This is a genomic window from Lutibaculum baratangense AMV1 (assembly GCF_000496075.1).
Classification (GTDB): Bacteria; Pseudomonadota; Alphaproteobacteria; order Rhizobiales; family Tepidamorphaceae; genus Lutibaculum; species Lutibaculum baratangense.
The window spans coordinates 113,693-169,752 of sequence record NZ_AWXZ01000007.1 but is presented as its reverse complement, the minus strand read 5'-3'; the positions used below and the strand labels follow the sequence as shown (position 1 = coordinate 169,752).

The window sequence follows — 56,060 nt, the reverse complement described above, 5'->3', positions numbered from 1 at the left end:
GTCGAAGCGGGAGTAGCCGTAGCCGCCGTAGGAGCCGGCGACGGATCCCGTCTCCGTCACCTCCACGTTCGCCTCGGGCAGCTCGTCGATGAAGCGCGACGGCACGGTCGACTGCCACAGCCCGTGCACCCGCCGGTTCGTCGCGAAGTGGATGTGCGCGCGTCTCCGCGCCCGCGTCACGCCGACATAGGCGAGGCGGCGCTCCTCCTCGAGGCCCGCGCGGCCGCTTTCGTCTAGCGCGCGCTGGTGGGGGAAGAGACCTTCCTCCCAGCCCGGCAGGAACACCGTGTCGAACTCGAGCCCCTTCGCCGAGTGCAGCGTCATCAGCGACACTTTCGGCTCGTCGTTGCCGCTTTCGGTGTCCATCACGAGCGAGACGTGCTCGAGAAAGCCCTGCATCGTTTCGAACTCCTCCATCGAGCGCAGGAGCTCCTTCAGGTTCTCGAGCCGGCCCGGCGCCTCGGCCGACTTGTCGTTCTGCCACATCTCCGTGTAGCCCGACTCCTCGAGGATCTGGGCGGCGAGATCCGTGTGCTTCATCTCGTCGAGCTGCGCGCGCCACCGGCCGAATGTCTGCAGCAGGTCGCGCAGGCCGCCGCGCGGCCGAGGCTTCAGCTCCTCCGTCTCGATCAGCGCGAAGGCCGCCTGCATCAGCGGCACTCTCTGCGCGCGGGCGTGGTCGTGCAGCACGCGGATCGTCGCGTCGCCCAGGCCCCGCCGCGGCACGTTCACGATGCGCTCGAAGGCGAGGTCGTCGGCCGGCTGCACGACGGCGCGAAAATAGGCGATCGCGTCGCGGATCTCCTGGCGCTCGTAGAAGCGTGGGCCGCCGATCACCCGGTAGGGCAGGCCGAGCGTCACGAACCGGTCCTCGAACTCGCGCATCTGGAAGGAGGCTCGCACCAGGATCGCCATCTCGTCGAGGCTCTCGCCCCGCCGCTGCAGCCGCTCGATCTCCTCGCCGATGACGCGCGCCTCGGTCTCCGAATCCCACGAGCAGGTGACGCCGACCTTCTCGCCGTCCTCGCCGTCGGTGTGCAGCGTCTTGCCGAGCCGGCCCTCGTTGTGGGCGATCAGGTGGGAGGCCGCCTGAAGGATATGCGAGGTCGAGCGGTAGTTCCGCTCGAGCCGGATCACGGCCGCGCCCGGAAAGTCTGTCTCGAAGCGCAGGATGTTGTCGACCTCCGCCCCGCGCCAGCCATAGATCGACTGGTCGTCGTCGCCGACGCAGCAGATGTTGCGCGGGCCCTGGGCCAGGAGCCGCAGCCAGAGATACTGGGCGACGTTCGTGTCCTGGTACTCGTCGACGAGGATGTAGCGGAACCGCCCGTGATACTCCTCGAGAACGCCGGGGTTCTCGCGGAAGAGCCGGATCGTCTCTAGCATCAGGTCGCCGAAATCGGCGGCGTTCAGGATCTTCAGGCGCTCCTGGTAGGCGCGGTAGAGCTGGTCGCCCTGGCCGGCGAAGGCGTAGGCCTCGCCCGAGGGCACCTTGTCGGGCGTCAGCGCCTTGTTCTTCCAGCCGTCGATGAAGGCAGCGAGCTGGCGTGCCGGCCACCTCTTGTCATCGATGTCGGCGGCCTGGATCACCTGCTTCATCAGGCGGATCTGGTCGTCCGTGTCGAGGATGGTGAAATCGCGCTTCAGCCCGACGAGCTCGGCGTGCCGGCGCAGGATCTTCACGCAGATCGAGTGGAACGTGCCGAGCCACGGCATGCCCTCGACCGAATCGCCGACGAGGTCGCCGATGCGGTGGCGCATCTCGCGGGCGGCCTTGTTCGTGAAGGTGACGGCGAGGACCTGGCTCGGCCAGGCGCGCCCCGTGGCGAGGATGTGGGCGATGCGTGTCGTCAGCACGCGCGTCTTGCCGGTGCCGGCGCCCGCCAGCACGAGAACCGGCCCCTCCGTGGTCTCGACCGCGCGGCGCTGCTCGGGATTGAGGCCGTCGAGATAGGACGGCGGAGGCGGCGCCGACGCGGCGCGGGCGCGCGCGGCGATGCCGCCCGGGGCCGGCGAGGCGGCGGAGGCTGAGAGGGCGGGGCGATTGTGGTCGGCCATGGTCGGGCGGAGCGCGTCCCTTCTGGCGGTCGTGATTCGATCCTGCGAGAGTGTAGCTTCTATATGGGGCAGGATCAGGCCCGGCCACAGGCGGCGATCAGAGTATGCCCCTGGCGAGGCGCGCCCGCTCGCCGTCCGGCACGTTGACGGCGTAGAGGCCGCTGCCCCGCAGCCGGGGCGACTGTTCGGCGGGAAAGCGCTTCTCCTGCTGCCAGACGCCGGTCAGGCCGGCATCGTCCAGGCGCTCGATCATCGCCTTGTGGAGCCCCGCCTCCAGCACCGGGTACCAGACGAGAACGGTCGCCTCGGGCCACCGGGCGTTGAGCTTCGGCACGAAGGCCGCGACGTCGTCGTACTCGCGCTTCACCTCGTAGCTCGGGTCGATCATCACGAGGCCGGGGCCGTCGAGGCGGCGGGCGAGGGCGAGGACGCCGTCATAGCCGTCTTCGCGGTGGCACCTGATATTGCCGCCGGCGAACTCAGACGACAGCGCCTCGTATTCCTGCGGATGCAGCTCGTAGAGGTCGGCCTCGTCCTCGGGGCGCATGAAGTGCCGGATGATGGCGGGGGAGCCCGGGTAGGTGCGGATGCCGTGGCTCTTGTGAACCGCCGCCACCGCCTGCATGAAGGGATGCTCCGTCGGCAGTTTCTTCTGCGAGAACAGGCGCACGAAGCCGGGCCACGCTTCCCTGGTCTTCAGAGCCTCGGGCGCCCGCAGGTCGTAGAGGCCGCGCCCGGCATGCGTCTCGGCGATCGCAAGCGGCCGCTCCAGTCGCGTCAGGTGGTCGAGCAGGGCGGCGAGGGCCGCGTGCTTGTGCAGGTCCGACAGACCGCCGGCGTGATAGGCGTGCTGGTACGAGAGCATGCAGGCTGAATAGCGGGGTTGTGCCGCGCGGGAAAGGTCGGGGCGGCGTTCAGTCGTAGCTCCACAGGTCCTTCTGCCGGTCCGGCTGCGCCGAGCCGCGGGTGGCGAGCTGGGCCTCGAAGAAGGACCGGCCGAGCACCGCGAGGGAGAGGCCGTTCGAGATCGCGACCGTCAGCAGGAGGGCGATCGTGAGCGCGTAGCCGCCCGTCAGCTCGAACACCATGACGGCGGTCGAGATGGGGGCGCCGAGGACCGCGCCGGCGACCGCGCCCATGCCGAGAATGGCGTAGAGTCCGTTGCTGGAGGAGAGTTCCGGGAACGCCATCGCCGCGATCATCCCGAAGGCCCCGCCCGTCATCGCGCCGACATAGAGCGACGGCGAGAACACGCCGCCGCCGAAGCGCGAGGCGAGCGTGATCCCCGTCGCGAGGGTCTTCGCCGGGATCAGCAGGAGAAGCAGCACGAGCGGCAGGTTCTCCTTCAGGGCGGCGTCCGTGGTGTCGTAGCCCACGCCGAGGACCTGCGGCAGGAAGACGCCCATGGCGCCGATCGCGAGTCCGCCCGTCACGGGGCGCAGCCAGAGCGGCATCGGGAGGTCGCGGGCGACGCGGTCGGCAATCAGAAGGGTCGACTGGAACATGACCGAGACGAGCGCGCAGACGAGGCCCAGCAAGACGAAGGCCGGGAACTCCAGGTACGACGTGATCTGGTGTTCGGGTACGACGAAGGCCGCGTAGTCGCCGAACCACAGCCTCGACAGGACGGCCCCGGAGGTCGAGGCGATCACGAGAGGCACGAAGGTCGTGCCTCGGAACCTGTTCAGGATCACCTCCTGCGCGAAGAGAACGCCGGCGATCGGGGCGTTGAAAGAGGCCGAGACGGCGCTGGCCACGCCGCATGCGAAGAGAATGCGCGCGGCGCCGCGCGAGAGATCGAACCGCCTGCAGAGCGCGGCGGCGATCGAGGCGCCGAGATGAACGACCGGCCCCTCGCGGCCGGCGCTCGCGCCCGAACCGAGGGAGATCGCGCTCGTCACCGCGCTTCCGACGCCGGAGCGCAGATCGAGCCGCTCGCTGCCCTCGAGCCTCGCGCGGATGACCTCGGGCACCGAGTAGGGGCGATTGCCGGGGAGCAGATGCTGGAGGATCAGCCCGACGACGAGACCGCCCGCGACCGGCGCCAGGAATATCACCCACCACGGCTGAAGGCTCGCCGCGGCCGCGACGTTCTCGCTCAGCGTTCCAAGCCAGGGCCACTGAACGAGGCCGATGGCGATGCGAAACAGCACGGCGCCGATCGCGGCCGCTATGCCGCTCGCGAGCGCCAGCGCCCAGACGAGAGGCTGGCGGGTCGAAAGGAACTCTTCGAGGTTCGGCCTGAACCATCTGTCGATCAACTCGAGCACGCGCAGATCCGCTTCGTTCCAGTGGTCGCGCCGGTCACCTGCCGTCGCAGAAGTGGGGCCCGGCAGCGTGCGGTAGGAAACGCAGGACGCCCTATTGCCGATTCTGACCCGGCGATGAACGGGGAATTCCGGCACCGTTCAGCCCGACTTGCGTTTATTCCGCAGCATCGGAAGCTCGCTGACAAGGAGCATCAACATGAAGCGCTTTCTCGGGGCCCTGGCCCTGGTGTCGGCCCTGGCCGTCCCGGGCCTCGCCCATGCCGCGTCCGCGATCGCGACGGCCGACGTGAACCTGCGGGCGGGTCCGTCCACCGGCTATCCCGTCGTGACCGTCATCGGGGGTGGCCAGAACGTCGAGGTGAACGGCTGCCTCCAGAGCTACACGTGGTGCGACGTGACCTATCGCGGCGCCCGCGGATGGATGTCGGCCAACTACCTCGCCTATCTCGAGGGCGGACGTCGCTACACCGACCGGGTGCCCGCCCGGATCGGCGCGCCGATCATCACGTTCTCGTTCGGCAATTACTGGGATCGCCACTACCGCCACTATGGCTTCTATCGCGACCGGGAGCGCTACCATCGTCACTGGGACCGCTACGACCGCCGCGATGACCGTCGGGACTGGCGGGATCACCGTCGCTCCGACCGCCGTGACTGGCGTGACGATCGCCGCAGCGACCGCCGCGACTGGCGGGACGACCGCCGCAGCGATCGCCGTGACTGGCGCGACGACCGTCGCGGCGACCGTCGCGACCTGCGTGGTGAGCGCTCTACGGAGTTCCCGCGCTGGCGCCCGGACGGTCGCTGAGCGGCCGAGGCGGCTGACACACCCGATACTGAAGGCAGGGGCGCGTCCGGTGGGCGCGCCCCTTGTCCCTTTTCACGCCTGCTGCATGCCCGGGCGTGCTGGTTTGGTGATTCCGCCGTTTCTGATAATGTTCGGCGAACACTACCAATTCCGGCTTTTGGGGACAGCATGAACGAGGCGGCGAGGGTGACCGGCCGACTGGCGCCCGATCAGGGCGCGCGCGACGCTGCGCTGTCGGCGCTCGCCAGCCGATTCGGCGACCGTATGTCGACGTCGGCGGCCGTGCGCGAGCAGCACGGCCATACGACGACGTGGCACGCGAACATGCCGCCCGACGCCGTCGTCTATGCCCGCTCGGAGGACGAGGTCGCGGAGATCGTCCGGATCTGTGCCGGGCACGGCATGCCGGTGATCCCGTTCGGGACGGGCACCTCGCTGGAGGGGCAGGTGAACGCGCCCTTCGGCGGCGTCTCGATCGACATGTCGCAGATGAACCGAATCCTGGCGGTGCATCCCGAGGATCTGGACTGCGTCGTCGAGCCCGGCGTGACGCGGAAGGCGCTGAACGAGTATCTGCGCGACCAGGGGTTGTTCTTCCCCATCGATCCCGGCGCCAACGCGAGTATCGGCGGCATGGCCTCGACCCGGGCGTCGGGCACGAACGCCGTACGCTACGGCACGATGAAGGACGCCGTCCTCTCGTTGCGGGCGGTGATGCCGGACGGTCGCGTGATCCGGACCGGCACCCGCGCGCGGAAGAGCTCCGCCGGCTACGACCTGACGCGGCTCATGGTCGGGGCCGAGGGCACGCTCGGCGTCATCACCGAGCTGACGCTCCGCCTTCACGGCATCCCCGAGGCGATTTCGGCCGGCGTCTGCCAGTTCGAGACGCTGGAAGGCGCCTGCAGCGCCGTGGTGGCGACGATCCAGTCCGGCATTCCGGTCGCGCGGATCGAGCTCCTCGACGAGCTGCAGGTGAGGGCGTCGAACGCCTATTCGAAGCTGACGCTTCAGGAGAAGCCGAGCCTGTTCGTCGAGTTTCACGGCTCGGAGGCGGGCGTGCGGGAGCAGGCGGAGCTGTTCGGTGCGATCGCGGCCGAGTTCGGAGGCGGCGAGTTCGCGTGGGCGCGCGAGCAGGAGGCTCGCAACCGGCTCTGGCAGGCCCGTCACGACGCCTACTGGGCCTGCGTCGCGCTGCGCCCCGGCGCCAAGGCGATCGCGACGGATGTCTGCGTGCCGATCTCGCGGCTCGCCGAGTGCATCATGAAGTCGCGCGAGGATCTCGACCGCGCAAATCTCCTGGGGCCGATCGTCGGACACGTCGGAGACGGCAACTTCCATGTCTCGCTGCTCGTCGACATGACCGATTCCGCGGAGGTCGAAGCTGCGGGTGGATTCATGAGCCGGCTGGTCGACCGCGCGATCGAAATGGGCGGGACATGCACCGGAGAGCATGGTGTCGGCCACGGCAAGACGAAGTATCTCGCGAAAGAGCTCGGTGAAGCCGTCGACGTGATGCGTGCGGTCAAGCAGGCGATCGATCCGGGCTGCATCATGAACCCCGGAAAGATCATCTCCCCCGACGAGCAGAGTTCCCTGGTCCGGGAGCCGACCTAGTTGAACGCGTTCCTGCTTTCGATCGGCATCGTGGTGGCGGCGCTTCTGAGCGCGGCCTTCGCAGTGCCGATGTTCATCGACTGGAACAGCTATCGCTCCGTCATAGAGGAGCAGGCGGGCGACATTATCGGCCGACCGGTGGTGATCGAGGGCGACATCGACGTCCGTCTCGTGCCGACACCGATCCTGCGCGCGAGCGATGTCCATATCGGCGGGAAGGACAGCGGCGAGGGCGTCGGACGTTTGTCCTTGCGCGGCGGGCTGATGCCGCTCCTCAGCGGGGAGCTCCAGCTGAGGGAGGCCGCTCTGGAGCGCCCGAACCTCCGCTTCAGCGTCAGCCCGGAGGGATTCGTCTCCTGGGGAATCGAGACGGAGCCGGCCACGATCCCCATCGCACCGCAGCAGGTGACCCTTGATCGCTTCGAGATCATAGGCGGCCGGGTGACGGTGGAGGACGCGCGTCGCGATGCGGCGTACACGATCGACGACATCGAGCTCACCGGCTCCGCCGCAAGCCTGGCGGGTCCCTACAAGTTTCGCGGCGCGGCTTCCCTGGAAGGCGAGCGGTACGAACTCGAGGTTGCGCTGGGAAGCCTTCAGCCGGACGGCTCCATGCGGATCGGCGCCACTGCGCGGCCCGACGACAGTCCGGTCGTTCTGACCCTGGACGGCAGCATCGGCTATCTGGACGAACGTCCGCGCTATCGTGGGCTAGTGCGAGCCGAGAGCCGGCCTCAACCCGCAGGGGGCGGAGAAGAGGCGCAGGCTCAGGCTCGCGGGCCGACCGACGAGGACGAGCCGGCCAGCCGCTGGCGCTTCGAGGCCCGGACCGAAGCGAGCCCCGGCTCCATTGTTCTTCAGCAGCTGGGTCTGGAGGTCGGCGACGCTGATCATCCGATCACGCTCAGCGGCGCCGCCGAGGTGCAGCTGGGGCGGGAAGCCCGCTTCGAAGCGGTGCTTTCGTCGCGCCAGATCGATGTCGACCGGGCGCTCGGCGGGGGGCCGGAAGCCCCGGTTCCCCCTCTCGAGGCCCTGGGGGCGCTGGGCCGTGTCGTCTCGCCCCACTTCATGATGTTGGACGGGCGGCTTTCCCTCGACGTCGGGTCGCTGGTCGTCGGCGGCAACGTCATTCGGCAGCTCGAGGCCCAACTCGCCTTCGAGGACGAGGAATGGCGGATCGGGCGCGCCCAGGCCGTGCTCCCGGGGGACACGAGTGCCGCGCTCTCCGGGCGATTCCACCCGGATCCCGACAATCCGAGCTTCGTCGGCGCGGTCCGGCTGGCGGCGACGCATGCGAGCCCCTTCACCTCGTGGCTCTTCAGGGAGGATGCGCTCCTGCCGGGTCTCGGCGCGGTCACGGGCGACCTGCAGGCGTCGGCCTCGGTCAGGATCGCGGACGGCTCCTTCGCCCTCGACAGGCTGGAGGTGACGACCGACCGAAACCACCTGACCGGCTCCATCGCCTATGCGTCACCGGCGGAGAGAGCCGACAGGATAGACATCGTGCTGAACACCGACGCGTTCGACACACGGGGATTGCCGCTCCAGCGGCTGGCCGACACGCTGCGTGCCCGGATCGCCCGGGCCGGCGGGGAGGAGCCGGACATACATCTGGACCTCGACATCGGCGAGCTGAGCGGTGCCACCGTGGCGGCGCGCGACGTGGTGGTGCGGGGTGTTCTGACGGGCGACCGCCTGGATCTCGAGGCGCTGGACATCGGGAACATCGCCGGGCTCGAGATCTCGGCGGGGGGAGAGCTCGCCGATCTCGGCGGAACACCGACCGGCCAGCTTCAGGTTCGCCTGACGGCCCAGGACCTGACCCTTGCGGCCGAGGCTGCCCGTATCGCCGAGCTCACAGACCTGGCCACCGTGCTGGAAGCGCGAGGAACAGCGCTTTCACCGCTGACGGCCACGCTCGACCTGTCCTCCAGAACCCGGGAGGGTGAGCCCGGCCTCGATCTGCGCTTCGAAGGGACTGCCGCGGGAACCGACATCTCGTCGAGCGCGCGGCTGCAGGGGCGCCTCGCGGAGCTCGCATCGAACACCATCCGCCTCGAAGCTGCGGCCCGGAGCGAAGAGGCGGGCCCGCTCCTCGCGCAGCTCGGGCTCGGATCGGCAGATGTCGCGGGCGAGGGGGCGGTCGAGCTGTCTGCTCACGGGAGCATCAGGAGCGGACTGAGCTTCGTCCTGAGCGGGGAGACGAGCGCCTTCGCGGGCTCGCTCGACGGAACGGTCGCCTGGCCCTTCGGCGAAAGCAGGAACCTCGCAGGTGCCCTGACGCTCGAGGTCCGGGACCCTTCGCCGCTCGAAGGAGCCACCGGGCTGCCATGGCTCTCGGTCCTGATCGATCAGGGAACGCTCAGGGCGCAGGTCGCCGGATCAGGCACCCGCTACGAGATGAGCGATCTCTCCTATGAGGGGCAGCGATCCGCGCAGGGTTCCCTTGTGTTCGAGACAGGCGCGCAGCCGGGCGTTCATGGCGCGATCGTCGTGGACGAGATCGCGCTCGATCGCCTGCTTACCGAGGCTGCCGGCATGGAAGGCATCCTCGAGCATGACGTCGACGGACCTTCCTGGCGGGGAGAGCCTTTTTCGCCACTGACCGTTCCCGCGCAGCGCGTGTCGCTCGAAGTCAGCGCCAGCCGTGCCACATGGGAGGAGATCGAGCTATCCGACGCCTCCCTCCGGCTGCTCGGGGAGGAAGGCAGGATCGCGTTGCGCGACCTGGATGGACGGGTCTTCGACGGACGGCTCGAGGGCAGCCTGGAGCTGCAGACGCTACGGGGCGTCACGAACCTCTCGACCCATCTGCATCTCAAGGATGTCGCCCTCGGCGAGGTCGTCTGGCGGCGGAACGGGCGGCCTTGGGCGACGGGGCGTGCCGACCTTGCCCTGCAACTGAGCGGCGGCGGCCGGACGCCCGCGTCCCTCGTCTCGTCCCTGGCGGGAGAGGGCTCGTTCCTGCTGCGCGATGTCACCATCAGGGGGCTCGATCCCTCGGCTTTCCAGCAGGTCGTGAGGGCGACCGAGGCCGAACTCGAAGTCGAGGAGGAGCCGGTGGCGGCTGCGCTCGAGGAGGCCCTGTCGGGTGGCGCGATCCTGGTCGGTGCCGCGGAGGGTGCCGTTTCGGGAAGCGGCGGAACATTGCGGGCCGGCCCGGTGAAGCTCGACAGCCGGGATCTCGAGGTCTTCGCTTCCGCGGCGGTCGACCTCGAGGATTTCACGCTGGACTCGAACTGGACGATCGGAGACCGCGACCAGGCTGAGGGCCGGGCGCGCGAGGCCATCCTGAACTTCTCCGGCCCCATCGAGCAGCCGATGCGGACGATCAACGTGAGGCCGCTCATCAGCTATCTCACGGTCCTCCAGTTCGAGCGCGAGATGAGGCGCCTTGAAGAGGTTCAAGCCGAGATCCTGGAGCGCGAAAGGCTCGGTCGGGAGCTTCTGCAGTTGGGGCGGGAGCGGCGGCAGCGCGAGCGAGAAGCCTCCACGCCGCAGCAGGATTCCGCTGCGGGGGAGGAGGAGCCGGAGACGAACGCCGGCGATGCGCCGGATCTGGAGTCCTCCCGCCCGGCAGAGCAAGGAACTCCCGGGCCCACGCCCGCACCGGCCCGGGAGCCGGAATCGCTTTCCCTCGACCGCGACGAGTTCCGGCGGACCATCCAGGACCTGCTGCGCGGGATCGATCAGTCCGGCTCGCGAAGCGGCGTCGATCCGCAGGTCTACGAGACGGCGGTCGAGCTCAGGGGGAGCCTGCCTCTCGAGGAGGCGGCGACGGCTCGGTGACGGGGCTCTGCACCGTCCCGCTCTTTGCCCGCTTCAGGAGAAAAACGCGGATGGCGGAGGAGAGGCTTCGTCGGCCGCGCCCGGCATCTATGCCGGTGATCATGACGGCGAGCGAGACGGACTCCTGACGTGCCGCCTCCTGCAATTCCTCCCAGAACTCGTCCTCGAGGGAGACGCTGGTGCGGTGGCCGGCGATCGTCACCGAACGCTTCTTGAGACCGGGCTCACTCGTCATCGTCGGTTCGGCCGAGCCGGTGCCCCTCGACGTGCCGGTCGAGCGACGAACGCTGGCGTTCGGCGGCTTGCCGCTCCGCCTTCGTCATGCCGAAGCGCAGGCGGTTGTCGGCCGCCTGCTTCTCCTTCTCGGCTCGCGCACGCGCCTTTCGGGCCTGCCGAAGATTGACGATGTCGCTCATCTCGCGGCTCCCGTGGCAGAGGTTCAGCCGGGCCGGACCATGCGTTCGGGCCGCACGATCTCATCGAACTCGGCCTCGCTCACATAGCCGAGCTTCACCGCCTCCTCGCGGAGCGTGGTGCCGTTCTTGTGGGCCGTCTTCGCGATCGTGGCGGCATTGTCGTAGCCGATCTTCGGGGCGAGCGCCGTGACGAGCATGAGCGATCGCTCGACGCCCTGCCTGATGTTGTCGAGGCGCGGCTCGATGCCCACGACGAGGTTGTCGGTGAAGGACACCGCCGCATCCGCCATCAGTCGCACCGACTGCAGGAAGTTGTAGGCCATCACCGGGTTGTAGACGTTCAGCTCGAAGTGGCCCTGGCTCCCCGCGAAGGTCAGCGCCGCATGATTGCCGAAGATCTGCACGCAGACCTGTGTCAGCGCCTCGCACTGGGTCGGGTTCACCTTGCCGGGCATGATCGAGGAGCCCGGCTCGTTCTCCGGCAGGGCGAGCTCCCCGAGGCCTGCACGGGGGCCCGAGCCGAGGAAGCGGATGTCGTTCGCGATCTTGAAGAGGGATGCTGCGACCGTGTTGATGGCGCCGTGCGAGAACACCATGGCATCGTGCGCTGCCAGTGCCTCGAACTTGTTCGGCGCCGAGGTGAAGGCGAGCTGCGTGATCGCGGCGATACGCTCGGCGACCTTCTCGGCGAATCCTTCGGGCGCGTTGAGGCCCGTGCCGACGGCGGTGCCGCCCTGCGCGAGCTGCATCAGGTCGGGAAGCGTCTGCTCGATACGGGCGATGCCGTTTTCGACCTGGGTCGTGTAGCCCGAGAACTCCTGGCCGAGCGTCAGGGGCGTCGCGTCCTGGGTGTGCGTGCGGCCGATCTTGATGATCTCGTCCCACACCTTGGCCTTGTCGTCGAGGGCGTTGCGTAGCTTCTGAAGGGCCGGGATCAGTCGGTGGACGATCTCTTCCGCGCAGGCCACGTGCATGGCGGTCGGGAAGGTGTCGTTCGACGACTGGCTCATGTTCACGTGGTCGTTCGGGTGCACGGGCTTCTTCGAGCCCTTCTCGCCGCCGAGGATCTCGATCGCGCGGTTCGAGATCACCTCGTTGGCGTTCATGTTCGACTGCGTGCCGGAGCCCGTCTGCCAGACGACGAGGGGGAAGTGATCGTCGAGCTTGCCTTCGATGACCTCCTGGGCCGCCTGAACGATCGCCCGGCCGACCGTCTCGTCGAGCTTGCCGAGATCCATGTTCGCCTCGGCGGCGGCCCGCTTCACGATCCCCAGCGCGCGGACGACCGGAAGCGGCTGCTTCTCCCAGCCGATCTTGAAGTTGCCGAGGGATCGCTGCGCCTGGGCGCCCCAATAGCGATCGGCAGCCACTTCGATGGGACCGAAGGAATCGGTCTCGGTGCGCGTGTCGGTCATGTCTGCTTGTCCCGTCTCGGTCTGCGTTGGCCGCGCTTCTAGCACGCGGAGCGCGGTCCCGGAACGCCCTAGAGCCGGAGGCGCCGCGCTCACATTCCTCTTGCCAGTGCGCTTTCGCTGAAGCAACTATAGGTTGTATTCTGCGACGCAGAGGGGGAGGCTTGGGATGTCATGGCGTCCAAGCGGGAGGACGGCGGTCTCGCCGGAGCAGAGATCCACAGCAGAGCAGCGGCACCTGATCGGCGAGCGCATGATCAAGGGCGCCTTCTGGGTCATCGGCTTGTCCGGCGGGGCACTCGTGCTGGCCGTCGTGGTCTTGGCCCTTGGAGGGAAGCTGCAGGACACCAACGGCCAACTCGCGCTCGGCTATATCGACCGCTTCATCGGGGCGATCATTCCGCTGTTCGGGGCCTGGGTGGGGGCCGTCATCGCCTTCTACTTCGCGCGCGACAATTTCGATGCCGCGACGGAGAACACGCGGGCCTTGCTCAACCAGATCACTCCGATCGATCTCGAGGTCGTGACGGCGGAGGAGACGATGACGAAGCGCGCGCAGCTGACGGTGGTCACGGCCGGAGATGATGAAGCTCGTCTCCTCAAGACCGAGATATTGCCGAGATTCATCGAACGCGGGTTGAGCCGCGTGATCATCGTGGACACTGCCGGACGGGGGATCGGGGTGCTGCAGGATGCGGCGGTGATGGAGTTCCTCGTCAATCCGCCGCCGACCCTGGGCAAGACCCAGGATCAGCTCACGTTCAAGGACCTGCACGACAACGACGGAATCAGGAAGTTGCTCGACGTCTCCGCGATCTACGTACGGCCGGAGGAGACGCTCGCATCGGCGCGCCGGAAGATGGAGGAGCAGAGCAGGGCGGCTCCGCGCACGGTGCGCGACGCCTTCGTCACGCGCACGGGCGACAGGTCGGATCCGATCCTCGGATATCTCTCGGACATCGACATCGCAAGGAAGGGCAGGTTCGCCGGCTGAGGGAAGGCAGCCGGGCCAGTTCGCAAGAGCGAAGGGGGGGCGCCGCCGTCAGCTCTTCTTGCGGAACGCGTCGAGAGACACGACCTCGGCAGACTTGTCCGCCTCGCTCTCCTCACCTTCGGGAGAGGGGGCGTCCGCGTCCACGGTCTCTCCGGCCTCCGCCGCCTCGAACTCCGCGACGCCGGAGGTCGGCTGCTGTTCCGCCTCGCCCTCCTCCTGCTCCTGCGTCACAGGCTCGAACTGAAGCCCGAACTGGACGCTCGGGTCGAAGAAGCCCTTGATCGCGGCGAACGGCACGACGAGCTTCTCGGGCACGCCGTTGAAAGACAGGCTGACGGTGAACCCTGTCTCGGTGACCTCGAGGTCCCAGTACTGGTGCTGCAGGACGACCGTCATCTCCTCAGGGTACTGCTCGCGCAGCCGGTTGGAAACGCGCACGCCGGGGGCGTTCGTCTCGAAGGCGATGAAGAAGTGATGCTCACCCGGAAGGCCGCTGCGCGCAGCATCCGCCAGGACCGTCCGAACGACGCCGCGGAGGGCATCCTGAGCCAGAAGGTCGTAACGAATAAGGTCCTGGGCCATGTGAAGCTGGATCTGTCTCTCGGTGCGGCATCTGAAGGGGGCTTCTCCGGCGGGAGGCACCCTCTGAAAAGCGAAAGTGGAGGCTTCTGTTGCCAGGTGCCTCCGAACCCCGCCCGACGGTGCAACCCGTCAGGACTTGGATCGGTATTTCAAGCTGCGTTACGCAGCCTGAGCCACCGGAGCATAGTTGTCATTCGCAACTACATTTTTGGTCCGATGACGGTGGTACCATGCCGGGCGAAGATCCGTCCTTTACACCCTCGTCGATCCTGTTTCGCCCCCGCCGGAGCCGACCATCGAGGGATCGGTTCGGGTGGAGGCGCCGGGTACTGCCCCCGGGTCCGATGGGCTTATTACGACGGTCCTGTATCGCCATAGTCGGCCGTCGCCGACGCACCCAATATAGGGGGCCGGCGAGCGGATTTGAAGCGGTGCGTCATGCACTTCGGGCAAGAATGTGCGTCTGCGCGCGCTCGCGGGCCCCGAGGCGCGAAATCCCCAGCAGATCCGGACTCGGCCGATTGGGGTGACGGCCACAACCCGGTATGGTTCGCCCACGGGGCGAACACGGGATACCGAGATGAAGACCTACCAGGATCTCCTGCGCCGCATCCTCGACGAGGGGATTGCGAAGGGCGACCGGACGGGAACCGGGACGCTCAGCGTGTTCGGCCACCAGATGCGGTTCGACCTCGGGGACGGGTTTCCGCTCCTGACGACCAAGAAGCTTCACCTGAAGTCGATCGTCCACGAACTCCTCTGGTTCCTGAGGGGCGACACCAACATCCGCTACCTCAAGGAGCACGGCGTCTCGATCTGGGATGAGTGGGCCGATGAAAAGGGAGAGCTCGGGCCCGTCTATGGACGGCAGTGGCGGTCGTGGCCGGCGCCGGACGGCCGCTCCATCGATCAGATCTCGCAGGTGGTGGACGCCATTCGCACGAACCCCGATTCGCGCCGCCTCGTCGTCTCGGCCTGGAACCCCGCCGAGGTCGGAAGCGCGGCCCTGCCGCCGTGCCACTGCCTCTTCCAGTTCTGGGTCGGAGACGGCAGGCTCTCGTGCCAGCTCTACCAGCGCTCGGCGGACGTGTTCCTGGGCGTGCCGTTCAACATCGCGTCCTACGCGCTCCTGACGATGATGATGGCGCAGGCGACGGGCCTGAAGCCCGGTGACTTCGTCCACACGCTTGGCGACGCCCATCTCTACATGAACCACCTGGAGCAGGCCCGCGAGCAGCTGTCTCGCGCGCCGCGCCCGCTGCCGAACATGCGAATCAATCCCGAGGTGACGGATATCTTCGGCTTCGCCTACGAGGACTTCAGGCTCGAGGGCTACGAGCCGCACCCGCACATCAAGGCGCCGGTGGCGGTGTGATGACGGAAGGACTCGCGGGGGGACTGGGGCTGCCGATCGTGCTCGTGGCCGCGGTCGGCGAGAACGGCGTGATCGGGGCCCAGGGCGACATGCCCTGGCGGCTGCCGTCCGACCTTCGGCACTTCAAGGACCTGACGATGGGGCAGCCCGTCGTCATGGGTCGCAAGACGTTCCTGTCCATCGGCAAGCCGCTGTCCGGGCGCGTCAACGTCGTCGTGAGCGGGCCGACCCTCGGGCCCGTGGAGGGTATCGAGCGGGCGTCGACCCTGGAGGAGGGGCTGCGGCTCGCCGGGCAGGCCGGACGCGGCCGAGGCGCGCGGATGATTGCCGTGATCGGTGGCGGCCAGATCTACGCCCAGACGATCGACCTCGCCGATCGGCTCGAGATCACCCGCGTCGCGGTCGCGCCCGAAGGCGATACCTTCTTCCCGATGATCGACGAGGCCTCCTGGAGGGAGGTCGCGCGGCGCGGTCCGGTCAAGGGCGAGACGGACACGGCCGCGGTGACCTTCCTCACCTACGAACGGCGGTGACGGCGCCAAGCCATCAGCCGCCGACGATCTCGCCGCCGTTCGGGTGAAGGACCTGGCCCGTCATGTAGGAGCCGTCCTTGCAGGCGAGGAAGAGGTAGCTGGGGGCCACCTCGTTCGGCTGCCCCGCGCGACCGAGCGGCTGGTTGGCGCCGAACTTCGCGACGCGCTCCGGCTCGAAGCTCGCCGGGATGAGCGGGGTCCAGATCGGCCCGGGTGCGACGCCGTTGACGCGGATGCCGTTCTTCGCCTGCTGCGAGGCGACGGAGCGTGTGAGCGCGACGATGGCACCCTTCGTCGCGGCGTAGTCGACGAGGTGTCCCGACCCGCGATAGGCGGTGATCGACGTCGAGTTGACGATCGCCGCGCCCGCCTGCATGTGCCTCAGCGCGGCTTGCGTCATGAAGATGTAGCCGTAGATGTTCGTGCGGAACGTCCGCTCCACCTGGTCCTCTGTTATCTCGGTGACGTCATCTGCTTCGTGCTGCTCCGCAGCGTTGTTCACCAGCACGTCGATCTGCCCGTAGCGGTCGATGGTCTGCTGTACGACGTTCTCGCAGAAGCTCTTGGTGCCGACGTCGCCTTCGACGAGGTGCACCTGACCCCCCTCGGCTCGAACGTGGCGCGCCGTCTCCTCCGCGTCCTCGTCCTCCTCGCGATAGACGATGGTGAGTTTCGCACCCTCTCGGGCGAACAGGACCGCGACCGCGCGGCCGATACCGGAGTCGCCGCCGGTGACGATGGCGACCTTGTCCTTCAGGCGGCCGCCGCCCGGATAGCGCGGCATATAGTCCGGGCGGGGTACCATCTCGTGCTCCCGGCCCGGCTGCCGGTCCTGGGCCTGGGGCGGACGCACGTTCTCGTCGCTGCTCATGGCATGAAACTCCTGCGAAAGCGGACTCGGCGGGTGAATGTCCAGCGGAATTCGCCAGTTCCGCCCGCGCCCCGAGTTTGTCGGCCCCCGCCGCGAGCGTCAGGTGCCCGACCTCCGCGGGCACCCCCTCCGGGGGAGCCGCCGCCCGCGACTTTGTGTTCACCAACCACTCTCGGAGCCCGGCGCAACGCGTTGAAACCGAAGGTGCGCTCGCGTATATGCCACCTACGATCATCGGCGGAGGGGCAAGCCGCCGACCAACAGACAAGGAATTGTCATGCCCTGGAACAACCAGAGCGGCGGTGGCTGGCGCGGCGGTGGCGGCGGCCCATGGGGAGCACCTCCATCCGGACCGGGCGGCGGTGGCGGCGGCAGTCAGCAGCCGCCTGATCTCGAGGAGATCCTGCGGCGTAGCCAGGACCGGCTGCGCAACGCGCTGCCAGGCGGCTCGCTCGGCGGCCGCGGCCTGATCCTCATCGTGTTGGTGCTGCTGGCGGTCTGGGCCGCGAGCGGCTTCTACAGGGTCGAGGCGGACGAGCAGGGTGTCGTGCTGCGGTTCGGCAAATATGTCGACCAGACCAATCCCGGGCTGAACTACCACCTGCCGTGGCCGATCGAGACGGCGCTCACGCCCAAGGTCACCCGCGAGAACCAGATCGACATCGGCATGCGCATGGGCCCGGGAGGCGAGGCTCGGGACGTCCCCGAAGAGAGCCTGATCCTCACGGGCGATGAGAACATCGTCGACGTGGACTTCTCGATCTTCTGGGTCATCTCGAACGCCGGCAACTACCTCTTCAACATCCAGAACCCGGAAGGCACCGTGAAGGCCGTGGCGGAGAGCGCCATGCGTGAGGTGATCGGCCGCAGCCAGCTTCAGCCGGTTCTCACTCAGGCGCGTGCGGTGACGGAGCAGGCGGTCTTCGACCTGATGCAGCAGACCCTCGACAGCTACGAGTCGGGCATTCGCGTGACGCGCGTCCAGCTCCAGAAGGTCGATCCTCCGGCGGCCGTCATCGATGCGTTCCGTGACGTGCAGGCGGCGCGGGCCGACCAGGAGCGCCTGCGCAACGAGGCGCAGTCCTATGCGAACCGCGTGGTGCCGGAGGCGCGTGGCCGGTCTGCCCAGATCACCGAGCAGGCGGAAGCCTATCGCGAGCAGACGGTGGCGGAAGCCCAGGGTCAGGCCGACCGGTTCGAGGCGATCCTCAACGAGTACGAGCAGGCTCCGTCCGTGACGCGGCGCCGCATGTTCCTCGAGACCATGGAGCGCGTGCTCGGCAGCTCCGACAAGGTCATCATGGACCAGGGCGCCGAGAGCGGGAACGGCGTCGTCCCCTACCTGCCGCTCGAACCGCTGCAGGGCGGCACGCGGCCGAGCTCGAACACGAACACGAGCGCCAGCACTCGCGCCGTTGTGGGAGGCAACCAGTGATCAGAACCCTTGGCGCCGGCTTCCTGCTCGTACTTGCGGTCGGCCTCTACGCGCTCTATAGCGCCGCCTTCACCGTGAACGAGGCGCAGCAGGCCCTCATCCTCCGCTTCGGCGACCCGCGGCGCGTCATCCAGGAGCCGGGGCTCCACTGGAAGGTGCCGATCGCCGACAACATCTTCTATCTCGACGACCGCATTCTCGACCTGGATTCCCCGGTCCAGGAGCTGATCGCGTCGGACCAGAAGCGCCTGGTGGTGGACGCGTTCGCCCGCTTCCGCATCGCCGACCCGCTTCGCTTCTACCAGGCCGTCGGCACCGTCGATGCGGCCGAGGCTCGCCTCGCGACCATCCTCAACTCCGCACTGCGCCGGGTCCTCGGCGAGCAGACGTTCTTCGCCGTGGTGCGAGACCAGCGCGACGCACTGATGCGCGACATCACGGCTCAGGTGAATCGTGAGGCGCAGAACTTCGGCATCGATGTCGTTGACGTACGCATCCGCCGAGCGGATCTGCCGCAGGCGAACTCCGAGGCGATCTACCGCCGGATGCAGACGGAGCGCGAGCAGGAAGCGTCGCAGATCCGCGCCGAGGGCGAGGAGCAGGCGCGCCGCATCCGGTCGCGGGCCGATCGCGAGTCGACCATTCTGGTTGCCGAGGCCCAGAGGTCGTCGGAACAGATCCGAGGTGAGGGCGACGCCCTGAGAAACCAGATCTTCGCGAATGCCTACACGCGCGATCCCGGCTTCTTCGACTTCTACCGCTCGATGCAGGCATACGACAACGGGCTGAGGGGCGAGACGACGCGCTTCATCATGCGGCCGGACTCGGACTTCTTCCGCTACTTCGTCAACGCACAGGGCGTTCCGGAGCCGGGCGACGCAACCGCGACTGGCGAGGCAGCGACGGGCGCGGAGACGGAAGAAGGCGCAACCGGCGACACTCCTGCCACCGAGGAGCCGTCGGCTGCGCCCGCCGACGATGCCGGCGAGCCCGAAGCGCAGGTGCCTGCCGAGACAGGCGCGACGGGCGGCGCAGGCGCCCCTGCACCGACCGATACGGAGCCGGGGGATCCTCCGTCCCCCGGCGAAGGTGAAAGCCAGACCTTCACCGTTCCGGCTCAATGAGCGACCTACTTGCTGCCCTCGGTCTCGCGCTCGTGATCGAGGGCATCGTTTATGCGGGCTTTCCCGGCCCCATGAAGAGAATGATAGTCTCGATCCTCGAGCTTCCGGAAGCGGTGCTACGCGCCGGCGGTCTCGCACTGGCCGCCGTCGGGCTCGTCATAGTGTGGCTCGTTCGGGGTTGAGGCGGGAGCCGTTGCGGTAGAGTGTGCCGCAACTGCCGTGCAGCGGCGGCTCATATCACGAATGGGAGAGCAGTCATGTCTTCGCGCTCTGACGTACTGAGAGGCTGGGGGGGGCGCGTTGGGCTCGCTTTCGCCTTGGGCTGCGGTCTCGTTCTGGCAGGCCCCGCCGCGGCGCAGACCCCGACGGCGCCTGCCGAGGAGGCGCCGGGAGCCGAACAGATCGGGGAAGCCACGCCCGAGACGAACGTGGTGCCCCTTCCGGGCGCACCGACGAGCTTCGCCGATCTGGCGGAACAACTGGTCGACGCGGTCGTGAACGTGTCGACCTCCCAGGACGTGGGGGCGTCCGAGCGGCTCGAGATGCCGGATCTCCCAGAAGGTTCGCCGTTCCGGGAGTTCTTCGAGGAGTTCTTCAACAATCAGAGGCCCGGGCTCAACCGCCCCCGGCGCGTCAATTCGCTCGGATCGGGCTTCGTCATCGACGAGAGCGGCATCATCGTCACGAACAGCCACGTGATCGCCGACGCCGACGAGATCATCGTCAACTTCAACGATGGCACCGAGCTTCCGGCCGAACTCGTCGGCATCGACGAAAAGACCGACATGGCGGTGCTGCGGGTCGAGCCGGCCACTCCGCTCAAGGCGGTCCACTTCGGCGATTCCGACACGCTTCGGGTGGGAGACTGGGTCGTCGCCATCGGCAACCCCTTCGGCCTCGGCGGGACCGTCACGGCCGGCATCGTCTCGGCGCAGAAGCGCGATATCCAGGCCGGACCCTACGATTCGTTTATCCAGACCGACGCCGCCATCAACCGCGGCAATTCGGGCGGACCTCTCTTCAACATGAAGGGTGAGGTCGTCGGCATCAACACGGCGATCATCTCGCCCTCGGGCGGTTCGATCGGCATCGGCTTCGCCGTTCCCTCGAACCTTGCGAGTAGCGTGATCAATCAGCTCGTCGAGTTCGGCGAGACGCGTCGGGGCTGGCTCGGTGTCCGGATCCAGACGGTGACGCCGGAGATCGCCGAAAGCCTCGGTATGGACCGTGCGCGCGGGGCTCTGATCGCCGGCGTCACGGAGGGTGGTCCTGCCGAGGAGGCGGGCATGCAGACCGGCGACGTCGTCTTGTCCTTCGATGGCCGAGACGTTTCGGAGATGCGTCAGCTTCCGCGCATCGTCGCGGACACGGCGATTGGAGAGACCGTCGACGTCGTCGTGTTGCGCGATGGCGAGGAGCAGGTTCTGTCGGTCGTGGTGGGCCGCCTCGAAGAAGCGACCGAGGCCCGGGTGCCCTCTGAGTCTGAGCCGGAGGCCGAGGAGCCGGCTGCGGTGGATCAGGGCATCACGTCCCTCGGCCTGAGGCTCGGAGAGCTGACGCCGGAACGCCGAAGCGAGTTCGGGATCGACGATGGCCTCGAGGGCGTGGTCGTCCTGGAGGTCGTCGAGGGCGGCCCTGCCGAAGACAAGGGCATCGAGACCGGCTTCGTCATCTCGGAGGTTTCTCAGGAGCGCGTGCGCACGCCGCAGCAATTCGAGGACGCTGTGGCGAGGCTGAGAGAGATGGGCCGGAAGTCGGCTCTCCTCCTGACCGCCGCGCCCGGCGGCGACCTTCAGTTCATCGTGGTGCCGCTTCCGGAGTGAGCCGGGCCACGGCTTCCGGTCTGGAGGGCGGCCCGCAAGGCCGCCCTCTTCGTTCGAGGAGGAACGCTCAGCCCTCCGCGAACTCGTCCTGCGAATAGCCCTGAAGGAAGAGCAGTGCCGTGAGGTCACCATGGTCGATCCGGGCATGCGCCGCCGCGGCGACCGCGGGCTTCGCGTGGTAGGCGACCCCGAGGCCCGCCGCGCGGATCATGTCGAGATCGTTCGCGCCGTCACCGACGACGATGGCCGCGTCCGACCTGAGGGAGCGCTCTCGCAGCAGGGCCTCCAGACGCTCGCGCTTTGCGGCGCGGCCGAGAATCGGCTCTTCCACGACACCCGTCAGGAATTCTCCCTCGATCAGCAGGCGGTTCGCGGAGTTCTCGTCGAAGCCCGCCCGGTCCGCGATCACGCTCGTGAAGTGCGTGAACCCGCCGGAGACGAGGGCCGTGTAGGCGCCGGCCTTGCGCATCGTGGTCACGAGGGTCCGCGCGCCGGGATTGAGGCTTATGCGTTCGCCCAGAAGCTCGCCGATCCGCCGCAGGTCGAGGCCTTTGAGGAGAGCGACCCGCTCCCGGAGGGCGGGCTCGAACTCGATCTCGCCGCGCATGGCGCGCTCCGTTATGCCGGCTATCTCGGTCTTGATGCCAACCAGGTCTGCCAGCTCGTCGATGCACTCCTGGCCGATGATCGTGGAGTCCATGTCGGCGAGCAGAAGGCGCTTGCGTCGCCCCTCCGCCGGTATCAGGTTTGCGTCGATGGGCAGGTCGGCAACGGCGGCCCGCGCCTCTTCGAGGCTGCCGGTGCCATCGTCGACGGCGAACTCCGCGGCGACGCGCGGCATGAGCCAGCGCCGAGCCCCGATGCCGATGTCACGGGCGAGGCGATCGACTATAGAGCTGTCGAGCGCGGCTTCGGCGGGATTCCCTGTCAGAACGATGACGGAAGGCATGACGGACGAAGCGACCTCGTGAAATTCGAGTGGAACGACAGGACGAGGCCCATCCTCATCGCCGGCCCCACGGCCAGCGGGAAATCGGCGCTCGCGGTGGAACTCGCCGAGAGGCTGGACGGCACCGTGATAAACGCGGACTCCATGCAGGTCTATGCGGAGCTGCGCGTCCTCACGGCGAGACCGTCGCCCGAAGACGAGGCGCGGGTGCCGCATGTGCTCTACGGGCACGTGCCTGTGCGTGACCCGTATTCGAGCGGGCGATGGCTCGGGGATGTCGCGGACGCCTTGCGTGGCGTGAACGAAGCGGGACGAAGGCCGATCCTCGTCGGCGGCACCGGGCTCTACTTCCGTGCCTTGACGCAAGGAATGGCGGAGATCCCCGCCGTTGGCGAAGAGGTGAGACGGGCTGTTCGAGACAGGTTGGAAATCGAGGGGGCTCCCGCGCTTCACGCGGAGCTTTCGGTGCGTGACCCCGTTTCGGCCGCGCGGATCCCGCTGAGCGATCCCCAGCGCATACTGCGCGCGCTCGAGGTGCTGGAGGCCACCGGCCGGCCGCTCTCCTCCTGGCAGGCCGATCCCCCGCTGCCACCTCTCGTCCGGCCAGACGAGGCCATTCGGCTGGTCCTCTGGCCGGACCGCGCGTGGCTTCTCGACCGCATATCGAGGCGCACCAAGGCGATGCTCGAGGGCGGGGCGATCGAGGAGGCGAAAACCGTTGAGGCCATGGACCTCGATCCGGAGCTGCCGTCCTACCGGGCGCACGGGCTTCGCGCGCTCCTCGCCTATGTCGCCGGGGAGGCGGGATACGACGACACGGTCGAGAAGATCCGGATGGACACGCGTCGCTACGCGAAGCGGCAGTTCACGTGGTTCCGCACACAGATGCCGGACTGGCCCAGAAGCCTGCCGGAGGCAGCTTTGGCCGATCTCCGGGGGACCCTCGGCGTTTGACAAACGGGGCGCGCGGCGTCTATCTAGCGCGTATCGGCGCGGGCCGTTGGGGCCGCGCCTTTTTTCCGCTTGCGTGGCGGTGGCTCCGGTCGCCGCCTGTCGGCTGCCCCTTCGCGGGCGGCAGAGGAGAAGCGGTTCATTTTGGACGACATGTTTTCTTGAAAGGTTGAGAGCGTTGAGCAAGCGCATCGAAGCGAAGTACAAGATCGACCGCCGTCTCGGCGAGAACATCTGGGGCCGTCCGAAGAGCCCCGTGAACCGTCGCGAATACGGCCCCGGCGAGCACGGACAGCGCCGCCGCGGCAAGGTCTCCGACTACGGCCAGCAGCTTCGCGCGAAGCAGAAGCTGAAGGGCTACTACGGCAACATCACCGAGAAGCAGTTCCGCAAGATCTACGAGGAGGCGAACCGCCTGAAGGGCGACACCTCCGAGAACCTGATCGGCCTTCTCGAGCGTCGTCTCGACGCCGTCGTCTTCCGTGCGAAGTTCGTCCCGACGCCGTTCGCCGCCCGCCAGTTCATCAGCCACGGCCACGTGAAGGTCAACGGGAAGCGCGTGAACATCCCGAGCTACCGCGTGAAGCCGGGCGACGTGATCGAGGTGAAGGAGGCTTCCAAGCAGCTCGCCATCGTCATCGAGGCGACGCAGCTCGCCGAGCGCGACGTGCCGGACTACGTCGAGGTCGACCACCACAAGATGACCGCGACCTTCGTGCGCGCCCCGGGCCTCGCCGACGTGCCGTACGCGGTGATCATGGAGCCGAATCTCGTCATCGAGTTCTATTCGCGCTGAGGCGCGGCACCACCTGGGTATCGAAAGGCCGGCCACCGCTGCGGTGGCCGGCCTTTTCTTTTGCCCGTCGGGAGGTGTCACACCGGTATCGGCCGTTCCTCCTCGATCGCCTCCATCGCGAAGTAGGAGGTGACGGATTCGAGCTCCACCGCACCGATGAGGCGTTGATAGACGCCGTCATAGCTCGCCATGTCGGTAGTCACGATCTTCAGCATGTAGTCGTAGTCGCCGCCGATCCGGAAAAAGTCGACGACATCGGGTATGGTCGAGACGTGGGTGCGGAACGTCTTCAGCCAGGCGGCGGAATGGTGCCGCGTCCTGACCATCGCGAAAACCACCAGGCCGAGGCCGAGCTTCGTGCGGTCGAGCCTGACCGTGCGGCCCCGGATGACGCCTGCATCCTCGAGAGCCTTGAGCCGGCGCCAGCAGGCGTTCTGCGACAGACCCACGCGTGCCGCCAGATCGCGCTGTGACAGCGCCGAATCGAGCTGCAGCTCCCTCAGTATGCGCGCGTCGAGATGATCCGGTAATTCCTTCCTCATTCGATCATATGATCGGAGATCGCCGAGTGAGGCAACCAATTTGGTGGTTCTGACACCGTTGCGATGTGTCAATCTCAGCGTTCGATGCGGCGGAGCCGATGTCGCCAGGGCAGGTGAGACATGTTGGAGATCTTCAAGGACGAGCTTCGGCGCCCCGACCTGGCGCACGAGCTCAAACGCGGACTGATCGGTGACGGCGCGGTCATCGAGGGACCGTTCGGCCCCAAACCGCTGATCTACGCCGATTACGTGGCCTCCGGCCGCGCGCTCCGCCAAATCGAGGCCTACATCCTCGAGACGGTGCTTCCCTATTACGCCAACAGCCACACGGAAGCCTCCTACTGCGGGGCCTTCTGCACACGGCTGCGCGAGGAGGCGAGGCGCGAGATCGGCCGGATCGCCGGCGCCGGCGCCGGCACGAGCGTCCTCTTCTGCGGCTCCGGCGCCACCGCCGGCCTGAACCGCCTCGTCAGGCTTCTGGACATCGAGCGGCGAACGGCGGCCGGGGAGGAGGTCGTGATCCTCGTCGGGCCCTACGAGCACCACTCGAACATCCTTCCCTGGCGCGAGAGCGGCGGCCGCGTCGTCGAGGTGCCCGAGGCCGATGGTGGCGGGCCCGATCTGGGACAGCTCGAGGCGGTGCTTCGGGGCAGCGAGGGGGCGGCGCTCGTCGTCGGCGCGTTCTCCGCCGCGTCGAACGTGACGGGCATCGTCACCGACGTGGACGCCGCGACCCGATGCCTCAAGGCCCACGGTGCCCTCGCAGTGTGGGACTACGCCGGTGGGGCGCCGTACCTGCCCATGGACATGGGCGCCGGTGGCGGTGCGGCCAAGGATGCGATCGTCTTCTCTCCGCACAAGTTTCCGGGGGGGCCGGGAGCCTCCGGCATCATGGTGCTGCGCGACGATATCGTACGGCGCGCGCAACCGACGGCGCCGGGAGGTGGATCCGTCACCTTCGTCTCCCCTTGGGCACACGAGTATTCCTCGAAAGTGTCCGCCCGGGAGGAGGCGGGAACGCCGAACGTCGTCGGCGACATCCGTGCGGCACTCGTCCTACTCGTGAAGGAAGCCCTGGGGCAGCGCTTCCTCGATACCCGCAACGCGGAGCTGCGGGCAAGGGCGCTTCGGGTGTGGCGGCGGAATGAGCGCATCGAGCTGCTGGGCTCCCCCGACGCGCCGTCCCTGCCGATCTTCTCGTTCCGCGTGCGGGACGGGCAGGGCGGGTACATCCACCATCAGCTCTTCACGCGCATGTTGAGCGATCGCCACGGCATCCAGGCCCGCGGCGGCTGTGCCTGCGCGGGACCCTACGCGCACAGGCTCCTCGGTATCGACGAGACGGCGTCCGCCGAACTCCTGGAAGCGATCCGTCGCGGTCGCGAGATCGAGAAGCCGGGCTGGGCCCGCCTGAACCTCAGCTATCTCCTCGACGACACCGAAGCCGATGCGATCATAGAATGCGTCGACGCGCTGGCTCGCGCCGCGCCGGACCTTGCGACGCAGTATGATCTGGACGTGCGGACGGCGCGCTTCGTCTGCTCGCGGGCGGCGTAAGGCGCGCGCCTGGCGCCGGTGGCGTGGCACTGGCCGTGCCACCAGCGGCCGTGGCGCGTCGCGCAGTTCCCGGCGTCCGGGTCAGAAGCCCGACAACGCGCCCGGCATGACCTGACCGCCACAGACATAGGGCCGCAGGTTGACCGGATCCGGCTGCACGCTCTGCGCCCCGACAGGCTGGGCGGGCCGTGCTCCAAGTGCCTCAGCCGTGAGTGCTTGCGCCACCTCGGCGCGCTCCGCCTCGCTGGTCGCGCCCAGCACGACGGTGACGACCCGCCGACCATCCCGCACGGCGCTCCCCACGAGGTTGTAGCCGGACTCGCAGACATACCCGGTCTTCATGCCGTCCGCGCCGGGAAAGCCGTCGAGAAGAGGGTTGAAGTTCTTCATGGTCTGGCCTTCGAGCGTGAGGCTCGGGAGGCTGAAGAGTGGTCCGTATTGCGGGAAATCCGTCCAGATCGCCATGGCCAGCACGCCCATGTCCCGTGCCGTGGAATAGTGGCGCGCCTCGTGAAGCCCGTTGGGGTTCGCGAACTGTGTCTCCGTCATGCCGATCCGCGCCGCGGTCGCGTTCATGTCGGCCACGAATGCATCGAACGACCCGCCCACCGTTTCGGCCACGGCGACCGCGACATCGTTGGCGGATTTCACGAGCAGGAGCCGCAGCGCGGTGTCGAGCGGGATCTGGTGGCCTTCGGAGTAGTTCATCGTGTTGAAGGGCTGTGCGTTCGCCCGCGCCGACATCCGGACCGGCGACTGCGGCGTCAACCGGCCGCTTTCGATCGCCTGCAGCGCCAGGTAGGTCGTCATCAGCTTCGTCAGTGACGCCGGCGGCCATCGCTGCTCGCTCAGATGGGCGTGCAGCACCTCCCGGCTCCCCGTGTCAAGCGCGAACGAGGCGCCGGCTTCCGCCTGTCCTGACGTGATGTGAGCAAGAGAAACGGAGACGGCGGCAGATAGCGAAAGGAACCGGAATAGGCGGGGAGGGTCATTGGGATTCTGAACTCGCTGAGTTGCTTCTTCTAAAGACAGAGCCAGCTTCCATGGCCGTGTCGGCAGGAGCGGTGCCGGATCTGCAACGCGTCCTGCAAATGACGCTCGACCTCAAGCTCCCAGCCACGCAGCGGTAGAAAGAAGCTAGACCTGCCATCCCGTCAGGAGGCGCAAGCGGGGCTCACGCTTCACGTCCACTCGCCCTTCCGGAAGACTGCCTCACGCCTTCCGTCGGCGTGCACGCCGTCGATGTCCAGCTCGTTCGAACCGATCATCCAGTCGACGTGGATGAAGCTTCGGTTGCCGCCCCGCGCGATGATCTCGTCGTCGGTGAGCGTCTCTCCGTCGACGAAGCACTTCGAGTAGCACTGGCCGAGCGCGATGTGGCAGGCTGCGTTCTCGTCGAAGAGCGTGTTGTAGAAGAGGAGCCTGCTCTGCGAGATCGGGGAGCTGTGCGGGACGAGGGCGACCTCCCCGAGCCGCCGGGCGCCTTCGTCGGTGTCGAGGAGCTTGTGGAGCACCGCTTCGCCCCGTGACGCCTTGGCGGAGACGATGCGGCCGCCTTCGAACCGCACCTCGATCCCGTCGATCAGGCTGCCTTGGTGCGACAGCGGCTTGGTGGATCGGACGAAGCCCTCGACACGGTGGGCGTGCGGCGTGGTGAAGACCTCCTCGGTCGGGATGTTCGGGTTGCAGGTTATGCCGTTGCGTGCCCGGGACTCGCCGCCCATCCACTCGTGCCCGTCTGCGAGGCCGATCGTGAGGTCGGTTCCGGGGCCCGTGTAGTGCAGCGAATGGAAGCGCCGCTCGTTCAGCCAGGCCGAGCGGGCGCGGAGCTCGCCATTGTGCCGCTGCCAGTCCGCAAGCGGGTCGGGCCCGTCGGCACGGGACGCGCTGAAGATCGCGTCGGCCAGCCGCGCGAGCGCTTCGTCCTCCGGGAGGTCGGGAAACACGCGGCGGGCCCAGCCGGGGGTGGGATAGGCGACGATGTTCCAGTTGATGGAGAAGGCCGTGATCCGATCCCGCGCCGGGCCGTAGGCGATCGCGTTGGCCTTGCCGGCTCGCCCCACCTTCTCTGGGTCCTGATCGGCCAGCAGCATCGGGTCCTCGCCCACGATCGCCAGACGGGCCGTGTTGCCGTCGAACGCCTTCCCCATCCCCTCGTAGAGCCAGGCGGGGGCCCGGTCGAAGCTCTCGTTCCTGGCGTGGCGGTAGCGGGCGAGGGCGATCTCCTCGTCGGACAGGAACGGCGTCACGAGGCCGGCACCCGCCTCATATGCGTGGACGGCTATTCGGCGCACCAGGGGCAGAGCCGCGACGGGGGCCGTCACGAGCAGGTCCTGCCCCGGCTCGAGGCGCAGGCCCACCCTGATGGCGAGCTCTGCGAGGCGGTCGATCTTCTGCGGGTCGATCTGCGGGGACTGGACCGTTTCGCGGATGTTCATTCAAGCTGCCTCTGCCGGGTTTCATGCGTTGCCCCGGACGATAGCAGCGGCGCCACGGGTTTCAACGCTCCACTGGTCGGTGATGGTGCCAGACCAGTCCCCGCGGCCGCCTCAGCGTGCGGACAAGCGGCTCCGCGCCACCAGGTTGAGCCATGGCGCCAGGTGAAGCGCCGCCATCAGCGCGTACATCACCGGCATACTCCCGAAATCTGGGCCAACTCGCGGCGAAAGGCAGAGCGCCCCGGGGCCTACCGCGGGGAGAGCGGTCAGAAGCGTCATCGTGGCGAAGGTCGGTGCCGCCGCGAGCGAAAGCCAGGCGGCGGCATCGACGCCCGGGCCGCCCCCCGATCGGGGGGCGGCGTGGGCTTGGCGTGGGGGAAGGGTCATCCTGCATCTGCCTGCGCAGGAACACGCGGGGCGTCGTACTCGTCGCGACGGCGCCACCAGTAGCCTGTTTCGTTGCGGCCCTTCGGGGCGCGGTCGAGCCACTGATAGGCGCCCCAGAGCACGTCGAGCCCGCGCGCGTAGGTCGAGTAGGTGTGGTAGACGACGCCGTCATCGAGGATGAACGCGCTCATGCCGGGCCTTTCGCGGGCGTAGGTGGCGACGTCTGTGCCGGACATGGATGCTGCCGTGGCAGGCACGTCGGGTGTCGTCCGCGTCGGAATCGCCGGGGCCTCCTCGGTCGGGTGGAAGGCAGGCTCGCGGCGGTAGTTGTAGGTGATCGCCCCGTCGCGCTGCTGTTCCTCGGTGAAACTCGCCGCGAAGTCGGCATTGAAGTCGCTGCCGAAGGAGGAGGCCCACGGGAAGCTCCATCCCATCCGCCTCCTGTAGAGGGCCAGCTTCTGGATGGGCGCCCTGGACACGGCCGTCAGCATGACGTCGTGGTGGGCGAGGTGCTTCGCGAACCCGTCGAACCCGTCGGCTATGGCCGAGCAGGACGGGCATCCGGCCTTGTAGTCGGGCCCGAACATGAAGTGATAGACGAGGAGCTGGGAGCGGCCGGCGAACAGGTCCGCCAGCGAGGCGGAGCCGTGTTCCGTCTCGAACACGTAGTCCTTGTCCACGCGGACCCATGGCAGTGCCTGCCGACGCCGTGCGAGCTCGTCGCTCTGTCTCGTCAACTCCTTCTCTGCCTCCATCAGGCTCAGCCGCGCGGCCAGCCATTCCTTGCGCGTTCCAGTCGGGTGTAGCGTCACTGATGCTCTCCATTGCCGGGGGCCGTCCATCGGCGATGCCGGTGCGACGGGCCGTTTGCTGGTGAGGGCGAGATTAGGAGCCGGGACGGGCGGGGTGAGAGTGACAAGCTTGGCGCGAATGCGATGGACTCGCTGATCACCGCTGCCGCGCGCGCCCTGGCCGCGGGCGATCCCCTCCTGGCGCTGAACCACGTCGCGCTTCGTGACGACGCTACGGCGCTCGCCCTCCGTGGCATCGCGATGGCCCAGCTCGGCGACCTGGCGCGGGCCAGAGAGCTCCTGAAGCGGGCCGGGCGGGCCTTCGGGCCTCGCGAGGCGGTCGAACGGGCGCGATGCGCCATAGCGGAGGCCGAGATCGCGCTGGCATCTCGCGACCTCGCCTGGTCGGACGAGATGCTGGACACGGCGCACGCGACGCTCGCAGGACGGGGCGACCGGGTGAACGCCGCCTTCGCTCTCTACATCAAGGCTCGCCGCCTCCTGCTGCTGGGGCGCCTCAACGAAGCATCGCAGGCGCTCGGCCGGATCGATCGCGAGACCCTGACGCCGGCTCTGACGACAGCCTGCGATCTCGTGGAGGCCGGCATCGCGATGCGCCGGATACGAGCGCGAGAAGCCCACGAGGCTCTCGCCCGGGCACAGCGTGCCGCGCGCGAGGCGTCGATCGGACCGTTGACCGAGGAGGTCGATTCGGTCGCTCACGCACTGGGCTCGCCTGCAGCGCGGTTGATATCGCGCGCTGGAACGCGCTCGCTCCTACTGAGCGAGGTCGAGGACGTGTTGTCCTCACAGGCGCTGATCGTGGATGCGTCCCGTCTTGCCGTGCACGCCCGGAACTCCGTCTTGCCTCTGGCGAGGCGACCGGTCCTCTTCGGACTGGCGCGTGCCCTGGCCGAAGCCTGGCCTGCCGACGTGCCTCGGGAGGCTCTGCTCGTGCGCGTGTTCCGCGCCTCGGAAGCCGACGAATCCCACCGTGCCCGATTGCGCGTCGAGATGGGCCGACTGCGCAAGGAACTGCGGGAGGTCGCGCGGGTGGAAGCCACCCGCAAGGGGTACCGACTGGTGCCTCACCATGCATCGGAGGTTCTGGTGCTGACACCGCCGATCGAAGCGGCGCACGGATCTCTCTTTGCCCTGCTCTCCGACGGCCAGGCGTGGTCGAGCTCGGCCCTCGCGGTTGCACTGGGATCGAGCCAGCGCAGCGTGCAGCGGGCCCTCGAGGAGCTCGGCAGGCAAGGCCGGGTCCAACCCCTAGGCCGCGCGCGATCGCGCCGATGGATCACGCCTTCAGTGCCCGGATTCCCGACAGCCTTGTTACTCACGGGAGCGGTTCGGGACCGCTAGCGTCTCCTGAGCGATCAGGGAGGAAAACATGAAGCGCTCATCAGCGGACATCATCGAGGAATACGGGCCTTTCCCGGGCGTGGAGAGCGTCCATGGCGTCACCTATGACGGAAGGCGGATCTGGTTCGGGTCGGGCGACCGGTTGAACGGCTTCGACCCGGACGGAGAGGAAGCACCCCGCGTCATCGACGTCAGTGCGGATGCGGGCACGGCCTATGACGGTGCTCACCTGTTCCAGATTGCCGGCGAGCACATCCAGAAAATCGATCCCGAAAGCGGGTCTGTGGTGTCTACCGTGCCGCTGCCCGGTGGCGGGGCAGGGCTCGCCTGGGCGGAGGGTTTCCTCTGGGTGGGGCGGTACCGCGGACGCAAGATCCAGCAGATCGATCCGGAAACGGGGGCGGTCCTGCGGACGATCGAGTCGAATCGGTTCGTGACCGGCGTCACCTGGGTCGAGGGCGAACTGTGGCACGGCACCTGGCAGGAGGATGAGAGCGAGCTGCGGCGGGTCGATCCTGCGACGGGAGAGGTGCTGGAGGCGCTCCAGATGCCCAGGGGCACCATCGTTTCCGGCCTGGAGTCGAACGGTCGTGATCGGTTCTTCTGCGGTGGGGGATCGAGCGGGCGAGTGAGAGCTGTCCGTCGTCCATCCCGGCCATAGAGGCCCCTTCCTCGTTCCAATGCCGGCACTACTCTCCCGTGGCGCCACACGGCTCGCCGCGCCGATGATGGGATGAGTTGCGCACCTCAGGAAATGATGGATAAGCTGTGCCGCATGAGCACGGCGATCGAGAGGGTGACGCTGGACGACGTGGCGCGGGAGGCCGAGGTCTCGCTGGCCACCGTCGACCGCGTGCTCAACAATCGCCCCGGCGTGCGCGAGGGCACGGCCACCCGCGTGCGGCAGGCGATGGAGAAGTTGGGCTACCGCGTCGATCCGCTGGCGGCGCGGCTGGCCCGCGGGTCGAGCTTCCGGTTCTGCTTCATCCTGCCTGCGGGCACGAACCCGTTCATGGCCGCGCTCGGCCAGCAGGTCGAGGCGACGGCGGAATGGCTCTACGGTCAGCGCGCCTCCGCCGAGATCAGGCAGGTCGACGTGTTCGATCCCGTCGTGCTGGCGGCGGCCCTGGATTCGCTCGGCACCATCTACCAGGGCGTTGCCGTCGTCGCCTACGACGATCCTCTCGTTCGCGCCGCGATCGACGACCTCGTGCGGTCGGGCGTCGCCGTCGTGACGCTCGTCTCCGACGTGCCGTCCTCGAAGCGGCAGCACTATGTCGGCATCAACAACACGGCCGCCGGCAGGACCGCGGGCAGCCTGATGGGGCGGTTCCTGGCGGGGCGGCGCGGCAAGGTCGGCGTGATCGTCGGATCGCTCGGCCTGCGCGACCACATGGAGCGGCAGTTCGGCTTCAGCCAGGTGCTGAGCGGGGAATATCCCTCAGTGGAGCTGCTGCCCGTCGTGCAAGGGCGCGACAACACCGAGATGACGAAGGCCGCGGCGGCAGCGCTTCTCAAGTCACACCCTGATCTGGTCGGCCTCTATAACGTCGGCGGCGGCACGCGCGGCCTCGGGGCGGCGCTCGAGGAATCGGGTCGCGCGCAGGACCTCGTCGTGATCGGGCACGAACTCACCGAGCCCGCCCGGCGATATCTTCTCCACGGGGTCTTCGACGCCGTCATCAACCAGAACCCGGGACACGAGGCGCGGTCGGCCGCCAGGGTGCTTCTCGCGCACTGCCTGGCCGAGCCGCTCGTCGCGGAGCAGGAGCAGATCCGCATCGACATCTTCCTGAGGGACAACCTGCCATGATGGCTGAGGTGCGCCCCTCCCACTTCCTCGGTCTGGACCTCGGAACGTCGTCCCTGAAGGCGGTGCTCGTCGGCGAGGACCAGCGTGTGGTCGGCCATGCCGAAGCTCCTCTCGCGGTCTCGCGGCCACATCCCGGCTGGTCGGAGCAGGAGCCCGCCGCCTGGATCGCCGCGGCGGAAACCGCGCTCGACGACCTCGCGCGGCTTATGCCTGCGGAGATGGCGCAGGTGCGGGCGGTCGGCCTCTCGGGCCAGATGCATGGCGCGACCCTGCTCGACGCTTCGGACCGCCCGCTCAGGCCCGCGATCCTGTGGGACGACGTACGCTCCCACGAGGAGGCGCTCGCGCTGGACGCAATCCCGGTATTCCGCAGCCTGACGGGCACTATCGTTTTTCCCGGCTTCACGGCGCCGAAGCTCGTCTGGGTGGCGCGGAACGAGCCGGCCGTCTTCGAGAACACCGCACGTGTCCTCCTGCCGAAGGATTATCTGCGCCTCTGGCTAACAGGTGAGCACGTCTCCGACATGTCTGACGCTTCGGGCACCGCTTGGCTCGACGTGGCGATGCGGGACTGGAGCGAGGAGCTTCTCGCCGCCACCGGCCTTTCCCGCTCCCACATGCCCCGCCTCGTCGAAGGGAGCGAGGTGTCGGGAACGCTGCGGCCGCAACTGGCGGCGCGGTGGGGAATGTCGGAGCGGACGGTCGTCGCCGGTGGCGGAGGCGACAATGCCGCCTCGGCCTGCGGCGTCGGCGTCGTCACGGCCGGCCAGGCCTTCCTTTCCCTCGGCACCTCCGGCGTCCTCTTCGCCGCCAACGATCGCTTCCGCCCCAATCCCCAGAGTGCGGTCCACGCCTTCTGCCACGCCCTGCCACAGACCTGGCACCAGATGGGCGTCATCCTCTCGGCAGGCGGCGCGATGCAATGGTTGAGCCGAACGCTTGAAGAGGATGCCGGCGCTCTCGCCGCGGCGGTCGATGCCTCGCGGACGGAGGGGCCGATCTTCCTGCCCTATCTCGCGGGCGAGCGCACGCCCCACAACGACGCGAAGATCCGCGGCAGCTTCGTCGGGCTCGACTACGGCGCCGACCGCGCAGCGCTCACAGCGGCGCTGATGGAGGGCGTCGCCTTCGCCTTCGCCGACAGCCTCGACGCGCTGGCGCACACCGGAACGCGCGTCGAGAGCGCCGTCGCGGTCGGCGGCGGCTCGCGCTCCGACGCATGGCTCCAGATCATCGCCGATACGCTGGGCGTGCCACTCGACGTGCCGGTCGCTGGTGAGTTTGGCGGCGCCTTCGGCGCGGCGAGGCTCGCAATGGTCGCGGCCGGCGCCGATCCCGCGGCCGTTCTGGCGCCGCCGCCGATCCACAGGTCCATCGAACCCGTGCCCGCCCGGCACGAGGCGCGCCAGGCGCGCCTGCGCCGCTACCGCGCGCTCTACCCAGCCATCAGGGAGGCAATGGCCGCATGACGACAGGCTTCTTCACGCGCACGGAACCGATCCGCTACGAGGGGCCGAACACCGGGGAGCCTCTGGCGTTCCGGTGGTACGATCCGGAGCGGATCGTGGCCGGCAGGACGATGAGGGAGCATCTGCGCTTCGCCGTCTGCTACTGGCATTCCTTCACGTGGCCGGGGGGCGATCCGTTCGGGGGAGCGACGTTCGACCGGCCCTGGTTCTCCGACTCGCTCGACGCCGCGCGGGCGAAGGCCGACGTCGCCTTCGAGATGTTCCGGCTGCTCGACGCACCCTTCTTCACCTTCCACGATCGCGACATCGCGCCGGAAGGAGCGACCCTTGCGGACTCGAACCGCAACGTCAGGGAGATCGCCGATCTCCTGGGGCGCAAGATGGAGGAGTCCGGCATCCGGCTCCTCTGGGGGACCGCCAACCTCTTCTCGAACCGGCGCTTCATGGCCGGCGCCTCGACCAACCCCGATCCCGAGCTCTTCGCCTATGCCGCCGCGCAGGTGAAGAACGCGATGGATGTGACCCACGAGCTGGGCGGCCAGAACTACGTGCTCTGGGGCGGGCGCGAGGGCTATGAGACCTTGCTCAACACCGATCTCGCGCGCGAGATCGAGCAGTACGGCCGTTTCCTCACTCTCGTCGCCGAGCACAAGGCCAAAATCGGGTTCGAGGGCCAGCTCCTGATCGAGCCGAAGCCTCAGGAGCCGACGAAGCACCAATACGACTACGACGTGTCGACGATCTACGGGACGCTGAAGCGGTTCGGGCTCGAGAACGAGTACCGGGTGAATATCGAGCAGAACCACGCGATCCTCGCCGGCCACTCCTTCGAGCACGAGATCGCCATGGCCGCCGCGCTCGGCATCTTCGGCTCGATCGACATCAACCGCGGCGACTACCAGTCCGGCTGGGACACCGACCAGTTCGCGATGAACGTGCCGGAGCTGACCCTCGCGATGTACGAGATCCTGAAGGCCGGCGGCTTCGAGCAGGGCGGGCTGAACTTCGACGCGAAGATCAGGCGGCAGTCGATCGACCCGGACGACCTGCTCCACGCCCATGTGACGTCGATGGACGCGATCGCCCGCGCCCTCCTGGCCGCGGCCGAGCTGCTGGAGGACGGGACGCTCAGCCGCGCGGTGGAGGAGCGCTACGCGGGCTGGAACGGCGACATCGGGCGCGACATCCTCGGAGGGCGCATGAGCCTCGACGATCTGGCCCGGCATGTCGGGGACAAGGCGCTCGACCCGCAGCCGCGTTCGGGACGACAGGAGTACCTCGAGGGGGTGGTGAACCGGTTCTTCTGAACGGCGGCACGCCGCATCGACGAAGATCAGGGCCAGGACGGGCGCTCCCGCCGCGAGATGCGGGGCACCGGGCCGGCTCAACGAGAAGCCGCCGCGGCAAACGCGGCCGAACACAAGACGGGAGACGCGTCAAGGTGAAGACGATGAAGGGACCGGCGATCTTCCTCGCCCAGTTCGCGGGCGACGAGGCGCCATTCAACTCGCTTCCGGCCATTGCCGAATGGGCGGCCGGTCACGGCTACAAGGGCATCCAGATCCCGACCTGGGCAGGACAGCTCTTCGACCTCGGCAAGGCGGCGGAGTCGAAGGACTACTGCGACGAGGTCACCGGCGTCTGCCGCGAGGCGGGTCTCGAGATCACGGATCTTTCGACGCATCTGCAGGGTCAGCTGGTGGCGGTCCACCCGGCCTTCGACGAAGCGTTCGACGGCTTCGCCGCACCCGAGGTTCGCGGAAATCCGAAGGCGCGGCAGGAATGGGCCGTCGACCAGATGATGAAGGCGGCGAAGGCCAGCCGGAACTTCGGCTTCAAGAGCCATGTGAGCTTCCCCGGAGCACTCGCCTGGCCATATCTCTACCCCTGGCCGCAGCGCCCGGCGGGGCTGGTCGAGACGGCGTTCGCCGAACTCGGCAAGCGCTGGAAGCCCATCCTCGACGCTTTCGACGAGGCGGGCTGCGACGTCGGCTTCGAGATCCATCCCGGCGAGGACGTGTTCGACGGCGCGACCTACGAGATGTTCCTCGAGGCGACCGGCGAACATCCGCGCTGCAAGATCAACTACGATCCCTCGCACTTCGTGCTGCAGCAGCTCGACTATGTCGAGTTCATCGACATCTATCACGAGAAGATCTGCGCCTTCCACGTGAAGGATGCGGAGTTCAACCCGACGGGCCGCCAGGGCGTCTATTCCGGCTACCAGCCGTGGATCAAGCGCGCCGGGCGCTTCCGCTCCCTCGGCGATGGCCAGGTCGATTTCTCCGCGATCTTCTCGAAGCTCGCCGAGTACGACTACGATTCCTGGGCCGTCCTCGAGTGGGAATGCTGCCTTAAGCACCCCGAGCAGGGCGCGGCCGAAGGGGCTCCCTTCATCGCCGGCCACATCATCCGCGTCACCGAGAAGGCGTTCGACGATTTCGCCGCCGGTGGCACGGACGAGGCGGCGAACCGCCGCATGCTGGGGGTCTCGTGATGGCGATCACGGGACGCGACGAGAAGCATCTGGGCCGCATCCGGCTCGGCATGGTGGGCGGCGGGCAGGGCGCCTTCATCGGCGGCGTGCACCGCGTCGCCAGCCGCCTCGACGACCACTACACGCTGGTGGCCGGCGCCTTCTCCTCCGATCCGGAGAGGGCGAAAGCCTCTGGCCGCGAGCTGGGGCTGCCCGAGGAGCGTTGCTACGGCTCCTTCGAGGAGATGGCGAAACGTGAGAAGCGCCTGAAGGACGGCATCGAGGCTGTGTCGGTCGTGACGCCGAACCACATGCATTTCCCCGTGGCCCGCGAGTTTCTGAAACGCGGAATCCACGTCATCTGCGACAAGCCGCTCACGACGAACCTGCGGGACGCGAAGCGGCTCAAGGACGCGGCGGAGAAGTCCGGTGCGACCTTCGCGGTGACCTACAACTACACGGGCTACCCCATGGTGCGGCAGGCGCGTGCCATGGTGGAGGCGGGCGAGATCGGCGAGATCAGGCTCGTCCAGGTCGAGTACCCGCAGGACTGGCTGACCGAGGAGGTCCACAACAAGCAGGCCGACTGGCGAACCGACCCCGAGATGGCTGGCGCGGGGGGCTGCGTCGGCGACATCGGGACGCATGCCTATCACATGGCCTGCTTCGTCTCCGGCCTGCAGGCGGAGAGCATCGCGGCCGAGCTGTCGACCTTCGTGGAGGGCCGCCGGCTCGACGACAACGTGCAGGTGATGCTGCGTTTCACCAACGGCGCGCGCGGCATGCTCTGGGCGAGCCAGGTGGCCGTCGGCAACGAGAACGGCCTCAGGTTCCGCATCTACGGCACGAAGGGCGGCCTGGAATGGGAGCAGGAGAACCCGAATTGGCTCTGGCATGCCCCGTTCGGCGAGCCGAAGCGCCGCATCACGAGAGGGGGCGCCGGAGCGGGAGATGCCGCCGGTCGTGTCAGCCGCATCCCGGCCGGCCATCCGGAAGGCTACCTCGAGGGCTTCGCAAACATCTACTCGGAGGTGGCGCAGGCGATTCTCGCGGCGCGGGATGGGGGGAAGGTCGATGCCGCGGTGTCCTTCCCCAGGATCGATGACGGCGTGAAGGGCGTCGCCTTCATCGAGGCCTGCGTGAAGTCGAGCGGCAGGAACGCTGGATGGGTGTCGCTGTGAGCGAAGGCCGCCTTACATCGCCGGTCCTCTCGGCCGAGAAGGTGTCGAAGAGCTTCGGCCCGGTGCAGGTCCTGTTCCACATCGATTTCGAGCTCAGGCCGGGCGAGGTGCACGCGCTGATCGGCGAGAACGGCGCAGGCAAGTCGACGCTGATGAAGACCCTGTCCGGCTACGAGCGGCCGACCGGCGGGCGAATCCTGCTTGACGGCCAAGAGGTTCAGTTCGTCTCGGGTGCCGATGCCGAGGATCGCGGCGTCGTCCTCATTCACCAGGAGTTCAACCTCGCCGATCAGCTGTCGGTCGAGGCCAATATCTTTCTGGGGCGCGAACCGAGGCGCGGGCCTTTCCTCGATTCGTCGCGGATGAGGGAGGAGGCGAGGGCGCTTCTGGCCGAGCTCGAGACGAATGTCGATCCGCAGACGCGGGTCATGCATCTGCCGGTCTCCGACAAGCAGATGGTCGAGATCGCCAAGGCGCTTTCGCGCAAGGCCCGCGTCCTGATCATGGACGAGCCGACCGCCGTTCTGACGGCGAACGAGTCGCGCACGCTCTTCCGTCAGATCGAGCGCCTGAAGCGAGAGGGCGTGGCGATCCTCTACACCTCCCACAAGCTCGAGGAGGTCAAGGAGATCGCCGACGTCGTGACGGTGCTGCGTGACGGCCACCATGTCGTCACCGCCCCGACCTCGGAGCTGAGCGTCGACGACATGGCGCGCCACATGGTGGGGCGCGAGCTCGTCGATCTCTATCCGGAGAAGGCGCCGCAGCCTGCGGCCGAGACGGTGCTGGAGGTCAGCGGCTTCAGCGTGCTCCGCTATGCGGAGGACGTGTCCTTCACTCTCAAGCGCGGCGAGATCCTCGGTTTCGCCGGCCTCGTGGGATCGGGGCGAACCGAGCTCATGGAGGGGCTCGTCGGGCTCCGCCCCGCCCACGGCGAGGTGAAGGTCCATGGCGAGGTCGTGCACATTCGCTCCCCGAAGGACGCCGAGCGCCGCGGCGTCGCCTATCTCACCGAGGACCGGAAGGGCCGCGGGCTGATCCTCAACCAGGAGATGCGCCCCAACCTCACGCTTTTCGGCCTCGACCGCTTCTGCAACATCTTCATCGACCGGCGCCGGGAGGAAGAGGCTCTCGACCAGGCCACGCAGCGCTTCGACATTCGGGCGCCGCATCGCCGGATCCATGTCGGACATCTCTCGGGCGGGAACCAGCAGAAGCTGCTGCTCGCCAAGACCATGGTGGTGGAGCCCGACATCGTCATCATCGACGAGCCGACCCGCGGCATCGACATCGGCACGAAACAGCAGATCTACAACTTCGTCGAGGATCTCGCTCGCCAGGGCAAGAGCTGCATTCTCGTCTCATCCGAGATGGCGGAGATCATCGGCCTTTGCCACCGGGTGGTCGTGATGCGATCCGGCCGGGTGATGGGAGAGCTGTCCGCGGGCGACATCAACGAGAACAACATCGTGAGACATGCCATGGGCCTGTCGCACAACGGGGGAGGACGGCATGACGCTCGCCACTAGCGCGGCTCGGCAGCCGTCGCCGCCGGCGCGTCGGCGCATCAACTTCAGCGCGCTCGGGCCACTTCTGGCGCTGGCGCTGCTCATCGTCATCGGGATGCTCCTGAACCCGAACTTCCTGAGCTACGGCAACCTCACGAACGTCCTGGCGCGCTCGGCCTTCATCGGCATCATCGCGGTCGGCATGACCTTCGTCATCACCAGCGGGGGGCTCGATCTCTCCGTCGGCTCGATGGCGGCCTTCATCGCCGGCACGATGATCATCGTCATGAACCTGCTCGTGCCTAGTCTCGGGGCGAGCTGGCTCGTCGTGCTGTGCGGCCTCGGCACGGGGCTGCTGCTCGGGGCACTCGCCGGCGCCGTGAACGGGCTCCTCGTGACGGTCGGGCGAATAGAGGCGTTCATCGTCACCCTCGGCACGATGGGGATCTTCCGCTCGCTGGTCACCTGGCTCGCCGACGGCGGGACGCTGTCGCTCGACTTCACCGTCCGGGAGATCTACCGGCCGTTCTACTACGGCGGGATCTTCGGGGTCGCGTGGCCGATCATCGTCTTCGCCATCGTCGCGATCATCGGCGAGATCGTCATGCGCAAGACGCCGTTCGGGCGCCATTGCGCGGCGATCGGCTCGAACGAGCAGGTGGCGCGGTACTCGGCCGTCCGGGTCGACCTCGTGCGCCTCTCGACCTACGTGCTGCTCGGCGTGCTCGTCGGCATCGCCACCATCATGTACGTGCCGCGCCTCGGCTCCGCATCCAGCTCCACGGGCGTTCTGTGGGAGCTCGAGGCGATCGCCGCCGTGATCATCGGCGGAACGGTCCTCAAGGGCGGCTTCGGCCGCGTCTGGGGAACGGTTGTCGGCGTGCTGATCCTCAGCTTCATCGGCAACCTTCTCAACCTTGCCGCCCTGGTGAGCCCCTACCTGAACGGCGCGATCCAGGGCGTCATCATAATCCTGGCCGTCATGCTGCAGCGCGAGCGAAGCGCGGCGAAATGAACGGCGGGACAAGACGGGGTGACAACAGGGAGGTGACCCACATGCGAACACTGAAACTGATGGCCGCGGCAACCGTCGCGGCGCTTCTGGCGGCGCCGGGAGCGGCAAACGCTCAGGAGAGCGCCACGATCGGCGTCTCCATACCGGCTGCCACGCATGGCTGGACGGGCGGCGTGAACTATCACGCGCAGCACGCGATCGACCGCCTCAAGGCAGCCTACGACAATCTCGAATTCGTCCTCGCGACGGCAGGTAGCCCGAGCGAGCAGGTGTCCGACCTCGAGGACATGATGGCGACGCGCAACATCGACGCGCTGGTCATCCTGCCGTTTGAATCGGACCCTCTGACGGGACCCGTGAAGCGCGTGGCGGACGAAGGCAAGTTCGTGACGGTCGTCGACCGCGGCCTCGCACAGGACGGCATCGAGAACCTCTACGTCGCCGGCGACAATCCCGGCTTCGGTCGCGTGGCCGGCGAGTACTTCCGCGAGCGCATGATCGACGGCGGCAAGATCGTCGTCCTGCGCGGCATTCCGACGACGATCGACAACGAACGCGTCCAGGCCTTCGAGGAGGCGATCGACGGGTCGGGCATCGAGATCATCGGCATGGAGCACGGCAACTGGAACCGTGACGATGCCTTCGAGGTCATGCAGGACTTCCTGTCGCGCTTCCCGGAAATCGACGCCGTTTGGGCCTCCGACGACGACATGGCGATGGGTGTGCTCGAGGCCGTGCGCCAGGCGGGCCGCGAGGGCGAAATGTTCATCGTCGGCGGTGCCGGCATGAAGCAGGTGATCAAGGGCGTCATGGACGGCGACGAGACCATTCCGGTCAACGTGCTGTATCCGCCCGCAATGATCGGGACCGCGATCGAGCTGACGGCCCTTCGCTATGTGGGCCAGGTGCCGGTCGAAGGCCGCTACATCCTCGCCTCTCCGCTGATCACGCAGGAGAACGCCGAGCAGTACTACTACCCGGACTCGCCCTTCTGAGGCGCGTTTCGAGTCGTGCGAGGCGGGTCCTGCGGAGTCGCCTCGCACGATGGTCTCGCCTGACCCTTTTGGTCGCCGTCAGGGTGCGGGATGGTCGGCGCCTTTCGGCCAGCCCGCAGGGGCCTCGAATGCCGCGGCCTTGATCCGGCTCCCGTCGACCAGCCTGTCGGTGACGGTGGCCGAGAGCCAGATGGCGCCGAGGGTGACCCAGGCGGTCAGAGCGAAGACCGACGCACCCGTCACGCCGGCTCCGACCGCGCAGCCGCCGGCGAGCATGCCGCCGAACCCCATCAGCGCGGCGCCCACGAGGTAGCGGCGCATCGAAGGCCCGTCGCTGAAGCCCTCGATCTTGAGCTCGCGCGCCAGGAGCGCCGCGAGGAACGAGCCGAGGAAGACGCCCGGCACCAGTCCCACGTCGAAATCGAGGATCGTTCCGGGCGGCGAAAGGAATAGCATCAGCGTGTTGGCGGACGGGCCGGTGAAGGTGACGCCTTCGATCTGCACCACATCGAAGGCGCGCCGGGCCATGGTCCCCGTGAACCACCAGGCGAGCGGTATGGCGCATCCCGCGGCAACGGCAGCGAGGACGCGCCACGGACGCGTCCGCGAGCGCACTGCGAGGGCGATCCCCGCCGCGAGCCACACCGCGGCGAACACCATGGCCGCGGTCTGCGAGGCGCCGAACAGCGTCAGGAGATCGTTGCCGCCGACCTCGGTGGAGACGAGGCCGCCCGCCAGCCACTCTCGCGCCGGCTGAAGGAAGCCCCGGAGGCTTGCCTGCGCGACAACGGCGAACACGAGGCCCGAGAGCAGCGCGCGCAGGTTGCCGGTCGCGGAGAGGACGAGGAGGCGGCTCGCGCAGCCTCGCGCGAGGACCATGCCGGCTCCGAACATGAGCCCGCCGAACGCCGCTCCGGAGAGGCTCTGCGGCGAAGCGAGCTGGCGCGCTTCCGAGAGCCCGGCGAGATCCATCGCCCCAAGCACCTGCGTCCCAAGCACCGCAGATCCGAAAGCCAGCAGCCAGACCGCGAGGCGCCGAGCGCCGGATCGATGGGAGAATTCGAGCACAGCCGCGCGCAGGCAGAAGCGGCTCTGCTGGGCGAACGCGCCGAACAGGACGCCCACGACGAGGCCGCCAAGGGCCAGGAGCCATGGCTCCGGAATAAGCTCCAGGAGGTGGTTCACGATGTAGGGCATGCCCCGTGCCTCCTCCTGCTCATGAGCCCGGGCTTTGAGACCCGACTTCACCAGTGCCTCCGCATGTGACGTCGCGCATTGACCCTGCGCAAAAGACACGCATTAATTCATATGATTGAATATGTGAGGGGAGGTGAGCCATGACGCGACGATTGTTGCGGCGGCCGACGCGGCGGCAGGTTCTGGGCGGCGCGGCAGGTTTCGTCGCGGCGGCCGCATGGCGTGTTCCAGCGGTCCGCGCCGCGATTGCCGACCCGGTGGCGCTCGGCGAGGCCGAGGCCACGATCCTGACGGACGGCCACCTCAATCTCCCGTTGAGCTTTGCGCTACCGGAGCAACGGGCGGAAGAGATCGCGGCCCTCCTCGAGCCGCATGGGCTGCCGACAGACGCCATCCGTCCCGACTGCAACATCACGCTCTTCCGCACTGCCGACAGGCTCGTGCTGCTCGATGCGGGGGCGGGTCCGATGTTTCAGGACACGGCCGGGCGCCTGCCGGAGAGCCTTGCCGAGGCGGGGATCGGCGCCGAGGACATCACCGACATCATCTTCACGCACGGTCACCCCGACCATCTGTGGGGTGTGATCGACGATTTCGACGAGCCGGTGTTCCCGGAAGCAAGTTACTGGGTGCCGCAGGCCGAATGGGATTTCTGGCGTGCCGACGACACGCTTTCGAACATGCCGGAGGCTGGGAAGGCCTTCGTCGTCGGCGCGCGCAACCGCTTCGACGCGATCGAGGAGAGGGTGTCGCTGGTGAAGCCGGGGGACGAGCCCGTTCCCGGCGTGGAGGCGATCGACACTTCAGGCCATACCCCGGGGCATACGTCCTACATGCTGCATGGCAACGGGGAGAGCATGCTCGTCGTCGGAGACGCCATCTCGCACCCGGTGATCTCGTTCGAGAAACCCGGATGGCATTCGGGCGCGGATCAGGATCGCGAAAAGGGCGCGGCGACCCGTAGGGCGCTTCTCGAGCGGATCGTGGTGGACAACGCTCGAATTGTCGGCTTTCATCTGCCGTATCCCGGTATCGGCACGGCGGAAAGGCAGGGGGAGGCGTACCGCTTCGTGCCTATCTGACCCGGCGGCAGGCAACCGGCATCCCGTTTTCCGCTGCGGCAGCCGGTACTATCATGCATCCCGACTGGGAGGAGCTGATGACCCGCTTCGCATTCGCCCTGCCGCTCGCCGCGCTCTGGGTCGTGGCGGTTGCTGCCGCCCCAGCTCAGGCTGGGGCGCTGCGTCTCGCCCTCCTGGAGGCGGAGGTCGACGGCGACATTTCCGACAGCAGCCGACGTCCGGAGTGGGACGCGAGGCTTCGTCGCCTAACGGATAGGGTGAGCGATGGTCTGTCGCGGGACGGGACTTACGAGGTCGTTGATCCTGCCCCTGCGGCGCGACTCTACGAGACGCACAGGCGGCGCCGTAACGTGCATGCGTGCGAGATCTGCGCCATCCGCGTGGCGGAAGAGCTCAGGGCGGACCGGGTGCTGGCGCTTCACGTCTTCCGGATGAGCAATCTCGTCTTGTCTCTGCACGCCGTGCTCCGCGACGGCGCGACGGGCGAAGTTCGCTACGCCCGCGTGCTCGGTTTTCGCGGCGACAACGATACGTCCTGGTTTAAGGCGGCCGATTATCTCATGCGCGACATGGCCGATATTCCCTCCGAGGAGCGGTAGATCCGGAGGCTACGCTCCTGATCCTACTCGGCCGGCAGACCCGGCCGGCGGAACGGCGCTATGGCCGAACCTTCGAGCAGCCAGCCGAGGCCCATGCGGGCGCCGAGGGCGATGGAGGCCATGGCCACGGGGGCGGAGATCGCGAGGGCTGAGGCAGCGGAGAGCCCCTGGCCCACGGTGCAGCCCATGGCGAAGACGCCGCCGATCCCCATCATAGCGCCGCCGGTCAGATGCCGGCCAAGTTCACGAGCGTCGTCGCAGGCCTCCCAGCGCACGTCCCTGCGGCGCCACGCCCCCAGCGCGGCTCCGACGAGCGTGCCCGCGACGAGGCCGACGCCGTAGTCGGGCCATGTGCCCGTCACGGCGATGATCTGCAGGATGAGGTCGCCCACAGGAACCACGAAGGAGCCGGCCTCGATCTGCACCGGCGCGAAGGAGCTTCCTGCGGCGAGACTCGTGGCCAGCCAGCCGAAGGCGATGACGAGGCCGATCACGATCCCTGCTGCGGCGATGCGCGGCCGCCGACGGTAGCTGCCGTCGCGGAAGACCCAGACCAGGAGGCTTCCGGCCACCAGCATCGCCACGGGTGCGTGGAGGTCCGCACCGAGGACGGCCGAAACGATGCTGCCCAGTGACTGGTCGCCTGCGAAGGAGAGGTTGATCGCCATGTCGTCGACCGCAAGAACGCGCACCTGTCCCATCACGCCGCGCTGTGTCGCGAGCGCGGCGAGGCCCAGGACGAGCAGGACGATCAGCGAGCGAAGGCTGCCGCCGCCGAGGCGGACGACCGCTCCGAAGCCGCATGTCCCGACGAGCGCCATCCCGAAGCCGAAGAGCAGCCCTCCAATGACCGCGCCGCTCAGGCCGAAGCTCGAAGAGAGGTAGAAGCTCGATGAGAGGTCTATGAGGCCCGCCAGGGACAGCGCCTGCGTCGCAATGATCGCCGAGGCGGTGGCGAGAACCCAGGTTCGAAGGCCGGTGGAGTCGCCGGCGTACCAGTGGCGTTCGAGGGCGGACAGCGTGCAGAAGCGGCTGACGCGGGCTGCATAACCCAGGATCGTGCCGGCAAACAGGCCGACGAGCGGCAGCCAGAGTTGCGCTTCCAGACCTTCCATAGGTCCCCTCCCTGTCTGCCGGTATTCCGGCAGTTGTCGTTGGGTCGATGCTAGCCGTCACCGATCCCGCTGACAATCAAGTCGCGCCAGAGGAAGCCTTAGGTGTCCTGTTCGACGACCGGCCGGCAGAAAAGGTCGTAGAGGGCAGCGATGATGCGAGCCACCTCGTCGCCGGCGATCCGGTAGTAGATCATGCGGCCTTCGCGCCGGGTCTCCACGAGGCCGTCGAAACGAAGCCGGGCCAGCTGCTGGGAGACCGCGGCCTGCGGCATCGTCAGGATGCGCTCCAGCTCCGAGACCGATTTCTCGCCGTCGGAGAGGAGGCAGAGTATAAGCAGGCGCGTCTCATGAGAGAGCGCCTTCAGCAGGTCGCTCGCCTGCCGGGCCTTGTCGACGAGAGCGTCGAACTCGGCCGCCGTCTGAGGTGGTCTCAGTCCCTCGATCTTCTCTGTCACGGTGTTCGATCGCGGTTCCATCATGCTCGTCCCGCACGACACGCGCAAAGTGAGGCGGTGTCGGGGCTTCCACGCTGCAACGTAGTGGCGCCCTCGGGGGACGCAACCGCAAAAAGACTACTCCGCCGGCTCCCCTTGCAGCCGGCGAAACATGTCGTCGAGCAGCGGCCAGAAGAACTGATCTCCCGGGTAGCCCCGCATCCGGGCGACCTCCTTGCCGTCCTGCACGAGGATGAAGGTGGGTGTGACCCTGTCAGGCCCCACGCCTTGGAGATCCTCGGGCCAGGGCTCGGAAATGTCGATCCGGCGGAGCGGCGCGCGTTGCCCCTCCGGTGTCCGGGGATAGGCCTGCCCAATCTCCTGATGCCAGCGCAGGCACCAGGGACAGCCCGGCTGCTCGAGCATCAGCAGTTCGATCGACGTCGGTGCCGCCTGCGGGGAGGAGGCCTGGAGCAGTAGCAACAGGGCGATCAGCGCTTTCACGATCCTGCCTCCATTTTCTCGGTTGAGATATATATGAATGTATGAATACTTTCGAGTCGAGCCCTCCGTGCGGCAGCGGATGGCGCTGCGGAAGAATCGGAAAGATGCTCGAAGTCTCGATCGGCGCGGCCTTTCTTGCGGGGCTCCTTTCCTTCGCCTCGCCGTGCGTGCTGCCGATCGTGCCTCCCTATCTCTGCTATCTCGCAGGGGTGAGTTTCGACCAGTTGAAGGACCAGCGCGCCGAAACGGAGACGGCCCGGCGGATCATCTTCTCCGCGGTCGCCTTCGTTCTGGGCTTCACCACCGTCTTCATCGCCCTCGGGGCGACGGCGAGCTTCGTGGGCCAGGCGGTTGCACGGTATTTCGACACGCTCTCGATCATCGCCGGCGTCATCATCGCTGCGATGGGTCTCCACTTCCTGGGGGTGTTCCGCATCGGCCTGCTCTACCGGCAGGCCCGCGTCGAGGTCGAGAGAAAGCCCGCGGGGCTTGCCGGAGCCTACCTCATGGGCCTCGCCTTCGCCTTCGGCTGGACCCCCTGCGTCGGACCCATCCTTGCGGCGATCCTGTTCGTTGCGGGCTCCACCGAGACGGCCCTGCGCGGCGCCGGCCTCCTCGCTGTCTACGCGCTCGGCATCGGCGTGCCGTTCGTCCTGGCGGCCGCATTCGCCAGCCGTTTTCTCGGCTGGGCGGCGAGGTTCCGTCGCCACATGGGCGCCGTGGAGAAGGCGATGGGCGGCCTGCTCGTGGTGACCGGGCTGCTCTTCATCACTGGCCAGATGTCGACGATCGCCTTCTGGCTGCTCGAGACATTCCCGGCCTTCTCGCAGGTGGGGTAGGCCGGTTGAACAAAGGGAGGGGCTACGATGCCGAAGATGCTGTTCGCCCTCATCGCGCTCTTGCTGTTCGCGTCGCCGGTCCCGGCCGCGACGGTCGGTGACGACGGGCTGCATAAGCAGGACTGGTTCGCCATCACCTTCCGCGACATCGCGGAGGACATCGAGGCGGCGCGGGAGGAGGGCAAGCGCCTGGCTCTCGTCTTCGAGCAGCGTGGGTGCATCTACTGCAGGAAGATGCACGAGGAGATCCTCAGCGACCCCGAGGTGCGCGAGTTCATCGAGGCGCACTTCAAGGTCGTTCAGTACAACATGTTCGGCGACGAGGAGGTGACTGATCTCGACGGCGACGTGCTGACGGAGAAGACCGCGGCGCGGAAGTGGGGCTACGTCTTCACACCGACGATCGTCTTCCTGCCGGAAGAGGCAGCGGAAGGTGCCTCCGTGGCAGAAGCGGCCGTCGCCACCATGCCCGGCGCCTTCGGGAAGTGGACCTTCCTCAACATGTTCCGTTGGGTGTCGGAGAAGGGCTACGAGACCGAGGAGCACTTCCAGAAGTACCACGCACGGATCATCGAGGAGCTTCGCCGGGAGGGCCGGCTGGACGCCGAGTAGAAGGCTGCTCCGCCCCAGAGAGGCGAGTGCGTTGCAACATATGCAAATAATCATATAAAACAATTGATGGGCGCCGCCAACGTGGTTAGGCTGAGGGACGCCAAGAGGTCGGAGAACCGATCCGCAGAACGGGAGGGAACGCGCGCACTATGACGAAGCCATTGGTGTATGCCGCGCTGGCGGCGGTCTTGCTCGGGACAGGGCCGGTCACTGCGGGGCCGGTCGAGCCGGGGAACGTCGAGTTTGCGGAGGACTTCACGGTTTCCGCGTCGCTCACGGATGAGGCCGGAGATCCGGCCGAAGGCCGCAAGGCCTTTGCGGATCGGTCGCTCGGCAACTGTCTCGCCTGTCATGCCGTGACCGAGATGTCAGACCAGCAGTTCCACGGCGATGTCGGGCCGTCTCTCGACGGGGTGGCGGAGAGATATGATCCGGCGTTCCTCCGCGCGATCGTCGTCAACGCCAAGCACGTCTTCGGCGAACAGACGATCATGCCCGGCTTCTACACGCTGGAGGTGGGCGTCGACGTCGCGGAGAAGCACCAGGGCAAGACCATTCTCTCCGCACAACAGGTCGAGGACGTCGTGGCGTACCTCACGACGCTGACCGACTAGCGCTGAATACACAGGAGAAGGCCATGAAACTCACACGACGCCAGGCTCTGGCAATTTCAGCCGGCGCAGCACTTGCGGTCGTCGCAGGGCGGGCGGGATCCGCCCATGCCGCGGTCGATGACACCGAAAAGGCGATCCAGGACTTCACGGGCGGCAAGAGCCCCGAAACGGGCCGCATCAGGCTTACGGCACCCGAGATCGCCGAGAACGGCAACACCGTGCCGATCTCGGTCGACGTCGAAAGCCCGATGACCGCCGAGGACTACGTCGCCTCGGTGCTTATCCTCGCCGACGGCAACCCCAATCCCGACGTCGCGACCCTGCACTTCACGCCGATGAGTGGCAGCGCTACGGCCACGACACGAATGCGACTGGCCAAGACCCAGAACGTGATCGCGGTGGCGAAGATGAGCGACGGATCGGTCTTCATGGACAAGAAGGAAGTGAAGGTGACGATCGGCGGCTGCGGCGGCTGATCAGGAACGAGGAACAAAGAGATGTCGAACGCGAAACCGCGCATCAAGGTGCCGAAGACCGCCTCGAAGGATGAAGTGATCACGATCAAGACTCTGATCAGTCACGAAATGGAATCCGGACAGCGCAAGGACAAAGACGGCAACACGATCCCCCGCAAGATCATCAACAGATTCACCTGCACCTTCAACGGGCAGGAGGTCTTCTCGTGTGACCTCGACCCTGCGATCGCTGCCAATCCCTACTTCGAGTTCAGCGCAAAGGTGCCGGAGAGTGGAACGTTCACGTTCGAGTGGGTGGACGATGACGGCAGCGTCTATTCCGACAAGGCGGAGATCGAGGTGAGCTGAGGAGCCGGACGGGCAAAGAAACCGCTGGCGAAGGGGAGGAGATGAATTGGGCAAGAATAAACTGGGCCTCGCGGCCGCGGCGGGGCTGACGGCGAGCCTCGCGCTCGGCTCCGCCTATTCGGAACCGGTGGAGGACAAGCTCGTCATCGATGGTCGCGAAATGACGACCTGGACGGAAGCTCCGGCGGATCATCCATTCGACGAACTGATATCCGGCTGGCATTACCGCACCGACGAGACGCGCGCGCTCGAGGCCGATTCTTTCGAGAATCCGGGCATGCTCTATGTCGAGCGCGGCGAGGAGATCTGGAACGCTGTGGACGGCGCCGCCGGAAAGTCCTGCGCTTCGTGCCACCAGGATGCCTCGGAGACCATGGCCGGCGTCGGCGCGAGCTATCCGAAATGGAACGAGGCCGCCGGCAAGCCCTATAATCTGGAGCTCCAGATCAACGAGTGCCGAGTCGAACAGATGCAGGCCGAGCCCTACAAGTTCGACGCGCCGGAACAGGTCGCGCTGGCGACTTTCATCAAGCATCAGTCGCTTGGAGAGCCGGTCGAGATAGACCTTGCCGAGGGCGATATGCAGAAGTGGTGGGAGCGGGGCAAAGACCGCTACTACCTGCGAACGGGCCAGCTCAACATGGCGTGCGCGACCTGCCACGAGGACTATAACGGCCGCTATATCCGCGCCGATCATCTCAGCCAGGGCAACGTCAACGGCTTCCCGACCTACCGCCTCAACACGGGGGGAATGGTGTCGCTCCACAATCGCTTCCGCGGCTGCATCCGCGACACGCGGGCAGAGTTCCCTGCGGCATTCTCAGACGATCTCATGGCGCTGGAGGTCTACGTGACCTGGCGCGGCCAGGGGCTTTCGGTCGAGACGCCGGCGGTGCGCCAGTGAGGCGGTGACAGGCGCGGCGGCAGTGACCGCCGCGCCACGTACCACGTGTGCAGCGACCACAGGACGATGCGACGGGTGGGCAGGAAGCCCCGCCCGGTCGGCTGGCGCATGCCTACAATCGACAGGAGTTCAAATGATCTCACGGCGGGAATTCCTGATGGCGGCCACGGCCACCGGGGCTCTTCTGGGAAGCGGCACGGCCGGCGGATGGGCGCGTCTGATGGCACAGCAGGGCCTCACCGAGGAGGGGCTCCTTTCGATGCCGGCTTTCGGCAACGTGACCCTCGTTCACATCACGGACATCCACGCGCAGCTCAAGCCGATCTATTTCCGCGAGCCCTCCATCAATCTCGGGGTTGGCGAGGTCGCCGGTCTGCCACCTCACGTCACAGGCGCCGATTTCCTGAAGCTCTACAAGATCGAGCCTGGATCTCCCGATGCCTACGCGCTGACGTCGGAAGACTTCGTGGCGCTCGCGCGCACGTACGGCCGGATGGGTGGCATGGACCGGGTCGCGTCGATCGTGAAACGCATCCGGGACGAGCGCGGCGGGAACATGCTGCTCCTCGACGGAGGGGATACCTGGCAGGGCAGCTACACGGCCAACCAGACCGCCGGGGCCGACATGATCGAGATCATGGCCGCGTTGCGACCCGACGCGATGACCGGCCACTGGGAGTTCACCTACGGAACCGAACGGGTCCAGGAGGCGATCGACAGCCTCGGGTTTCCGTTCCTCGGCTCGAATATCTACGACGCGGAGTGGGACGAGCCCGCCTTCGAGCCCTTGGCGACGTTCGAGCGGGGCGGCGCGAAGATCGCCGTGATCGGCCAGGCATTCCCCTATACGCCGATCGCGAACCCGCGGTGGAAGATCCCGGAATGGTCCTTCGGGATCCGTGAAGAGGACATCGCTGCCCACGTGGAGGACGCGCGGTCCGGCGGCGCCGATCTCGTCGTCCTTCTGTCGCACAACGGCTTCGACGTCGACCGCAAGCTCGCGTCGCGCGTGCCGGGCATCGACGTCATCCTCGCGGGTCACACCCACGATGCCCTGCCGGAGCCGGTCGTCATCGGAAAGACGCTGCTCGTCGCCTCCGGCTCGAACGGGAAGTTCGTCTCGCGGCTGGATCTCGACGTGCAGGGCGGGGAGGTGCGGGGGTTCGCGTACCGGCTGATCCCGGTCTTCTCGGATGTCATCACCGCCGATCCGGACATAGCAACGCTGATCGACAAGGTGAGGGCGCCATACGAGGAGGAACTGGCCCGCGAACTCGCCATGACGGAGTCGCTCCTGTACCGGCGCGGCAACTTCAACGGCACGTTCGATGACGTGTTCTGCCAAGCGCTCATCGAGGAACGAGAGGCCGACATTTCGCTCTCGCCGGGCTTCCGCTGGGGAACGTCGCTTCTCCCGGAGCAGGCGATCACGGTGGAGGATCTGCACAACGCCTGTGCGATGACCTACCCAGCCGCCTACCGCACCACCATGAGCGGGAGCATGCTCAAGGAGGTGCTCGAGGACGTGGCGGATAACCTCTTCAATCCCGACCCCTACTACCAGCAGGGGGGCGACATGGTCCGCGTTGGAGGGATGGCCTATGCCGTCGATCCGAGGGCGGGCATGGGCGCCAGAATCTCAGACATGACCCTGCTGAAGACCGGCGAGGCGGTCGAGCCTTCGAAGGACTACGTGGTGGCGGGCTGGGCCTCCGTGAACGAGGGAACGGAGGGGCCTCCCATCTGGGACGTCGTGGAGGCCTGGCTGGCCCGGAACCCGGTCGTGCGGGTTCCGGACAACCGCGGCGTGAGGGTCAAGGCCTAAAGGACGCTTGAGCGTATGGCTGCCGCAGGATATACATAGAAGAAACTGAATATGTTTTCTCTAGCAGAGAGAGTCCGGGAGATGAGGGATGGGCAAAGGAAACGGCATTGACCGCCGCCGTCTGCTGACCGCGGGACTGGCGGCGGGAGGGGCGGCCCTGGCGCCGCGTGCCGTGGCCGGGGAGGGAGATCCCGCCATTCTGGAGGTCCAGGATTGGACACGCTATCTCGGCGATGGAGTGCAGGCGCGGCCCTATGGCGTACCGTCCGAGTTCGAGGCGCACGTTGTTCGGAGGGACGTCGAGTGGCTCACGGCCGCCACGGAGAGTTCGGTCAACTTCACGCCGATCCACGAGCTCGACGGCATCATCACGCCGAACGGTCTCTGCTTCGAACGCCACCATGCCGGCATTGCCGAGATCGATCCGGCTGACCACCGCCTGATGATCAACGGACTTGTCGATCAGCCGCTTGTCTTCACGATGGAGGACCTCAAGCGCCTTCCGCGCGAGAACCGTGTGTATTTCCTGGAGTGCGCGGCCAACTCCGGGATGGAGTGGCGCGGATCGCAGCTGAACGGCGCGCAATACACGCACGGGATGGTGCATTGCGTGATGTACACCGGAGTCCCGCTGCGCACGATACTCGGTGAGGCCGGCATCAAGGCGAGCGGGAAATGGGTTCTCGCCGAGGGCGCGGACGCGTCCGTCATGACGCGGTCGATCCCGATCGAGAAGGCGGTGGATGACTGCCTCGTGGCCTTCATGATGAACGGCGAGGCGCTGCGTCCGGAGCAGGGCTACCCGCTGCGCCTCGTGGTCCCCGGCTGGGAAGGCAACATGTGGGTGAAGTGGCTGCGCCGGATCGAAGTCGGCGATCTGCCGTGGCACCAGCGCGAGGAGACGTCGAAATACACCGACCTCCTGCCTAACGGCAAAGCGCGCCGTTTCACCTGGGTCATGGACGTGAAGTCCGTCATCACGAGCCCGAGCCCCCAGATGCCCATATCGCACGGGCCGGGTCCCCTCGTCATCTCGGGCCTTGCCTGGTCAGGCAATGGGCGTATCACCCGGGTCGACGTGTCGCTCGACGGAGGGCGCAACTGGCGGCGCGCTCGGATCGACGGGCCGAGCCTGCCGAAGGCTTTGCACCGCTTCTACCTCGATATCGACTGGGACGGGCGCGACCTGCTCCTGCAGTCCCGCGCGATCGATGAGGACGGCTTCGTCCAGCCCTCCAAGGAGGAGCTTCGGGCCGTGCGGGGGGAGAACTCGATCTACCACAACAACGGAATCCAGACCTGGCACGTCAAACCGGACGGAAGCTCGGAAAATGTCGAAGTCTCGTAAGTCGCTCCTCGCGGCGGCGGCCGCCTCGCTCCTCGCCTTGCCGGCCCACGCACAGGGCGATCCCGATAACGGCGCGCAAGTCTTCAAGAAGTGCCTCGCCTGCCATGCGGTCGGTGAGAATGCGAAGCACAAGGTCGGGCCGCATCTCAACGATCTGTTCGGACGAACCGCCGGCGGTCTCGGCGACTACAAATACTCGAACGCCATGCACGAGGCCGGCGAGAACGGCCTGGTGTGGGAGGACGAGACGCTGCACGATTATCTCGCCGATCCGCGCGGGGCGGTGAAGGGCACGAAGATGGCCTTTGCCGGTCTGAAGAAGGAGGACGAGCTTCGCGATGTCGTTGCCTACCTCCGCACCTTCTCGTCGGAGGACGCAGCGGCCACGGGCGCATCACCGGTTTCCGGGCAGGAGCCTGAGCCAACCCCTCAATCGGACGCACCCGACGTAGCGGCGACCGAGCCCGCGGCGGCTCAGGCGGTCGCCGCGGCAGGGGGCACGGCGACGGAGCCGGGCGTGGGCCTCGCCTACGGTCTCGGGCGACGGGCCACTGAAGACGAGGTCGCGGCCTGGGACATCGATGTGCGCCCGGACGGAATGGGCCTGCCGGACGGCAGCGGCACGGTCGGGGAGGGAGACATGCTCTTTCAAGAGCAATGCGCGTCCTGCCACGGTGTCTTCGGGGAGGGTGCGGGGCGCTGGCCGGTGCTGGCTGGTGGACAGGGCACGCTCACCGACGAGCGGCCGGAGAAGACGATCGGCTCCTTCTGGCCTTACCTGTCGACCGTCTTCGACTACATCCGCCGCGCCATGCCGTTCGGCAATGCGCACTCGCTGACGGACGACGAGGTCTACGCGCTGACGGCATATCTTCTCTACATGAACGACGTCGTGGCGGACGAGGAGTTCGAGCTTTCGAAGGAGAACTTCTCCGAGATCGAGCTCCCGAACGCGGCGAACTTCATCGACGACGATCGTGACAGCGAGCCACACTACGCCGCGAAGGCTGATCCCTGCATGCGAGACTGCAAGGATACACCTGCCGAGATCGTGATGCGGGCGCGCATCCTCGACGTGACGCCTGGCAGCGTCGACGACGACGGAGCGGGCGCCGGCGCGGTGGACTGAGACAAGGCGGCAACACCGCCGCCGGTCGTGGAGAACGGCCATGAGACGTGCGGGCGAGGCTTTGGGGCAGGTGGCGGCGCTTGTCGCCGTGCTCCTCCTTGCCGGTCCTGCCGCCGCGGAGGCACGAGGAGCGGGAGATGGCGAGGCGCTCTTCCGCGCCTGCCGGGGCTGCCATGAGCTAGGGGAGGGCGCCCGCCATGGGATCGGCCCTCATCTCGACGGCCTTTTCGGCCGCATTGCGGGAAGCCTCGAGGGCTACAGGTACTCTTCTGCGATGGGGCGGGTGGGCGAGGCCGGCCTCGTCTGGGACGCGGCGACGCTCGACCGCTACCTCGAGAAGCCGCAGGCTTTCGTGCCCGGCACCCGCATGTCCTATCGCGGCATGCCGGGCGAGCAGGACCGCGCCGCTCTGATCGCCTGGCTGGAGGCGGCGACGGCAGAGGCACCCGCAGACAATCCGGCGGTAGCCTCGTTGCCGCGCCCCGAGATCGCCGCGGCGACGCTCGAGATCGAGGGGGATCCGGCCTACGGCGAGTATCTCGCCGGCGAGTGCGTCACGTGCCATCAGCCGTCCGGCCGTGCCGACGGCATACCTTCGATCGTGGGGTGGCCGCGCGACGCCTTCGTGCGTGCCCTCTTCGAATACAAGACCAACGTTCGCAGCCATCAGGTCATGCGGATGGTCACGGGCAATCTCGGAAATGAGGAGATCGCGGCGCTGGCCGCGTATTTTGGCCAGCTCTCGCCGCAGTGACAGGGCTCGAAGGCCCGGAAGAGGGAGGGGACGATGAGCAGGATCTCGCGCAGGACCTTCGGCGGGCTTGCCGGTGCGGCGGCGTTCACGCTCGCGCTGCCGGTCTATCTGCGGGCGCAGGGACGCCCGAAGGTGGTCGTGGTCGGCGGCGGGGCGGGCGGCGCAACGGCGGCGCGCTACATCGCGAAGGACTCGGAAGGCACGATCGACGTGACCCTCGTCGAGGCCAACCCGAGATATACGACCTGCTTCTTCTCGAACCTTTATCTTGGCGGCTTCCGTAGCTTCGATTCCATAACGCATGGCTACGACAGGCTCGCCTCGAATTACGGCATCTCGGTTGTCAACGCCGTCGCCGAGGCCGTCGACCGCGATACGAGCGAGGTTCTGCTCGGCGATGGCACACGCCTCCCGTACGACCGCCTCGTGCTCTCGCCGGGGATCGACCTGATCTGGGACTCGGTCGACGGATATTCCGAGGAGGCTGCGGAGACCATGCCCCATGCGTGGAAGGCCGGGCCGCAGACGGAGCTCCTCAAGGCGAAGCTCGACGCGATCGGGAACGGCGAGCAGATCGTGATGGTGGCGCCGCCCAATCCCTATCGCTGCCCCCCCGGTCCCTACGAGCGAGCTTCGATGTTCGCGCACGTCCTGAAGGCGAAGGGGCACACCGACGCGAAGATCGTGATCCTCGACCCCAAGGAGAAGTTCTCCAAGCAGGGCCTGTTCTCGGAGGGGTGGGAGAAGCACTACCCCGGCATGGTGGAATGGTACGGGCCGGATGTGCACGGCGGGATCATCGGCGTCGATCCTTCCACGGACGAGGTCGAGACGGACTTCGACACGTTCACGGGCGCCCTCGTCAACGTCATCCCGGCCCAGCGCGCGGGCAGGATCGCCCGGGTCGCCGACCTCGCCGACGGGAGCGGCTTCTGCCCGA

At 67.4% G+C, this 56,060-nt stretch carries 53 protein-coding genes and 1 other RNA gene (2 of these 54 running past the window's edge); 36 read left to right on the top strand and 18 right to left on the bottom strand.

Going from position 1 to position 56,060, the window contains the following annotated elements:
- The 3 genes from N177_RS01490 to N177_RS01480 all read right to left on the bottom strand — a co-directional run.
- Positions 1–2,058, bottom strand: partial view of an ATP-dependent helicase gene (locus N177_RS01490; protein WP_023430450.1) — the 5' portion only. It extends 294 nt beyond the left edge of the window; only the first 2,058 of its 2,352 coding nucleotides appear in the window; the start codon lies at positions 2,056–2,058; its stop codon lies off the left edge, out of view.
- A gap of 97 nt (positions 2,059–2,155) precedes the next feature.
- Positions 2,156–2,923, bottom strand: a complete 768-nt coding sequence (gene rlmJ, locus N177_RS01485) for a 23S rRNA (adenine(2030)-N(6))-methyltransferase RlmJ (RefSeq protein WP_023430449.1) — start codon at positions 2,921–2,923, stop codon at positions 2,156–2,158.
- 49 nt (positions 2,924–2,972) lie between these two features.
- Entirely contained in the window at positions 2,973–4,328 is a 1,356-nt protein-coding gene (locus N177_RS01480; protein WP_023430448.1) for a chloride channel protein, read from the bottom strand.
- A 196-nt stretch (positions 4,329–4,524) separates the two neighbouring features.
- Between N177_RS01480 and N177_RS01475 the strand changes: the two genes are divergently transcribed.
- From N177_RS01475 to N177_RS01465, 3 genes are all read left to right on the top strand, one after another.
- Positions 4,525–5,136: an SH3 domain-containing protein gene (locus N177_RS01475; RefSeq protein WP_023430447.1), complete on the top strand. Its 612-nt coding sequence runs from the start codon at positions 4,525–4,527 to the stop codon at positions 5,134–5,136.
- Positions 5,137–5,304: 168 nt separating this feature from the next.
- Positions 5,305–6,753: an FAD-linked oxidase C-terminal domain-containing protein gene (locus tag N177_RS01470; protein WP_023430446.1), complete on the top strand. Its 1,449-nt coding sequence runs from the start codon at positions 5,305–5,307 to the stop codon at positions 6,751–6,753.
- Positions 6,754–10,542, top strand: a complete 3,789-nt coding sequence (locus N177_RS01465) for an AsmA family protein (protein WP_023430445.1) — start codon at positions 6,754–6,756, stop codon at positions 10,540–10,542.
- Here the strand turns inward: N177_RS01465 and N177_RS01460 are convergent.
- Genes N177_RS01460 through fumC form a run of 3 tightly spaced genes read right to left on the bottom strand, consistent with a single transcriptional unit; the run spans position 10,499 to position 12,373 of the window.
- Entirely contained in the window at positions 10,499–10,777 is a 279-nt protein-coding gene (locus N177_RS01460; protein WP_040484927.1) for a ribbon-helix-helix domain-containing protein, read from the bottom strand. The genes N177_RS01465 and N177_RS01460 overlap by 44 nt on opposite strands.
- Positions 10,767–10,958: a DUF4169 family protein gene (locus N177_RS01455; RefSeq protein ID WP_023430443.1), complete on the bottom strand. Its 192-nt coding sequence runs from the start codon at positions 10,956–10,958 to the stop codon at positions 10,767–10,769. Before N177_RS01455 ends, N177_RS01460 begins: the two co-directional genes overlap by 11 nt.
- A gap of 23 nt (positions 10,959–10,981) precedes the next feature.
- Complete coding sequence (fumC, locus tag N177_RS01450; protein ID WP_023430442.1) at positions 10,982–12,373, bottom strand: class II fumarate hydratase; 1,392 nt, start codon at positions 12,371–12,373, stop codon at positions 10,982–10,984.
- 166 nt (positions 12,374–12,539) lie between these two features.
- On the opposite strand from fumC, the gene N177_RS01445 reads away from it, so the two are divergent.
- Complete coding sequence (locus tag N177_RS01445) at positions 12,540–13,364, top strand: CBS domain-containing protein (RefSeq protein WP_040484926.1); 825 nt, start codon at positions 12,540–12,542, stop codon at positions 13,362–13,364.
- Between the two features lie 48 nt (positions 13,365–13,412).
- On the opposite strand, the gene N177_RS01440 is transcribed toward N177_RS01445, so the two are convergent.
- Both N177_RS01440 and ssrA read right to left on the bottom strand, forming a co-directional pair.
- Positions 13,413–13,946, bottom strand: a complete 534-nt coding sequence (locus tag N177_RS01440; RefSeq protein WP_023430440.1) for an SspB family protein — start codon at positions 13,944–13,946, stop codon at positions 13,413–13,415.
- Positions 13,947–14,021: 75 nt separating this feature from the next.
- Positions 14,022–14,378: a transfer-messenger RNA gene (gene ssrA, locus N177_RS20845) on the bottom strand.
- Between the two features lie 148 nt (positions 14,379–14,526).
- On the opposite strand from ssrA, the gene N177_RS01435 reads away from it, so the two are divergent.
- Together N177_RS01435 and N177_RS01430 are read left to right on the top strand one after the other, a co-directional pair.
- A complete protein-coding gene (locus N177_RS01435) occupies positions 14,527–15,321 on the top strand; it encodes a thymidylate synthase (RefSeq protein ID WP_023430439.1) in 795 nt (264 codons plus the stop codon).
- Positions 15,321–15,854 (top strand): dihydrofolate reductase, encoded by a 534-nt coding sequence (locus N177_RS01430; RefSeq protein ID WP_051402197.1) that lies wholly within the window; start codon positions 15,321–15,323, stop codon positions 15,852–15,854. Before N177_RS01435 ends, N177_RS01430 begins: the two co-directional genes overlap by 1 nt.
- 13 nt (positions 15,855–15,867) lie before the next feature.
- Here the strand turns inward: N177_RS01430 and N177_RS01425 are convergent, their stop codons facing one another.
- Complete coding sequence (locus tag N177_RS01425; protein ID WP_023430437.1) at positions 15,868–16,725, bottom strand: glucose 1-dehydrogenase; 858 nt, start codon at positions 16,723–16,725, stop codon at positions 15,868–15,870.
- A 277-nt stretch (positions 16,726–17,002) separates the two neighbouring features.
- Between N177_RS01425 and hflK the strand changes: the two genes are divergently transcribed.
- From hflK to N177_RS01405, 4 genes are all read left to right on the top strand, one after another.
- Positions 17,003–18,160 (top strand): FtsH protease activity modulator HflK, encoded by a 1,158-nt coding sequence (gene hflK / locus N177_RS01420; RefSeq protein ID WP_023430436.1) that lies wholly within the window; start codon positions 17,003–17,005, stop codon positions 18,158–18,160.
- Complete coding sequence (gene hflC, locus N177_RS01415) at positions 18,157–19,284, top strand: protease modulator HflC (RefSeq protein ID WP_023430435.1); 1,128 nt, start codon at positions 18,157–18,159, stop codon at positions 19,282–19,284. Before hflK ends, hflC begins: the two co-directional genes overlap by 4 nt.
- Complete coding sequence (locus N177_RS01410; RefSeq protein WP_023430434.1) at positions 19,281–19,466, top strand: DUF2065 domain-containing protein; 186 nt, start codon at positions 19,281–19,283, stop codon at positions 19,464–19,466. The genes hflC and N177_RS01410 overlap by 4 nt, the downstream gene beginning before the upstream one ends.
- Positions 19,467–19,541: 75 nt before the next feature.
- Positions 19,542–21,107, top strand: coding sequence for a Do family serine endopeptidase (locus N177_RS01405; protein ID WP_081718312.1), 1,566 nt, complete (start codon positions 19,542–19,544; stop codon positions 21,105–21,107).
- A gap of 67 nt (positions 21,108–21,174) precedes the next feature.
- On the opposite strand, the gene serB is transcribed toward N177_RS01405, so the two are convergent.
- Entirely contained in the window at positions 21,175–22,056 is an 882-nt protein-coding gene (gene serB / locus N177_RS01400; protein WP_023430432.1) for a phosphoserine phosphatase SerB, read from the bottom strand.
- Between the two features lie 18 nt (positions 22,057–22,074).
- On the opposite strand from serB, the gene miaA reads away from it, so the two are divergent.
- Together miaA and rpsD are read left to right on the top strand one after the other, a co-directional pair.
- Positions 22,075–23,010 (top strand): tRNA (adenosine(37)-N6)-dimethylallyltransferase MiaA, encoded by a 936-nt coding sequence (miaA, locus tag N177_RS01395; protein ID WP_023430431.1) that lies wholly within the window; start codon positions 22,075–22,077, stop codon positions 23,008–23,010.
- A gap of 175 nt (positions 23,011–23,185) precedes the next feature.
- A complete protein-coding gene (gene rpsD, locus N177_RS01390; RefSeq protein WP_023430430.1) occupies positions 23,186–23,803 on the top strand; it encodes a 30S ribosomal protein S4 in 618 nt (205 codons plus the stop codon).
- A 77-nt stretch (positions 23,804–23,880) separates the two neighbouring features.
- On the opposite strand, the gene N177_RS01385 is transcribed toward rpsD, so the two are convergent.
- Positions 23,881–24,345 carry an Lrp/AsnC family transcriptional regulator gene (locus N177_RS01385; RefSeq protein WP_023430429.1) on the bottom strand — a complete coding sequence of 155 codons (465 nt, stop codon included), beginning with the start codon at positions 24,343–24,345 and terminating at the stop codon, positions 23,881–23,883.
- Between the two features lie 120 nt (positions 24,346–24,465).
- Here N177_RS01385 and N177_RS01380 point away from each other — a divergent pair, with 120 nt between their 5' ends.
- Positions 24,466–25,902 carry an aminotransferase class V-fold PLP-dependent enzyme gene (locus N177_RS01380; protein ID WP_040484925.1) on the top strand — a complete coding sequence of 479 codons (1,437 nt, stop codon included), beginning with the start codon at positions 24,466–24,468 and terminating at the stop codon, positions 25,900–25,902.
- Between the two features lie 81 nt (positions 25,903–25,983).
- Here the strand turns inward: N177_RS01380 and N177_RS01375 are convergent, their stop codons facing one another.
- From N177_RS01375 to N177_RS01365, 3 genes are all read right to left on the bottom strand, one after another.
- Complete coding sequence (locus tag N177_RS01375; protein WP_280113373.1) at positions 25,984–26,829, bottom strand: D-alanyl-D-alanine carboxypeptidase family protein; 846 nt, start codon at positions 26,827–26,829, stop codon at positions 25,984–25,986.
- A gap of 254 nt (positions 26,830–27,083) precedes the next feature.
- Positions 27,084–28,340: an aminopeptidase gene (locus tag N177_RS01370; protein ID WP_023430426.1), complete on the bottom strand. Its 1,257-nt coding sequence runs from the start codon at positions 28,338–28,340 to the stop codon at positions 27,084–27,086.
- 383 nt (positions 28,341–28,723) lie between these two features.
- Entirely contained in the window at positions 28,724–29,539 is an 816-nt protein-coding gene (locus tag N177_RS01365; protein ID WP_023430425.1) for a DUF899 domain-containing protein, read from the bottom strand.
- Between the two features lie 123 nt (positions 29,540–29,662).
- Between N177_RS01365 and N177_RS01360 the strand changes: the two genes are divergently transcribed.
- From N177_RS01360 to N177_RS01315, 10 genes are all read left to right on the top strand, one after another.
- Positions 29,663–30,883 carry a hypothetical protein gene (locus N177_RS01360; protein ID WP_023430424.1) on the top strand — a complete coding sequence of 407 codons (1,221 nt, stop codon included), beginning with the start codon at positions 29,663–29,665 and terminating at the stop codon, positions 30,881–30,883.
- 28 nt (positions 30,884–30,911) lie between these two features.
- Positions 30,912–31,544, top strand: coding sequence for an NHL repeat-containing protein (locus N177_RS01355; protein ID WP_023430423.1), 633 nt, complete (start codon positions 30,912–30,914; stop codon positions 31,542–31,544).
- A gap of 114 nt (positions 31,545–31,658) precedes the next feature.
- Positions 31,659–32,696, top strand: a complete 1,038-nt coding sequence (locus tag N177_RS01350; protein WP_040484955.1) for a LacI family DNA-binding transcriptional regulator — start codon at positions 31,659–31,661, stop codon at positions 32,694–32,696.
- Complete coding sequence (xylB, locus tag N177_RS01345) at positions 32,696–34,165, top strand: xylulokinase (RefSeq protein ID WP_040484954.1); 1,470 nt, start codon at positions 32,696–32,698, stop codon at positions 34,163–34,165. The genes N177_RS01350 and xylB overlap by 1 nt, the downstream gene beginning before the upstream one ends.
- On the top strand, positions 34,162–35,472 hold the full coding sequence (gene xylA, locus N177_RS01340) for a xylose isomerase (RefSeq protein ID WP_023430420.1): 1,311 nt from the start codon (positions 34,162–34,164) through the stop codon (positions 35,470–35,472). The genes xylB and xylA overlap by 4 nt, the downstream gene beginning before the upstream one ends.
- Before the next feature lie 143 nt (positions 35,473–35,615).
- Complete coding sequence (locus tag N177_RS01335; RefSeq protein WP_040484953.1) at positions 35,616–36,662, top strand: sugar phosphate isomerase/epimerase family protein; 1,047 nt, start codon at positions 35,616–35,618, stop codon at positions 36,660–36,662.
- Positions 36,662–37,822 (top strand): Gfo/Idh/MocA family protein, encoded by a 1,161-nt coding sequence (locus N177_RS01330; RefSeq protein ID WP_040484924.1) that lies wholly within the window; start codon positions 36,662–36,664, stop codon positions 37,820–37,822. The genes N177_RS01335 and N177_RS01330 overlap by 1 nt, the downstream gene beginning before the upstream one ends.
- Positions 37,807–39,351: a sugar ABC transporter ATP-binding protein gene (locus N177_RS01325; protein WP_023430417.1), complete on the top strand. Its 1,545-nt coding sequence runs from the start codon at positions 37,807–37,809 to the stop codon at positions 39,349–39,351. The genes N177_RS01330 and N177_RS01325 overlap by 16 nt, the downstream gene beginning before the upstream one ends.
- Positions 39,335–40,345, top strand: a complete 1,011-nt coding sequence (locus N177_RS01320) for an ABC transporter permease (protein ID WP_023430416.1) — start codon at positions 39,335–39,337, stop codon at positions 40,343–40,345. Before N177_RS01325 ends, N177_RS01320 begins: the two co-directional genes overlap by 17 nt.
- A 41-nt stretch (positions 40,346–40,386) precedes the next feature.
- Positions 40,387–41,340, top strand: a complete 954-nt coding sequence (locus tag N177_RS01315) for an ABC transporter substrate-binding protein (RefSeq protein WP_023430415.1) — start codon at positions 40,387–40,389, stop codon at positions 41,338–41,340.
- A 78-nt stretch (positions 41,341–41,418) separates the two neighbouring features.
- On the opposite strand, the gene N177_RS01310 is transcribed toward N177_RS01315, so the two are convergent.
- Entirely contained in the window at positions 41,419–42,537 is a 1,119-nt protein-coding gene (locus tag N177_RS01310; RefSeq protein WP_023430414.1) for a YeeE/YedE family protein, read from the bottom strand.
- Positions 42,538–42,677: 140 nt separating this feature from the next.
- Here N177_RS01310 and N177_RS01305 point away from each other — a divergent pair, with 140 nt between their 5' ends.
- Both N177_RS01305 and N177_RS01300 read left to right on the top strand, forming a co-directional pair.
- Entirely contained in the window at positions 42,678–43,619 is a 942-nt protein-coding gene (locus N177_RS01305; RefSeq protein WP_023430413.1) for an MBL fold metallo-hydrolase, read from the top strand.
- 77 nt (positions 43,620–43,696) lie between these two features.
- Positions 43,697–44,218, top strand: coding sequence for a DUF2380 domain-containing protein (locus N177_RS01300; RefSeq protein ID WP_160170904.1), 522 nt, complete (start codon positions 43,697–43,699; stop codon positions 44,216–44,218).
- A gap of 23 nt (positions 44,219–44,241) precedes the next feature.
- Here N177_RS01300 and N177_RS01295 read toward each other — a convergent pair whose 3' ends face one another.
- The 3 genes from N177_RS01295 to N177_RS01285 form a co-directional block, all read right to left on the bottom strand.
- The gene (locus tag N177_RS01295; RefSeq protein ID WP_023430411.1) at positions 44,242–45,333 is read right to left on the bottom strand and encodes a YeeE/YedE family protein; all 1,092 of its coding nucleotides are present in this window, start codon (positions 45,331–45,333) and stop codon (positions 44,242–44,244) included.
- Positions 45,334–45,431: 98 nt separating this feature from the next.
- A complete protein-coding gene (locus tag N177_RS01290; RefSeq protein WP_023430410.1) occupies positions 45,432–45,809 on the bottom strand; it encodes an ArsR/SmtB family transcription factor in 378 nt (125 codons plus the stop codon).
- 96 nt (positions 45,810–45,905) lie between these two features.
- Entirely contained in the window at positions 45,906–46,271 is a 366-nt protein-coding gene (locus N177_RS01285) for a thioredoxin domain-containing protein (RefSeq protein WP_023430409.1), read from the bottom strand.
- Positions 46,272–46,375: 104 nt separating this feature from the next.
- Here N177_RS01285 and N177_RS01280 point away from each other — a divergent pair, with 104 nt between their 5' ends.
- From N177_RS01280 to N177_RS01230, 11 genes are all read left to right on the top strand, one after another.
- Positions 46,376–47,110: a cytochrome c biogenesis CcdA family protein gene (locus N177_RS01280; RefSeq protein ID WP_023430408.1), complete on the top strand. Its 735-nt coding sequence runs from the start codon at positions 46,376–46,378 to the stop codon at positions 47,108–47,110.
- A gap of 27 nt (positions 47,111–47,137) precedes the next feature.
- Positions 47,138–47,722 (top strand): thioredoxin family protein, encoded by a 585-nt coding sequence (locus tag N177_RS01275; protein ID WP_023430407.1) that lies wholly within the window; start codon positions 47,138–47,140, stop codon positions 47,720–47,722.
- 149 nt (positions 47,723–47,871) lie between these two features.
- Positions 47,872–48,336: a sulfur oxidation c-type cytochrome SoxX gene (gene soxX / locus N177_RS01270; protein ID WP_040484922.1), complete on the top strand. Its 465-nt coding sequence runs from the start codon at positions 47,872–47,874 to the stop codon at positions 48,334–48,336.
- A 23-nt stretch (positions 48,337–48,359) separates the two neighbouring features.
- Positions 48,360–48,812: a thiosulfate oxidation carrier protein SoxY gene (gene soxY, locus N177_RS01265; RefSeq protein ID WP_023430405.1), complete on the top strand. Its 453-nt coding sequence runs from the start codon at positions 48,360–48,362 to the stop codon at positions 48,810–48,812.
- Positions 48,813–48,833: 21 nt separating this feature from the next.
- Positions 48,834–49,160 (top strand): thiosulfate oxidation carrier complex protein SoxZ, encoded by a 327-nt coding sequence (gene soxZ / locus N177_RS01260; RefSeq protein ID WP_023430404.1) that lies wholly within the window; start codon positions 48,834–48,836, stop codon positions 49,158–49,160.
- 46 nt (positions 49,161–49,206) lie between these two features.
- The gene (soxA, locus tag N177_RS01255; protein WP_023430403.1) at positions 49,207–50,064 is read left to right on the top strand and encodes a sulfur oxidation c-type cytochrome SoxA; all 858 of its coding nucleotides are present in this window, start codon (positions 49,207–49,209) and stop codon (positions 50,062–50,064) included.
- 133 nt (positions 50,065–50,197) lie between these two features.
- Complete coding sequence (soxB, locus tag N177_RS01250) at positions 50,198–51,889, top strand: thiosulfohydrolase SoxB (RefSeq protein WP_023430402.1); 1,692 nt, start codon at positions 50,198–50,200, stop codon at positions 51,887–51,889.
- Positions 51,890–51,977: 88 nt separating this feature from the next.
- Entirely contained in the window at positions 51,978–53,237 is a 1,260-nt protein-coding gene (gene soxC / locus N177_RS01245) for a sulfite dehydrogenase (RefSeq protein WP_023430401.1), read from the top strand.
- On the top strand, positions 53,221–54,366 hold the full coding sequence (locus tag N177_RS01240; protein WP_023430400.1) for a c-type cytochrome: 1,146 nt from the start codon (positions 53,221–53,223) through the stop codon (positions 54,364–54,366). Before soxC ends, N177_RS01240 begins: the two co-directional genes overlap by 17 nt.
- 40 nt (positions 54,367–54,406) lie before the next feature.
- Complete coding sequence (locus N177_RS01235; protein ID WP_023430399.1) at positions 54,407–55,120, top strand: c-type cytochrome; 714 nt, start codon at positions 54,407–54,409, stop codon at positions 55,118–55,120.
- Positions 55,121–55,153: 33 nt separating this feature from the next.
- Positions 55,154–56,060, top strand: the 5' portion of a protein-coding gene (locus N177_RS01230; protein ID WP_023430398.1) for an NAD(P)/FAD-dependent oxidoreductase. The gene runs 368 nt beyond the window's last position; the window shows 907 of its 1,275 coding nt (coding positions 1–907); it begins with the start codon at positions 55,154–55,156; its stop codon lies beyond the right edge, outside the window.

Bases quoted from the DNA above. Each gene is read 5' to 3' on its own strand.
- N177_RS01295 (WP_023430411.1), bottom strand. From the start codon at position 45,333: ATGGAAGGTCTGGAAGCGCAACTCTGGCTGCCGCTCGTCGGCCTGTTT.
- N177_RS01370 (WP_023430426.1), bottom strand. From the start codon at position 28,340: ATGAACATCCGCGAAACGGTCCAGTCCCCGCAGATCGACCCGCAGAAG.
- N177_RS01300 (WP_160170904.1), top strand. From the start codon at position 43,697: ATGACCCGCTTCGCATTCGCCCTGCCGCTCGCCGCGCTCTGGGTCGTG.
- N177_RS01445 (WP_040484926.1), top strand. From the start codon at position 12,540: ATGTCATGGCGTCCAAGCGGGAGGACGGCGGTCTCGCCGGAGCAGAGA.
- N177_RS01315 (WP_023430415.1), top strand. From the start codon at position 40,387: ATGCGAACACTGAAACTGATGGCCGCGGCAACCGTCGCGGCGCTTCTG.
- N177_RS01305 (WP_023430413.1), top strand. From the start codon at position 42,678: ATGACGCGACGATTGTTGCGGCGGCCGACGCGGCGGCAGGTTCTGGGC.
- N177_RS01350 (WP_040484955.1), top strand. From the start codon at position 31,659: ATGAGCACGGCGATCGAGAGGGTGACGCTGGACGACGTGGCGCGGGAG.
- N177_RS01240 (WP_023430400.1), top strand. From the start codon at position 53,221: ATGTCGAAGTCTCGTAAGTCGCTCCTCGCGGCGGCGGCCGCCTCGCTC.
- N177_RS01310 (WP_023430414.1), bottom strand. From the start codon at position 42,537: ATGCCCTACATCGTGAACCACCTCCTGGAGCTTATTCCGGAGCCATGG.
- N177_RS01425 (WP_023430437.1), bottom strand. From the start codon at position 16,725: ATGAGCAGCGACGAGAACGTGCGTCCGCCCCAGGCCCAGGACCGGCAG.
- rlmJ (WP_023430449.1), bottom strand. From the start codon at position 2,923: ATGCTCTCGTACCAGCACGCCTATCACGCCGGCGGTCTGTCGGACCTG.
- N177_RS01355 (WP_023430423.1), top strand. From the start codon at position 30,912: ATGAAGCGCTCATCAGCGGACATCATCGAGGAATACGGGCCTTTCCCG.
- N177_RS01475 (WP_023430447.1), top strand. From the start codon at position 4,525: ATGAAGCGCTTTCTCGGGGCCCTGGCCCTGGTGTCGGCCCTGGCCGTC.
- fumC (WP_023430442.1), bottom strand. From the start codon at position 12,373: ATGACCGACACGCGCACCGAGACCGATTCCTTCGGTCCCATCGAAGTG.
- N177_RS01275 (WP_023430407.1), top strand. From the start codon at position 47,138: ATGCCGAAGATGCTGTTCGCCCTCATCGCGCTCTTGCTGTTCGCGTCG.
- N177_RS01440 (WP_023430440.1), bottom strand. From the start codon at position 13,946: ATGGCCCAGGACCTTATTCGTTACGACCTTCTGGCTCAGGATGCCCTC.
- N177_RS01360 (WP_023430424.1), top strand. From the start codon at position 29,663: ATGGACTCGCTGATCACCGCTGCCGCGCGCGCCCTGGCCGCGGGCGAT.
- N177_RS01325 (WP_023430417.1), top strand. From the start codon at position 37,807: ATGGGTGTCGCTGTGAGCGAAGGCCGCCTTACATCGCCGGTCCTCTCG.
- soxY (WP_023430405.1), top strand. From the start codon at position 48,360: ATGAAACTCACACGACGCCAGGCTCTGGCAATTTCAGCCGGCGCAGCA.
- N177_RS01335 (WP_040484953.1), top strand. From the start codon at position 35,616: ATGAAGGGACCGGCGATCTTCCTCGCCCAGTTCGCGGGCGACGAGGCG.
- soxX (WP_040484922.1), top strand. From the start codon at position 47,872: ATGACGAAGCCATTGGTGTATGCCGCGCTGGCGGCGGTCTTGCTCGGG.
- N177_RS01380 (WP_040484925.1), top strand. From the start codon at position 24,466: ATGTTGGAGATCTTCAAGGACGAGCTTCGGCGCCCCGACCTGGCGCAC.
- N177_RS01455 (WP_023430443.1), bottom strand. From the start codon at position 10,958: ATGAGCGACATCGTCAATCTTCGGCAGGCCCGAAAGGCGCGTGCGCGA.
- N177_RS01405 (WP_081718312.1), top strand. From the start codon at position 19,542: ATGTCTTCGCGCTCTGACGTACTGAGAGGCTGGGGGGGGCGCGTTGGG.
- N177_RS01435 (WP_023430439.1), top strand. From the start codon at position 14,527: ATGAAGACCTACCAGGATCTCCTGCGCCGCATCCTCGACGAGGGGATT.
- N177_RS01430 (WP_051402197.1), top strand. From the start codon at position 15,321: ATGACGGAAGGACTCGCGGGGGGACTGGGGCTGCCGATCGTGCTCGTG.
- soxC (WP_023430401.1), top strand. From the start codon at position 51,978: ATGGGCAAAGGAAACGGCATTGACCGCCGCCGTCTGCTGACCGCGGGA.
- N177_RS01460 (WP_040484927.1), bottom strand. From the start codon at position 10,777: ATGACGAGTGAGCCCGGTCTCAAGAAGCGTTCGGTGACGATCGCCGGC.
- N177_RS01410 (WP_023430434.1), top strand. From the start codon at position 19,281: ATGAGCGACCTACTTGCTGCCCTCGGTCTCGCGCTCGTGATCGAGGGC.
- N177_RS01290 (WP_023430410.1), bottom strand. From the start codon at position 45,809: ATGGAACCGCGATCGAACACCGTGACAGAGAAGATCGAGGGACTGAGA.
- N177_RS01235 (WP_023430399.1), top strand. From the start codon at position 54,407: ATGAGACGTGCGGGCGAGGCTTTGGGGCAGGTGGCGGCGCTTGTCGCC.
- xylA (WP_023430420.1), top strand. From the start codon at position 34,162: ATGACGACAGGCTTCTTCACGCGCACGGAACCGATCCGCTACGAGGGG.
- soxZ (WP_023430404.1), top strand. From the start codon at position 48,834: ATGTCGAACGCGAAACCGCGCATCAAGGTGCCGAAGACCGCCTCGAAG.
- N177_RS01470 (WP_023430446.1), top strand. From the start codon at position 5,305: ATGAACGAGGCGGCGAGGGTGACCGGCCGACTGGCGCCCGATCAGGGC.
- soxB (WP_023430402.1), top strand. From the start codon at position 50,198: ATGATCTCACGGCGGGAATTCCTGATGGCGGCCACGGCCACCGGGGCT.
- N177_RS01385 (WP_023430429.1), bottom strand. From the start codon at position 24,345: ATGAGGAAGGAATTACCGGATCATCTCGACGCGCGCATACTGAGGGAG.
- N177_RS01280 (WP_023430408.1), top strand. From the start codon at position 46,376: ATGCTCGAAGTCTCGATCGGCGCGGCCTTTCTTGCGGGGCTCCTTTCC.
- N177_RS01320 (WP_023430416.1), top strand. From the start codon at position 39,335: ATGACGCTCGCCACTAGCGCGGCTCGGCAGCCGTCGCCGCCGGCGCGT.
- xylB (WP_040484954.1), top strand. From the start codon at position 32,696: ATGGCTGAGGTGCGCCCCTCCCACTTCCTCGGTCTGGACCTCGGAACG.
- serB (WP_023430432.1), bottom strand. From the start codon at position 22,056: ATGCCTTCCGTCATCGTTCTGACAGGGAATCCCGCCGAAGCCGCGCTC.
- N177_RS01330 (WP_040484924.1), top strand. From the start codon at position 36,662: ATGGCGATCACGGGACGCGACGAGAAGCATCTGGGCCGCATCCGGCTC.
- hflK (WP_023430436.1), top strand. From the start codon at position 17,003: ATGCCCTGGAACAACCAGAGCGGCGGTGGCTGGCGCGGCGGTGGCGGC.